This is a genomic window from Cryobacterium sp. HLT2-28 (genome assembly GCF_004402495.1).
Taxonomy (GTDB): Bacteria; Actinomycetota; Actinomycetes; order Actinomycetales; family Microbacteriaceae; genus Cryobacterium; species Cryobacterium mannosilyticum.
The window spans coordinates 1-56,509 of the sequence record NZ_SOFH01000020.1 but is presented as its reverse complement, the minus strand read 5'-3'; the positions used below and the strand labels follow the sequence as shown (position 1 = coordinate 56,509).

At 69.3% G+C, this 56,509-nt stretch carries 56 protein-coding genes and 1 pseudogene (1 of these 57 cut by a window edge); 37 read left to right on the top strand and 20 right to left on the bottom strand.

Annotation, left to right across the window (positions count from 1 at the left end; translation table 11 throughout):
* The 9 genes in view from fliN to csrA are tightly spaced (at most 53 nt apart) and all read left to right on the top strand, a layout consistent with a single transcriptional unit that may run on beyond the window.
* Positions 1–69, top strand: the 3' portion of a protein-coding gene (gene fliN, locus E3O48_RS09630) for a flagellar motor switch protein FliN (RefSeq protein ID WP_134508570.1). 636 nt of this gene lie to the left of the window's left edge; 69 of the gene's 705 nt are visible here — the last part of the coding sequence; its start codon lies off the left edge, out of view; its stop codon occupies positions 67–69.
* On the top strand, positions 70–588 hold the full coding sequence (gene fliO / locus E3O48_RS09625) for a flagellar biosynthetic protein FliO (RefSeq protein WP_134538375.1): 519 nt from the start codon (positions 70–72) through the stop codon (positions 586–588).
* Between the two features lie 53 nt (positions 589–641).
* A complete protein-coding gene (fliP, locus tag E3O48_RS09620) occupies positions 642–1,433 on the top strand; it encodes a flagellar type III secretion system pore protein FliP (protein WP_134538547.1) in 792 nt (263 codons plus the stop codon).
* On the top strand, positions 1,433–1,708 hold the full coding sequence (fliQ, locus tag E3O48_RS09615; RefSeq protein WP_134508566.1) for a flagellar biosynthesis protein FliQ: 276 nt from the start codon (positions 1,433–1,435) through the stop codon (positions 1,706–1,708). The genes fliP and fliQ overlap by 1 nt, the downstream gene beginning before the upstream one ends.
* On the top strand, positions 1,708–2,466 hold the full coding sequence (locus E3O48_RS09610; RefSeq protein WP_134538373.1) for a flagellar biosynthetic protein FliR: 759 nt from the start codon (positions 1,708–1,710) through the stop codon (positions 2,464–2,466). Before fliQ ends, E3O48_RS09610 begins: the two co-directional genes overlap by 1 nt.
* Positions 2,467–3,573 (top strand): flagellar biosynthesis protein FlhB, encoded by a 1,107-nt coding sequence (locus E3O48_RS09605; protein WP_134538371.1) that lies wholly within the window; start codon positions 2,467–2,469, stop codon positions 3,571–3,573.
* Positions 3,570–5,621, top strand: a complete 2,052-nt coding sequence (locus E3O48_RS09600) for a flagellar biosynthesis protein FlhA (RefSeq protein WP_134538370.1) — start codon at positions 3,570–3,572, stop codon at positions 5,619–5,621. The genes E3O48_RS09605 and E3O48_RS09600 overlap by 4 nt, the downstream gene beginning before the upstream one ends.
* On the top strand, positions 5,596–6,612 hold the full coding sequence (locus E3O48_RS09595; RefSeq protein WP_134538368.1) for a hypothetical protein: 1,017 nt from the start codon (positions 5,596–5,598) through the stop codon (positions 6,610–6,612). The genes E3O48_RS09600 and E3O48_RS09595 overlap by 26 nt, the downstream gene beginning before the upstream one ends.
* A gap of 9 nt (positions 6,613–6,621) precedes the next feature.
* A complete protein-coding gene (gene csrA / locus E3O48_RS09590) occupies positions 6,622–6,864 on the top strand; it encodes a carbon storage regulator CsrA (RefSeq protein WP_134538366.1) in 243 nt (80 codons plus the stop codon).
* A 146-nt stretch (positions 6,865–7,010) separates the two neighbouring features.
* Here the strand turns inward: csrA and E3O48_RS09585 are convergent, their stop codons facing one another.
* From E3O48_RS09585 to E3O48_RS09565, 5 genes are all read right to left on the bottom strand, one after another.
* On the bottom strand, positions 7,011–8,081 hold the full coding sequence (locus E3O48_RS09585; protein WP_134538364.1) for a glycosidase: 1,071 nt from the start codon (positions 8,079–8,081) through the stop codon (positions 7,011–7,013).
* A 2-nt stretch (positions 8,082–8,083) separates the two neighbouring features.
* A complete protein-coding gene (locus E3O48_RS09580; protein ID WP_134538362.1) occupies positions 8,084–8,917 on the bottom strand; it encodes a carbohydrate ABC transporter permease in 834 nt (277 codons plus the stop codon).
* Positions 8,914–9,867, bottom strand: coding sequence for a carbohydrate ABC transporter permease (locus E3O48_RS09575; RefSeq protein ID WP_134508550.1), 954 nt, complete (start codon positions 9,865–9,867; stop codon positions 8,914–8,916). Before E3O48_RS09575 ends, E3O48_RS09580 begins: the two co-directional genes overlap by 4 nt.
* A 9-nt stretch (positions 9,868–9,876) precedes the next feature.
* A complete protein-coding gene (locus E3O48_RS09570) occupies positions 9,877–11,178 on the bottom strand; it encodes an extracellular solute-binding protein (protein WP_370249640.1) in 1,302 nt (433 codons plus the stop codon).
* A gap of 116 nt (positions 11,179–11,294) precedes the next feature.
* On the bottom strand, positions 11,295–12,320 hold the full coding sequence (locus tag E3O48_RS09565; RefSeq protein WP_134538360.1) for a LacI family DNA-binding transcriptional regulator: 1,026 nt from the start codon (positions 12,318–12,320) through the stop codon (positions 11,295–11,297).
* 225 nt (positions 12,321–12,545) lie between these two features.
* Here E3O48_RS09565 and E3O48_RS09560 point away from each other — a divergent pair, with 225 nt between their 5' ends.
* The 3 genes from E3O48_RS09560 to E3O48_RS09550 all read left to right on the top strand — a co-directional run bounded on the left by E3O48_RS09560 (position 12,546) and on the right by E3O48_RS09550 (position 16,303).
* Positions 12,546–13,331: a superoxide dismutase gene (locus E3O48_RS09560; protein ID WP_134538358.1), complete on the top strand. Its 786-nt coding sequence runs from the start codon at positions 12,546–12,548 to the stop codon at positions 13,329–13,331.
* A 97-nt stretch (positions 13,332–13,428) separates the two neighbouring features.
* Positions 13,429–14,868: a lipase maturation factor family protein gene (locus tag E3O48_RS09555; protein WP_134538356.1), complete on the top strand. Its 1,440-nt coding sequence runs from the start codon at positions 13,429–13,431 to the stop codon at positions 14,866–14,868.
* The gene (locus E3O48_RS09550; protein WP_134508542.1) at positions 14,861–16,303 is read left to right on the top strand and encodes an NAD(P)/FAD-dependent oxidoreductase; all 1,443 of its coding nucleotides are present in this window, start codon (positions 14,861–14,863) and stop codon (positions 16,301–16,303) included. Before E3O48_RS09555 ends, E3O48_RS09550 begins: the two co-directional genes overlap by 8 nt.
* 25 nt (positions 16,304–16,328) lie before the next feature.
* Here E3O48_RS09550 and E3O48_RS09545 read toward each other — a convergent pair whose 3' ends face one another.
* Genes E3O48_RS09545 through idi form a run of 8 tightly spaced genes read right to left on the bottom strand, consistent with a single transcriptional unit; the run spans position 16,329 to position 22,424 of the window.
* On the bottom strand, positions 16,329–16,745 hold the full coding sequence (locus E3O48_RS09545; RefSeq protein ID WP_134508540.1) for an RNA-binding S4 domain-containing protein: 417 nt from the start codon (positions 16,743–16,745) through the stop codon (positions 16,329–16,331).
* 59 nt (positions 16,746–16,804) lie between these two features.
* Positions 16,805–17,704, bottom strand: coding sequence for a prenyltransferase (locus E3O48_RS09540; RefSeq protein ID WP_134538354.1), 900 nt, complete (start codon positions 17,702–17,704; stop codon positions 16,805–16,807).
* Positions 17,697–18,002, bottom strand: coding sequence for a lycopene cyclase domain-containing protein (locus E3O48_RS09535; RefSeq protein WP_134508536.1), 306 nt, complete (start codon positions 18,000–18,002; stop codon positions 17,697–17,699). Before E3O48_RS09535 ends, E3O48_RS09540 begins: the two co-directional genes overlap by 8 nt.
* The gene (locus tag E3O48_RS09530) at positions 17,999–18,337 is read right to left on the bottom strand and encodes a lycopene cyclase domain-containing protein (RefSeq protein ID WP_134538352.1); all 339 of its coding nucleotides are present in this window, start codon (positions 18,335–18,337) and stop codon (positions 17,999–18,001) included. The genes E3O48_RS09535 and E3O48_RS09530 overlap by 4 nt, the downstream gene beginning before the upstream one ends.
* Positions 18,334–19,959: a phytoene desaturase family protein gene (gene crtI, locus E3O48_RS09525; RefSeq protein WP_134538350.1), complete on the bottom strand. Its 1,626-nt coding sequence runs from the start codon at positions 19,957–19,959 to the stop codon at positions 18,334–18,336. Before crtI ends, E3O48_RS09530 begins: the two co-directional genes overlap by 4 nt.
* Entirely contained in the window at positions 19,956–20,849 is an 894-nt protein-coding gene (locus tag E3O48_RS09520; RefSeq protein WP_134508530.1) for a squalene/phytoene synthase family protein, read from the bottom strand. The genes crtI and E3O48_RS09520 overlap by 4 nt, the downstream gene beginning before the upstream one ends.
* Positions 20,846–21,895 carry a polyprenyl synthetase family protein gene (locus tag E3O48_RS09515; RefSeq protein WP_241982483.1) on the bottom strand — a complete coding sequence of 350 codons (1,050 nt, stop codon included), beginning with the start codon at positions 21,893–21,895 and terminating at the stop codon, positions 20,846–20,848. The genes E3O48_RS09520 and E3O48_RS09515 overlap by 4 nt, the downstream gene beginning before the upstream one ends.
* Positions 21,885–22,424, bottom strand: a complete 540-nt coding sequence (gene idi, locus E3O48_RS09510; RefSeq protein ID WP_134538348.1) for an isopentenyl-diphosphate Delta-isomerase — start codon at positions 22,422–22,424, stop codon at positions 21,885–21,887. The genes E3O48_RS09515 and idi overlap by 11 nt, the downstream gene beginning before the upstream one ends.
* 83 nt (positions 22,425–22,507) lie before the next feature.
* Between idi and E3O48_RS09505 the strand changes: the two genes are divergently transcribed.
* The 3 genes from E3O48_RS09505 (at position 22,508) to E3O48_RS09495 (ending at position 24,654) form a co-directional block, all read left to right on the top strand.
* Positions 22,508–23,053 (top strand): MarR family winged helix-turn-helix transcriptional regulator, encoded by a 546-nt coding sequence (locus E3O48_RS09505; protein WP_134538346.1) that lies wholly within the window; start codon positions 22,508–22,510, stop codon positions 23,051–23,053.
* Positions 23,054–23,081: 28 nt separating this feature from the next.
* Entirely contained in the window at positions 23,082–23,609 is a 528-nt protein-coding gene (locus E3O48_RS09500; protein WP_134508525.1) for an adenine phosphoribosyltransferase, read from the top strand.
* Between the two features lie 70 nt (positions 23,610–23,679).
* On the top strand, positions 23,680–24,654 hold the full coding sequence (locus E3O48_RS09495) for an SDR family NAD(P)-dependent oxidoreductase (RefSeq protein WP_134538344.1): 975 nt from the start codon (positions 23,680–23,682) through the stop codon (positions 24,652–24,654).
* 4 nt (positions 24,655–24,658) lie between these two features.
* Here E3O48_RS09495 and E3O48_RS09490 read toward each other — a convergent pair whose 3' ends face one another.
* On the bottom strand, positions 24,659–25,279 hold the full coding sequence (locus E3O48_RS09490; RefSeq protein WP_134538342.1) for a thermonuclease family protein: 621 nt from the start codon (positions 25,277–25,279) through the stop codon (positions 24,659–24,661).
* Positions 25,280–25,502: 223 nt separating this feature from the next.
* On the opposite strand from E3O48_RS09490, the gene E3O48_RS09485 reads away from it, so the two are divergent.
* Complete coding sequence (locus tag E3O48_RS09485) at positions 25,503–26,060, top strand: hypothetical protein (protein ID WP_134538340.1); 558 nt, start codon at positions 25,503–25,505, stop codon at positions 26,058–26,060.
* A 37-nt stretch (positions 26,061–26,097) separates the two neighbouring features.
* Positions 26,098–26,871 (top strand): putative protein N(5)-glutamine methyltransferase, encoded by a 774-nt coding sequence (locus tag E3O48_RS09480; RefSeq protein ID WP_241982482.1) that lies wholly within the window; start codon positions 26,098–26,100, stop codon positions 26,869–26,871.
* A 13-nt stretch (positions 26,872–26,884) separates the two neighbouring features.
* Here E3O48_RS09480 and E3O48_RS09475 read toward each other — a convergent pair whose 3' ends face one another.
* Both E3O48_RS09475 and E3O48_RS09470 read right to left on the bottom strand, forming a co-directional pair.
* Positions 26,885–27,697, bottom strand: coding sequence for an ABC transporter permease (locus tag E3O48_RS09475; RefSeq protein ID WP_134538338.1), 813 nt, complete (start codon positions 27,695–27,697; stop codon positions 26,885–26,887).
* The gene (locus tag E3O48_RS09470) at positions 27,694–28,611 is read right to left on the bottom strand and encodes an ABC transporter ATP-binding protein (RefSeq protein ID WP_134538336.1); all 918 of its coding nucleotides are present in this window, start codon (positions 28,609–28,611) and stop codon (positions 27,694–27,696) included. Before E3O48_RS09470 ends, E3O48_RS09475 begins: the two co-directional genes overlap by 4 nt.
* Positions 28,612–28,763: 152 nt before the next feature.
* Here E3O48_RS09470 and acsA point away from each other — a divergent pair.
* The 9 genes and pseudogenes from acsA (at position 28,764) to E3O48_RS09425 (ending at position 36,459) form a co-directional block, all read left to right on the top strand.
* A pseudogene (gene acsA, locus E3O48_RS09465) lies at positions 28,764–30,561 on the top strand (acetate--CoA ligase).
* On the top strand, positions 30,558–31,577 hold the full coding sequence (pdhA, locus tag E3O48_RS09460; protein WP_134538334.1) for a pyruvate dehydrogenase (acetyl-transferring) E1 component subunit alpha: 1,020 nt from the start codon (positions 30,558–30,560) through the stop codon (positions 31,575–31,577). The pseudogene acsA and the gene pdhA overlap by 4 nt, the downstream one beginning before the upstream one ends.
* Complete coding sequence (locus tag E3O48_RS09455; RefSeq protein ID WP_134538332.1) at positions 31,574–32,554, top strand: alpha-ketoacid dehydrogenase subunit beta; 981 nt, start codon at positions 31,574–31,576, stop codon at positions 32,552–32,554. Before pdhA ends, E3O48_RS09455 begins: the two co-directional genes overlap by 4 nt.
* On the top strand, positions 32,547–34,055 hold the full coding sequence (locus tag E3O48_RS09450; RefSeq protein WP_134538330.1) for a dihydrolipoamide acetyltransferase family protein: 1,509 nt from the start codon (positions 32,547–32,549) through the stop codon (positions 34,053–34,055). Before E3O48_RS09455 ends, E3O48_RS09450 begins: the two co-directional genes overlap by 8 nt.
* Positions 34,052–34,294: an acyl carrier protein gene (locus E3O48_RS09445; RefSeq protein WP_134538329.1), complete on the top strand. Its 243-nt coding sequence runs from the start codon at positions 34,052–34,054 to the stop codon at positions 34,292–34,294. Before E3O48_RS09450 ends, E3O48_RS09445 begins: the two co-directional genes overlap by 4 nt.
* A 78-nt stretch (positions 34,295–34,372) precedes the next feature.
* Positions 34,373–34,750 (top strand): YciI family protein, encoded by a 378-nt coding sequence (locus tag E3O48_RS09440; RefSeq protein WP_134538327.1) that lies wholly within the window; start codon positions 34,373–34,375, stop codon positions 34,748–34,750.
* Positions 34,751–34,778: 28 nt separating this feature from the next.
* The gene (locus E3O48_RS09435; RefSeq protein ID WP_134538325.1) at positions 34,779–35,369 is read left to right on the top strand and encodes a dihydrofolate reductase family protein; all 591 of its coding nucleotides are present in this window, start codon (positions 34,779–34,781) and stop codon (positions 35,367–35,369) included.
* Positions 35,370–35,473: 104 nt separating this feature from the next.
* Positions 35,474–35,923, top strand: a complete 450-nt coding sequence (locus E3O48_RS09430; RefSeq protein ID WP_134538323.1) for an NUDIX domain-containing protein — start codon at positions 35,474–35,476, stop codon at positions 35,921–35,923.
* Positions 35,924–35,958: 35 nt separating this feature from the next.
* Positions 35,959–36,459, top strand: coding sequence for a hypothetical protein (locus tag E3O48_RS09425; protein ID WP_134538321.1), 501 nt, complete (start codon positions 35,959–35,961; stop codon positions 36,457–36,459).
* Positions 36,460–36,472: 13 nt separating this feature from the next.
* Here the strand turns inward: E3O48_RS09425 and E3O48_RS09420 are convergent, their stop codons facing one another.
* Together E3O48_RS09420 and E3O48_RS09415 are read right to left on the bottom strand one after the other, a co-directional pair.
* Complete coding sequence (locus tag E3O48_RS09420; protein ID WP_134538319.1) at positions 36,473–38,959, bottom strand: ATP-dependent DNA ligase; 2,487 nt, start codon at positions 38,957–38,959, stop codon at positions 36,473–36,475.
* 349 nt (positions 38,960–39,308) lie between these two features.
* Entirely contained in the window at positions 39,309–41,237 is a 1,929-nt protein-coding gene (locus E3O48_RS09415) for a DUF222 domain-containing protein (protein ID WP_134538317.1), read from the bottom strand.
* Positions 41,238–41,438: 201 nt separating this feature from the next.
* On the opposite strand from E3O48_RS09415, the gene E3O48_RS09410 reads away from it, so the two are divergent.
* From E3O48_RS09410 to E3O48_RS09390, 5 genes are all read left to right on the top strand, one after another.
* Positions 41,439–42,314, top strand: coding sequence for a Ku protein (locus E3O48_RS09410; protein ID WP_134538315.1), 876 nt, complete (start codon positions 41,439–41,441; stop codon positions 42,312–42,314).
* 112 nt (positions 42,315–42,426) lie between these two features.
* A complete protein-coding gene (locus tag E3O48_RS09405; protein WP_241974727.1) occupies positions 42,427–42,981 on the top strand; it encodes a CDP-alcohol phosphatidyltransferase family protein in 555 nt (184 codons plus the stop codon).
* Between the two features lie 85 nt (positions 42,982–43,066).
* Positions 43,067–43,480, top strand: a complete 414-nt coding sequence (locus E3O48_RS09400; RefSeq protein ID WP_134508610.1) for an FHA domain-containing protein — start codon at positions 43,067–43,069, stop codon at positions 43,478–43,480.
* Positions 43,480–44,178 (top strand): MerR family transcriptional regulator, encoded by a 699-nt coding sequence (locus E3O48_RS09395; RefSeq protein ID WP_134538311.1) that lies wholly within the window; start codon positions 43,480–43,482, stop codon positions 44,176–44,178. The genes E3O48_RS09400 and E3O48_RS09395 overlap by 1 nt, the downstream gene beginning before the upstream one ends.
* A gap of 174 nt (positions 44,179–44,352) precedes the next feature.
* Entirely contained in the window at positions 44,353–44,904 is a 552-nt protein-coding gene (locus E3O48_RS09390) for a MerR family transcriptional regulator (RefSeq protein WP_134508499.1), read from the top strand.
* Between the two features lie 77 nt (positions 44,905–44,981).
* Here the strand turns inward: E3O48_RS09390 and E3O48_RS09385 are convergent, their stop codons facing one another.
* Positions 44,982–45,788, bottom strand: coding sequence for a ParA family protein (locus tag E3O48_RS09385; protein ID WP_134508497.1), 807 nt, complete (start codon positions 45,786–45,788; stop codon positions 44,982–44,984).
* Positions 45,789–45,865: 77 nt separating this feature from the next.
* Between E3O48_RS09385 and E3O48_RS09380 the strand changes: the two genes are divergently transcribed.
* From E3O48_RS09380 to E3O48_RS09370, 3 genes are all read left to right on the top strand, one after another.
* Positions 45,866–49,270 carry a pyruvate carboxylase gene (locus E3O48_RS09380; RefSeq protein ID WP_134538309.1) on the top strand — a complete coding sequence of 1,135 codons (3,405 nt, stop codon included), beginning with the start codon at positions 45,866–45,868 and terminating at the stop codon, positions 49,268–49,270.
* 84 nt (positions 49,271–49,354) lie between these two features.
* Positions 49,355–50,644 carry a MinD/ParA family protein gene (locus E3O48_RS09375; RefSeq protein ID WP_241982481.1) on the top strand — a complete coding sequence of 430 codons (1,290 nt, stop codon included), beginning with the start codon at positions 49,355–49,357 and terminating at the stop codon, positions 50,642–50,644.
* Positions 50,645–50,719: 75 nt separating this feature from the next.
* Complete coding sequence (locus tag E3O48_RS09370) at positions 50,720–51,211, top strand: peptide deformylase (protein WP_134508606.1); 492 nt, start codon at positions 50,720–50,722, stop codon at positions 51,209–51,211.
* A gap of 55 nt (positions 51,212–51,266) precedes the next feature.
* Here E3O48_RS09370 and E3O48_RS09365 read toward each other — a convergent pair whose 3' ends face one another.
* Positions 51,267–53,099: a long-chain fatty acid--CoA ligase gene (locus E3O48_RS09365; protein ID WP_134538307.1), complete on the bottom strand. Its 1,833-nt coding sequence runs from the start codon at positions 53,097–53,099 to the stop codon at positions 51,267–51,269.
* A gap of 174 nt (positions 53,100–53,273) precedes the next feature.
* Here E3O48_RS09365 and E3O48_RS09360 point away from each other — a divergent pair, with 174 nt between their 5' ends.
* The 3 genes from E3O48_RS09360 to E3O48_RS09350 all read left to right on the top strand — a co-directional run bounded on the left by E3O48_RS09360 (position 53,274) and on the right by E3O48_RS09350 (position 56,418).
* On the top strand, positions 53,274–54,221 hold the full coding sequence (locus tag E3O48_RS09360; protein WP_134538305.1) for an ROK family glucokinase: 948 nt from the start codon (positions 53,274–53,276) through the stop codon (positions 54,219–54,221).
* Between the two features lie 28 nt (positions 54,222–54,249).
* Positions 54,250–54,939, top strand: coding sequence for a 1-acyl-sn-glycerol-3-phosphate acyltransferase (locus E3O48_RS09355; RefSeq protein ID WP_134508489.1), 690 nt, complete (start codon positions 54,250–54,252; stop codon positions 54,937–54,939).
* Positions 54,940–55,089: 150 nt separating this feature from the next.
* The gene (locus E3O48_RS09350; RefSeq protein ID WP_134538303.1) at positions 55,090–56,418 is read left to right on the top strand and encodes a class II 3-deoxy-7-phosphoheptulonate synthase; all 1,329 of its coding nucleotides are present in this window, start codon (positions 55,090–55,092) and stop codon (positions 56,416–56,418) included.
* The last annotated feature ends 91 nt before the right edge of the window (positions 56,419–56,509 follow it).

Genomic DNA, 56,509 nt, shown 5'->3' with positions numbered 1-56,509 from the left:
GTCGTCGTCGACCAGGACTACGCGGTGCGCATCACCCAGATCCTCGACGTGGCCGAGAGCCTGACCTAGGTGGACACCCTCCTCGTCGCTCTGCGGGTTGCCCTCTCCCTGGCCGCGGTGCTCGGGCTGCTCTGGGCGCTCCAGCGACGCCTGACGCGGGGCTCCCGGGCGACGCGCAGCCAGAACCTCGTCACCGTGGTCGGCCGCCAGGGGCTCGGCCAGAAGGCATCCGTCGTCGTCGTCGACATCGACGGCCGCCGGTTCGTGCTCGGCGTGACCGAGCAGAACGTCAACGTGCTGCACGACGGCGATTCGCCGTCGGCCGCCGACGCCGCGGCCGGCGACTCGGTCTTCGCTCGCTCGCTCGACGCGGCGGCCACCGGTGCCGTCGTGAACGCGGCGACCGACACCGATCCTGAAACCGAGCTGGCGCCGCCGCTCATCCTGCGCCCGCGCCACGGTGCGGCCGGCCGGGCCGCCCAGATCCGCACGGGCCAGGTCAGACCGAACCAAAACCGCCTCGGCGGCTCCATCCTCTCGCCGGCGACGTGGCAGCAGACCGCAGCCGCCCTCCGGCAGGGACGGTGAACTCCGCGGCCCTGCGGGCAGACCGGCGCTGGCGCATCGCCAGGGCATTCGTGATGGCGGCCCTGCTGGTCGTGATCGTCGCGGCGATCGTGCTCGTCATCGCCCCGGCCGGACACGCCGCACCGGTCGACCCCACCCCGCCGACCGACCCGGCCACCCCGACCACGCCGGCCGGCGGCGGCCTGAACGTGTCGATCAACGGACCGGACGGTTCGCCGTCCTCGGCGATCGTCACCCTGATCGGCATCACGCTGCTCTCGGTCGCACCGGCGCTGCTGCTGATGATGACCTCGTTCACCAAGATCTTCGTGGTGCTGGCGATGACCCGCAACGCCCTCGCGCTGCCGTCCATCCCGCCGAACCAGGTGCTCGCGGGCCTGGCCCTGTTCCTGTCGCTGTTCATCATGGCGCCGATCCTGACCGACATCAATGAGCACGCCCTGCAGCCTTACCTGAACGGCACGCTCTCCTTCGATGATGCGGTGACGATCGGCTCCGGCCCGCTGCGCACGTTCATGCTCGCGCACACCCGGGAGGAAGACCTCGCCCTGATGACGCGGGCCGCCGACCAGGCCAACCCGGCAAACGCCGACGCGGTGAACCTGCTCACCCTGATCCCCGCCTTCATGATCTCCGAGCTTCGGGCCGCGTTCATCATCGGCTTCGTCATCTTCGTGCCGTTCCTCGTGATCGACCTCGTCGTTTCCGCCGCGCTGATGTCGATGGGCATGATGATGCTCCCGCCGGTGATGATCTCCCTGCCGTTCAAGATCCTCCTCTTCGTGCTCGTCGACGGCTGGGGTCTGATCATCACCACCCTGATCAGCAGTTACCGGGGTGGCTGATGGACACCAACGCCGTTCTCGACATCGGCCTCCAGGGCATCCTGGTCGCCGGGATGCTGTCGGCCCCGATCCTGATCACCGCCCTCGTCGTGGGATTCGCGATCTCCCTGCTGCAGTCGATCACCCAGATCCAGGAGGTGACGCTCTCCTTCGTGCCCAAGGCGATCGCCGTGGCCGTGGCCCTTATCGTCTCCGGCCACTGGATGATCTCCGAGATCGTCTCGTTCACGCACATGCTCTTCGACAAGATCCCTTCCCTCATCGGCGGAGGCTGATGAACATCACCCTGGACTTCGCGTGGATCGAAGCGGTCATGCTCGCCGGGGTGCGCATGGTCGCCTTCCTCGTCGTGGCACCGCCGTTCTCCTACAACGCGATTCCGCTGCGGATCAAGGGGATGCTGGCCCTCGGCCTGGCCCTGGCCGTCTCGCCGCAGGTGACGCCCGGCTACGTCTCGCCCGACACGGCCGGTTTCATCGGCGCCCTGATCCTCGAGATCATGGTCGGCGGGGTGCTCGGCTTCCTGGTCCTCGTCGTCTTCTCCGCCATCCAGTCCGCCGGCAACCTGATCGACATGTTCGGCGGGTTCCAGCTGGCCCAGGGCTTCGACCCGCAGGCGATGGTCAACGGCGCCATGTTCACCAGGCTCTACCAGATGACCGCGCTGGCGCTCCTGTTCGCCTCGGGCGGCTACCAGCTGATCATCGGCGGCCTCGCCCGCACCTTCGCCGCGCTGCCGATCGGCGGCGGCATGAACCTGGCCGTGCCGATGCAGGCCGTGACCACCGCGGTCGGCCAGATGCTGCTCGCCTCGGTGCAGATCGCCGGCCCGCTGATCGTCGTGCTCTTCCTCGCCGACGCCGGCCTCGGCCTGCTCACCCGCGTGGCGCCCGCCCTCAACGCCTTCGCCCTCGGCTTCCCGCTCAAGATCCTGATCACCCTGTCGCTGGGCGCGGCCGGTTTCGTCGCGCTCCCGCGCATCGTCTCCTCGCTGACCGGCGACGCCGTCGGCACGATGATGGGGGTGAAGTAGATGTCGGACTCCGGCGAGAAGACCGAGCAGGCGACCGACAAACGGATGCGCGAGGTACGCTCCAAGGGCCAGCTCTCCAAGTCCCAGGACCTCACCGCGTGGCTGGGCATCGGCGCGGCCGCCATCATGACCCCGGTCACCATCTCGCTCGGCGCCCAGGCCGGAACCAGCCAGATGATCAGCATCCGCTCGCTCGTCGCCCGGCCGGACCCTGAACTGGCCGTGCAGATGCTCGGCGAATCGCTGGGCTCCATGGCCGGCGTGCTCACCCCGATGCTCGCGACCGTGTTCGTCACGGTGCTGGTCGGCGCGGTCGCCCAGGGTGGCGTGCACTTCAAGAAGGTGGCCGGCAAGTACGAGCAGTTCAACCTGGTCACCGGTTTCGCCCGCACCTTCGGCGGGCAGGCGGTCTGGCAGGGTGTCAAGGCGCTGTTGAAGACCGTGGCCGTCGGCCTGGTGCTCACGATGGTGATCCAGGGTCTGATGCCCATCCTGATGACCGCGGGAGGTCTGCCGGTGATGGCGCTGATCGGTGCGGCCGGCGGCGGCGCCGCCTCCCTGGTGCAGTCCGCGGTGATCGCGGGGCTCGTGCTCGCCGCCGCCGACGTGTTCGTCGTGATCCGCCGCAACCGCAAGCGCACCCGGATGACGAAGAAGGAGGTCAAGGACGAGAACAAGAGCTCGGAAGGTGACCCCCAGGTCAAATCCCAGCGCCGGTCCCGGCAGCTGGCGATGAGCCGCAACCGGATGATCGCCTCCGTCGCCACGTCCGATGTCGTGCTGATCAACCCCACCCACTTCGCTGTCGCCCTGAAATACGAACCGGGCAAGTCAGCCCCGCGCGTCGTCGCGAAGGGCGCCGGAGTGATCGCCGCCCGCATCCGCGAGCAGGCCGAGACCGACCACGTCCCCATCGTGCGCGACATCCCGCTCGCCCGCGCCCTGCACGCCGAGTGCGAGATCGGCCAGGAAATCCCGGTCGAGCTCTACAACGCGGTCGCCCGGGTGCTGGCCTTCGTGATGGCTCTGAAGACCCGTGGCTCCGGCGCCGGGTCCGGCGTGCACACCGTAACCGAACCTGCCCTGACGGCCGGAGGCCACCGATGAACCGCAATCTCGCCAAACTCGCCATTCCGATCGGCGTCGTCGGCATCATCCTCCTGCTCGTCGTGCCGGTGCCGGCGGTGCTCCTCGACGTCCTCATCATCATCAACATCCTGCTCGGCCTGGTCACCCTGCTGACCACCATGTTCGTGAAGAAGCCGCTCGACTTCTCGGTCTTCCCCTCGCTGCTGCTGGTGGCCACCCTGTTCCGGCTCGGCCTGAACGTGGCCTCCACCCGCCTTGTGCTCGGCGACGGCTACGCCGGCCAGGTCATCGCCTCCTTCGGCGAGGTCGCCGTGGGCGGGTCGATCATCATCGGCGCGGTGATCTTCCTGATCCTCGTCGTGATCCAGTTCGTGGTCGTCACCAAGGGTGCCGAGCGGGTCGCCGAGGTGGGCGCCCGGTTCACCCTCGACGCCATGCCCGGCAAGCAGATGGCGATCGACGCCGACCTGAACGCCGGCCTGATCACCGACACCCAGGCCAGGGAGCGCCGGGCCGAGGTCTCCGCCGAGGCCGACTTCTACGGCGCCATGGACGGCGCCTCGAAGTTCGTCAAGGGTGACGCGATCGCCGGCATCATCATCATCATCATCAACCTGGTCGGCGGCATCGCGATCGGCATGATCCAGCGCGGCCTCGAGATCGGCGAGGCGATGAGCACCTACTCGCTCCTCACCATCGGCGACGGCCTCGTCACCCAGATCCCGGCGTTGCTGATGGCAGTCTCCACCGGCATGATCGTGACCCGCTCCAACGCGGAGTCCGACATCGGCACCACGGCGTCCGCCCAGCTCACCCAGTCCCGCAACGCGTTGATGATCGCCGGTGCCGCCGCCCTGCTGATGGCGCTGATCCCCGGCATGCCGATCATCCCGTTCGTGGTGATCGGAATTGCCCTGATCCTCTTCTCCCGGCGGATCAAGGCCGGCGAAGAGCGCGACCAGGCCGGCAAGGATGCCGCGGTCGCCGCCGAGAGCCTGGCCCCGCGGTCGGACACCGCCGAGGACCTGATCGAAACGATGCGGGTGCACGCGCTCGAGATCCTCCTCGCCCCCGACCTCGTCGACCTTGTCTCCGGATCCCAGGACGACCTCCTCGCCCGGGTGCGGTCCCTGCGCCGCAAGATCGCGATGGACCTCGGCGTGGTCGTGCCGCCCGTGCGCACCAGGGACAGCGTCGACCTGCCCTCGGCGACCTACGTCATCCGGATCGCCGGCGTCGAGGCCGGCCGCGGCACGGCGCCCGCCGGCAAGGTCCTCGCCCTCGGCGACGCCCTCGACCTGCTGCCCGGCACCGCCACGGTCGAACCGGTCTTCGGGCTGGCCGGCAAGTGGGTGCCGAGCGAGATGCGGCACAGCGCGGAGATGACCGGCGCCACCGTGATCGACCGGGTCTCCGTGCTCGTCACCCACCTCTCCTCGATCATCACCGGCAACGCGGCCCGGCTCCTCACCCGGGAAGACGTGCGCGTGCTCACCGACGGGGTCAAACAGGTCAACCCCTCCGCCGTCGACGACCTGATCCCCGGCCTGCTCTCCCTCGCCGAGGTGCAGCGCGTGCTGCAGGGGCTGCTGGTGGAGCTGATCCCGATCAACGACCTGCCCCGCATCTACGAATCCCTCTCGCTGCGGGCGAAGGTCTCGGCCGACCCGGAGGGACTCGTCGAGGCCGCCCGCCAGGCGCTCGGCCCGGCCCTCGCCGCCCAGTACCTCGACGACGGCCTGCTCCGCGTGATCATGATCGAGCCGGGGCTCGAACAGTCCATGCTCGAGGGCATGCGTCCCTCCGAGCAGGGCACCCAGATCATGCTCGACGCGGCCCGGATCGACGCCATCCTCGGCTCGCTCAAGGAGGCGCTGGCGAACGTCGAGGCGAGCGGACTGACCGCGGTGCTGGTCTGCGCGCCCGCGCTGCGCCCGGCCATCCGCCGCCTCGTCTCCGCGCACGCCGGCGGGCTGCCGGTGCTCTCCTACCAGGAGGTGACGTCGGCGAACGTCGCCATCGAGACGGTGGGAGTGGTTCGTGGAACCGAAACGATTTCTGCTTGAGGGCGCCAGCCTCGAGGAGCTGAAGGCGCGCATCCTCTCCGAGCACGGGGCGGATGCGCGCATCGTCGCCGCCGAACGCGTCACCGTCGGCGGCATCAGGGGCTTCTTCGCCAAGCGGCACTTCGAGGTCACCGTCGAGGTGCCGGAGCGTCGGCGCCGCGCGGCGCACGCGCGGCTCGACCTGCAGGCCAGGCTCGGCATCGCCGCCCTCCTCGACGACGCCGACGCGGCCGAGGCCCGCTTGCAGGCCGACCCCCGGCCCACGCTGTCGACCGACTCCGCCGACTTCGCCTACCTGATGGACGAGCTCACCTTCCAGGCCGAGCCGGATCCAGCCCCGATCGTGCTCACCGCGAACCGCGTGCGCGCCGCGGACGCCGGGCCGACGTCCGCGCAACCGGCCAGGCCGACTGCCGTTTCGCCGACCCCGAAACCGGCGCCGGTGACCCTGGTGCCGCGGCCCCTCTCCGGGCACGGCGACCTGGTCGTTCTGGTCGGACTTCCGGATGCCGCGCTCGAGGTGGCGCGATCCATGGCGCTGAACGGGGCAGGCGAGGTGCTCGTTGCCGGGGCGGCCCGTTGCGATGACGCCGAACGCGCCGACGACCGCCGCACCGCACTCTCGGCCCGGGCCAGGGGAGTCGAACGCGGCCAGACCGGCTTCGTGGCCTTCGGCCTGGGCGGTAACCTGGCCGACTCGATGGGACTGGTCGCGGCCCTGGCCGACACGCTGGCGCCGATCGGCGCCGACCAGGTCTGGCTGGTGGTGGAGGCCGGCCGCAAACCGTCGGACACCGGCCGTTGGGCGGCGGCGCTGGCGGCCATCGCGCAGATCGACGCGGTCGCCGTCGTCGGGGCATCGACCACAGGCACGCCGGGAACCGTCGACGAGCTGGGCCTGCCGATCGGCTGGGTGGACGGAGCGCCGGCGACGGCCGCGACACTGGCGGCCGTGCCGAGCCTCCCGGGCACCGCCGACGGGTCGCGGTAGGCTGGGCTGGTGCTGGTACTTACACGCAAACAGGGGGAGAAGATCCTCATTGGTGACGACATCGTCATCACCATTCTCGACGTGCGCGGCGACAGCATCCGGATCGGGATCGACGCCCCGCGCGGTGTCGGGATCCAGCGCGACGAGGTCGTGCGCGCGGTCACCGAGGCGAACATCGCCGCCAGCCGCACCGACGGCGAAGCCGAGGCCCGGATCCTGGCGACCCTCGGCCTCCTGCCGCCTGCTGAGTAGCCCGCGTCTCCTGCGCCCGAGCGCGCGCCGGGCCCGGCCCCAGCCGCCGCCGCTCGTGGCGCGGGTTAGGGAAGCGGGCGCAGGTTCTGCGGCACGCCGGCTTCCCTAGACCGCGCCACGAGGTCGACAGCGGCCCAGGTGCCCTGTCAGGCCGGGACGTGGTCCAGGCGGGCAACGCCGATCTTCGAGTCGGCCATGCCGTAGAACACGAAGCGCACGCCGTCGATCTCCTCGATCGCGGTCGGGAAGACCACGTTCGGCACGATTCCGCTGATCTCGTCGGGCGTCTCCGCCTTGAGCAGCGGCTCACTCGTGCGTGCCAGCACGATGGTGGGGTCGTCGGCGTCGAGGATCATCGCGCCGGCTGAGTAGTTCACCTTCTGCTGTTGGGAGAACGCGCTGTCGATTGTTCCCGTGACGCCGTGGTGCATCAGCAGCCAGCCCTCCGGGACGCGCAGCGGGGCAGGCCCGCCGCCGATCTTGAGCGCCTCGAACGGGAATTCCGGTCCGGCGAGGAAGCGGTGGCCGCTCCAGAAGGTGAGCTTCGTGATGTCGGCCAGCACGTCGGCGACCGGGATGTAGCTGATCCAGATGCTCTGCCGGGTGTCGGTCACACCGGCCGGCACCCGGATGCCCTCGCCCGGCTTGACCTCGCCGAGGTCCCACATCGGGCGGTGCAGCACCGCGAAGCTCTCCACCCCGTCCGGGCTGGTGACGGGCTCGGGGAAGAAGACGGTGTCCTTGTTGTGGAACAGGTTGAGGTCCATGTCGAGTGCCTCGTCGTACTTGAACAGCACCGGGCCGAGTCGACGCCATTCGCGCAGGTCGCTGGAGACGGCGACCGCCGTGCGGGGGCCGAGCGGGCCGTACGCGACATACGTCATCACGTGCAGTCGCAGGCGGGGGATGAAGGTGACCCGGGGGTCTTCGACGCCGGCGTTGTTCGCGCCGCGTTCCCAGCCCTGGTCCGGTTCGAGCACCACGCCGTCACGTTCGACTCCGGTGGGCACGCCGTCGGTGATGATCACCTTCGCCAGGCCGACCCGGGAGACGTTCCCGGTGGCAACCAGGCGGGGGAGCAGATACAGGGTGCCGTCGGGGGTGTGGCCGCTGCCCGGGTTGAGCACGCCTTCGGCCTCGAGGTCGTTGCCCTCCTCGGGCGTCATGATGACGCCCATTCTGGTCAGGGTATAGGGGAAGTTCGCAGGGGTGGACATTTCTAACCTTTCACGCCGGAGCCGATATCGGTGGAGACAAAGTGTCGTTGGAAAACAATGAAGAGCAGGACTGCCGGGGCTGCGAGCACGCAGGCTCCGGCGAGGACGGCCCCGAAGGGATTGGCCGCGGTGGCGGCCACATTGCTGATGTAGTTGGCCAGCGCAACGGCGAGGGGCTGCATCGAGGCTTCCTTGGTGACGAGGAACGGCCAGAGGAACTCGTTCCATGGTCCGATGAACGTCAACAGCACGACGGTCAGGATCGCCGGCCGCACGAGCGGGATCGCGATCTTCGTCAGCACGGTGACCTCGCCGGCCCCGTCGATCCTCGCCGCGTCGAACAGGTCCCGGGGAACCTGCAGGAAGTACTGGCGGAAAATGATGACGGCGGTCGAGTTGATCGCGAACGGGAGGATCATGCCGAGGTAATTGTCGGCGAGCCCGTAGTCCCGGGCGATCATGACGTAGAGCGGGATCATCAGCAGCTGGAACGGCACGACCTGCACCAGGAGCACGAGTGCGAAGGTGACCCCGCGACCGCGCCACTGCAGCTGGGCCAGCGCATAGCCGACGAGCACTCCGAACACGAGGGTGCCGACGATGACGCCGCCGGTGAAGATGCCCGAGTTGAGCAGGCCCCGCATCAGGTTGATCCGGCTGTTGATGTCGGTGTAGTTCTCGAGGGTCAGGTTGGCCGGGTTCGGGAACGCGCCGCCCGGTGTCGAGTCAGGCGAGGCCTGCAGCGAACCGATGATCATGTAGTAGAACGGGAAGAGGAACGCGACCGCGCCGACCGTCAGGACGACGCCGCGGAGGATGTTCTGGCCGCGGCTCATGATTCGTCACCTCCCGCAATCTTGCGCTGGATGAACGCGATGATGAGGACTCCGATCACGAGCACGATTCCAATCGCCGAGGCAGTGCCGGGGTGGCCCTGCTCGATGCCCTTCTGGTACATGAGCAGCACGGGCGAGGTGGAGGCCCCGTTCGGGCCGCCGCCGCCGGTGAGCAGGTACGGCTCGGTGAAGAGGTTCGCGCCGGTCACGGTCGAGAGCAGGAGCACGAGCACCGTCGCGGGTCGCACGCCGGGGATCGTGACGGAGAAGAAGCTGCGCAGGGCGCCGGCGCCATCGGTCGACGCGGCCTCGTAGAGCTCCTTGGACACGCTCTGCAGCGCGGCGAGGTAGAGCAGGATGTAGAAACCCAGCTGCTTCCAGGTGACGAACAGGGCGATCGTGGGCATGGCCCAGGTCGGGCTGATCAGCCAGGACGGATCAGGGGCGAGCGGGCCGAGCAACTGGTTGACCAGGCCGCTGCCGCTGAACAGGAACAGCCACACGCCGACGACCGCGACGCTGGCGGTCACGTACGGCACGTAGTAGGCCACGCGCAGGAACGTGCGGCCGTGGACGGCCTTGTTGAGGGCGGTCGCGAGCACGAGGGAGAGCACCACGGTCAGCGGCACGTTGATCAGCAGGAAGATGCCGACGTTGCCGAACGAACGGATCACGGCCGGGTCGGAGAGCACCTCCTGGAAGTTGGCGAGTCCGACGAACGGACGGTCGACCTGGGCGCCGGGTGCGGCGAAGAAATAGTCGTGGAACGCCATGTAAACGGCGAAGACGAGCGGATACGCGAAGACGACGATGACGAAGACGAGGTACGGCGCGCTGAGCAGGAGCCCGATCGGGTTCTTGCCCAGGAGCGGGCGGTGGCGGGGGCCCCGCCCGCCGGGAGATCGAGTGGATCTCCCGGCGGCCGGCTTCGCTGTTGCGGTGGTGGACATCGGCAGTCGCTACTTCGTCGCGACCAACTGGTTGATCTTCTCGGCTGCGCCGGCAAGGGACTTCTTCACGTCACCCTCGCCGAAGATGACCGACTTGGAATAGGCGTCGCGGAAGTCCTGCCACACCTCGACCGAGTTGGACACGTTGGGAACCTCGACCGTGCGAGCGGCCTGGTCACCGAACTGCAGGTAGGCCGGGTTGGCCGTGAAGTACGCCGGGTACGCGGTCGGCAGGTCGGCGCGGATCGGCATCTGGCCGGTCAGGTCGAGGAGCTGGCCGTCCTGAGCCTTGCTGGTCGAGAACTTCAGCACGTCCCAGGCGGTGGCCTGGTTCTTGCACGACGAGTACATCGCGACGTTCTTGGCATCACTGAACGTGTAGGTCTTGTCGGCCGCAGTGCCCGCGCTGGTGGGAACGGGCACCGCACCCCAGTTGACCTTGTCCTTGTAGACCGGCACGGCCCACGGGCCGACGATCGACATGGCGGCGACGCCGTCAGCGAAGGAGTCGCTCTGGTACTTCTCCTTGCTCGCGAGACCCTCGGTGTACAGGGTCTTCCAGAACTCGGCGACCTTCACGCCGGTGGCGTCATCGAAGGTGGCCTTGCCGTTCTCGACCAGCTGCGTGCCGCCGCTCTCGGCGGCGTAGAGCGGGTAGAAGTCGAACCAGCTCTGGTAGAACTCGCTCGTCGGCGACGGGAAGATCGCGTTCTTGGCCGCGCCGCTTGAGACGAGGGTGCGGGCAGTGGCCAGGAATTCGTCGTAGGTGGCCAGCGACGGGTTCTCGGCGTCGAGCCCGGCCTTGGTGAACATGTCCTTGTTGTAGAAGATCATCACGGGGTTGGACTTCCACGGCATCTGGTAGAACTTGCCGTCATCGCTCTTGTACTGCGCGGCGTTGTCACCGCTGCGGTCTTCGATGTAGGAGGCGCCATCCTTGAAGCTGCTCAGGTCGACGAGTCCACCCTGCTTCTGGAACTGCGGCACGGCCACGGGGGCGGTGTTGTAAATCAGGCAGGGGGCGTTCCCGGCGGTGATCGCAGCGCCGATGACTTCCTCGCTGCTCTTGCCGGCCGGAATCTCCTGCGCCTTGACCTTTTCGTCCGGGTGGTCTGCGTTCCAGGCCGTCACCATCTGCTTGCCCCACTCGATCTCGCTCGAGTTGTTCGAGTACCAGATCGTGATCGGGCCGCGCGCCGTGCCGGCGTCGCCACTCGTCCCGCCGGAGGCGCAGGCGCCGAGCGCCAGTACCACGGTGGCCGAAGCGGCCGTGACGGCGAGGATCCGCCGGGTCAATCCCTTGCTGTGCATTTCTTTCTCCATTTCCTTGGATCGCAGCAGCCCTGCTGCGGGTACATTCGTGGGTCGGTAGGTGGTACGGCGGGTAAGCGGGTAGGTCGGTGCGGGCCGGTGTCGGTGAGCGCCGGTCAGTGCCGGGCCGGCGGAGCGGCCGAGCCGCGGATGATGAGCCTGGCGGCCGGCAGGTCCACGTCATCCGCGCGGCCGTGCTCCATCAGGTGAAGCAGGGTCGTCGCCGCGGCGCGGCCCCACACCGCGGGCGCAGCGCTGACGGTGGTCAACGGCGGGAACACATAGCGGCAGAAGTCGATGTCGTCGAAACCGGTGATCGAGAGGTCCTCCGGAATCCGGATGCCGAGCTCGTGCGCCACGCCGAGGCCGGCGATCGCCATCGGGTCGTTGGCGTAGACGATGGCGGTCGGCCGGATCGCCTGGCCGAGCAGCCGGCGGGTGGCGTCCGAGCCGGCCCCCACCGAGAAGTCGGTCTCCACGGTCTGCCCCTCCGGCAGCCCGGCGGCCGCCATCGCCGCCGCGAAGGCCTCGCGGCGACGGGTGCCGTGCAGCAGGTTCGGGCTGCCGGCGACGTGCGCGATCCTGCGGTGACCGAGCTCCGCGAGGTAGCGAACGGATGCCGTGACCCCCGGTGTGTCATCGACGGTGACCGCGGGGTACGGGCTGTCACCGTCGGGGCGGCCGAGGGTGACCGCGGGCAGGCCCAGTTCGGTGAGAAGCGGGATGCGGGCGTCGTTGTGGCGCAGGTCGCTGAGGAAGACCCCGTCCACCCGCCCGTCGGCGACCAGCGACCGGTAGGTCTGCAGCTCGGTCTCCTCGTTGGGCACCACGCTGAGCACGAGGGCCCGGCGTTCGGTGGAGAGGATCGATTCGACGCCGGCGATGAACGACGGGAAGAATGGGTCGGAGGCGAGAACCTCCGGGTTCCGGGCGATCACCAGACCGAGCGCGAATGAACGCTGGGTGGAGAGCGAACGAGCCCGCAGCGACGGCTTCCAGCCCAGGTCCTGGGCAACCTGGAGGATGCGCACCCGGGTTTCCGCGCCGACGCCCGGTCGGTTGTTCAGGGCGAAGGAGACAAGACCCTTGCTCACGCCGGCGGTCCTGGCCACATCGGCGATGGTCACCTTGTCAGCACTCACGGGGTCTCCTCATTGATCGCCGGCCGCGGATTGCAACCGCGGACTGAACCGGTTTAGTCAACTATACCGGTTTAGTCGACGGCGTCAAGAAGATTTCCCGCAGTCGCGGCCCGCGGCCCACTGGCCGACGATTCGAACGACCGCCAGACGCGCTTTCCCGAAACCATCACCCTGCCCAACGACGCTGTCGCCGGCGATCTCGGCTTCCGGCCGGAGGGAATCGTGGTGAAGGGGAACACGGCCTATGCCGGCTCCCTGGTCGACGGCACGATAGTCACCGCGAACCTCCGAACCGGTCAAACCGCACCCCTGGTCGCTGCCGACGGCGACCCGGCGGTCGGCCTCAAGATCGCCGGTCCTCTGCTCCTCGTCGCCGGCGGGCCCTCAGGCGAACTCCGCGCCTACGATCGCCGGTCCGGCGCGGAGGTCGCGGTTCGCCACATCCCGGAAGCCGGCTTCGTGAATGACCTCACCGTCGCCGGCGGCACCGCCTACTTCACCGACTCCCAGCGGGCCGTGATCTATGCGCTCCCAGTGGACGGAGACACCGTCGGCGAGCCGCGGGAGATCCCGCTCGGCGGTGACTTCGCGCTCGCGCCTCCAGGCTCCTTCAACGGGAACGGCATCGCCGCGTTCGACGAGGACACTCTCATCCTGGGGCAGTCCGCCGATCCGGACGGCTCAGGCAGCGCCCTGTACCTGGTCGACGTGCCGAACGGTGAGGCCACCCGGATCACAATCACGGGTGGTGACGTGACCGCCGCCGATGGGCTGCTGCTCCAGGGCCGCACGCTCTACGTCGTCCAGAACCGCGAGAACAGCATCGCCCAATTCCGCCTGTCCGCGGACGGAACGGAGGCGAGGTTCGTCCGTACCCTCACGGATCCTGATTTCGACGTCCCCACCACCATCGACTTCGGTCCGCGCGGCGACCTGTACGCCGTCAACGCGCGGTTCGGAACCCCGGGCACAGACTCCGTGGCCTACGAGATCGTGCGCGTCCAAAGGTAGGGCAGGTGTGCCGGGAACGGGGGGAGTCCGCCCTCGACCCGCCCGGGCCTCGGAACCCATTGAAGGCCGCTGCGGGCAGGCCTATGGTGAATCCACCATGGACTGGTTCACTGCGGGAGACTACGAGATCGCGCGGCAGGTTTTGCAGCACGGCGTTGCCGCGTGCTACCTGATCGGCTTCATCTCGGCCGTCAACCAATTCCCGGCACTGCTTGGAGAGCACGGTCTGCTCCCCGTGCCGGGATTCGTCTCCCGCATCACTTTCCGGCAGTCGCCGAGCCTGTTCCACTGGCGGTACTCCGACCGGATGCTGCGGGTCCTGGCCTGGTCCGGCGCGGCCCTGTCCGCCTTGCTGGTGGCCGGGCTGCCACAGCTCGGACCGCCCTGGCTGCCGCTGGTCGCCTTCCTGCTGCTCTGGGCCGGTTACCTGTCCATCGTCAACGTCGGCCAGACGTTCTACTCGTTCGGCTGGGAGAGCCTGCTGCTCGAGGCCGGCTTCGTGATGGCCTTCCTCGGTTCGAACGAGGTCGCGCCGCCGATCACCGTGATCATCTTCTGCCGCTGGCTGCTGTTCCGGCTCGAATTCGGCGCCGGGATGATCAAGATCCGCGGCGGGCGGGAGTGGCGCGACCTGACCGCACTGTTCTACCACCACGAGACCCAGCCGATGCCGAACCCGGTCAGCTGGTTCGTGCACAACCTGCCGAAGTGGTTCCACCGCGGCGAGGTGCTCGGCAATCACTTCGCGCAGCTCGTGGTGCCGTTCTTGCTCTTCGCGCCCCAACCGGTCGCATCCGTCGCCGCCGTGGTCATCGTGCTGACCCAGCTCTGGCTCGTGTTCACCGGCAATTTCGCCTGGTTGAACTGGGTCACGATCGTGCTCGCCTTCTCCGCCATCGACGACAACGCGTTCCGCGCCGTGCTGCCCGGGATCCCGGCGCCGGCCGAGTCCCCGGCCGCACCGATCTGGTTCGTCGCGGTGGTGCTGGCCGCCACGCTCTTCCTGCTGGTGCTCAGCTACCGGCCCTTCCGCAACCTTTTCGCCCGCCGGCAGCTGATGAACGCAAGCTTCAATCGCTACCACCTGGTGAACGCCTACGGTGCCTTCGGCACGGTCACCAGGGAACGGTTCGAGGTTGTCGTCGAGGGCAGCGACGCGGCCGACCCTGGCGACGAGACCGGCTGGCTCGCCTACGAGTTCCGGGGCAAGCCGGGGGCACCGGGGCGGATGCCGCGCCAATTCGCTCCCTACCACCTGCGCCTGGACTGGCTCATGTGGTTCCTCGCCCTGGGCGCACGGGACACCCGCTGGTTCGAGACCTTCCTGGTCCGGCTGCTCGAGGGCGACCGCCCCACCCTGCGGATGCTGCGGGTGAACCCGTTCCCGGATGCCCCGCCCCGGCAGATCCGCGCCCGCGTCTACCTGTACCGGTTTTCGACCCCGGCGGAACGCCGGGCCTCCCACGACTGGTGGATTCGATCGGAGGTCGGCCTCCTCGTCGCGCCGGTGTCCCTCGCCGGTCGGGCCCGTGCCTGACGTCAACGTCGTGGGGGCCGGGCCCAACGGGCTCGCCGCGGCGGTGGTGCTGGCCAGGGCGGGGCTCTCTGTGCACGTCACCGAGCTGGCCGGAACGGCCGGCGGGGCGCTCCGCACCGAAGAACTGACCCTGCCCGGGTTCCGGCACGACGTCGGCTCGGCGGTGCACCCGGCGGCGCTCGCCTCCCCGTTCTTCCTCGCGTTCGGGCTCACCGCCCGGGTGCCGTTCATCATCCCGGAGGTGTCCTACGCGCATCCCCTCGACGCCGCGCGGGCGGCCGTGGCCTACCGCAGCCTGGACCGCACGGCGGACGGACTCGGTCGGGGCGGACACGCCTGGGCCCGGCTGTTCCAGCCGGTGCTCAACCGTCTCGACGGCGTCGTCGCCCTGACTGGCAACCAGCTGCTCCGCTGGCCCGACGACCCGGTCGCTGCCCTCGTCTTCGGCCTGCGGGTCGCAGGCCTCGGCACGGAACTCCAGCGCGGGATCCTCCGCGGCGAGTCGGCGCAGGCACTGTTCGCCGGGGTGGCCGCACACGCGCCCGGGCGCCAGCCGTCGCTGGCCACCGCCGGCGCCGGGCTGCTCCTCGCCGCTCACGCCCACGCGGCCGGCTGGGGCTACCCGGTCGGCGGGTCGCAGGCCATTGCCGACGCGATGGTCGCCGACATCATCGTGCACGGGGGCCGGTTCGACCTCGGCCGGGAGGTGCGGGTCCCCGGCGATCTGGCGCCGGCCCGGGTGACCCTGCTCGACACCTCACCGGCCTTCCTGGACCGGTTCGCCGGGGATTCCCTGCCGACCGGGTACCGGCGGGCGCTGGCACGCTTCCACTACGGCAGCGGGATCGCGAAGCTCGACGTCGCCCTGTCCGGCCCGGTACCGTGGGCGAACCCCGAGCTCGTCCTCGCGCCGACGGTTCACCTCGGCGGCAGCCGGGCCGACGTGATCGGAGCGGAACGGGAGGTGGCGCGCGGGCGGTTGCCGGAGCACCCGTTCGTGCTGGTCACCCAGCCGAGCGTGCTCGACTCGACCAGGGCGCCGAACGGACGGCAGGTGCTCTGGGCCTACACGCATGTTCCGCCGGGGTCGGATGCCGACCGGTCGGAGGCCATCGTGCGGCGGATCGAGGAGTTCGCACCCGGGTTCCGGGACACCATCCTGGCGACCGCATCCTCCACCGCGCGGGGGATGAGCCAGGTCGACCCGAACCTCGTCGGCGGGGACATCCTCGGCGGGCAGGTCACCCTGCGGCAACTCGTCAAACGGCCGGTGGTGTCGACCCGGCCGTGGAAGACGCCCGTGCCCGGCCTCTACCTCTGCTCGGCATCGACGCCGCCCGGACCGGCCGTACACGGCATGAACGGCTGGCACGCGGCCACCCTTGTCCTGCGCGACGAGTTCGGCATCCGGGAATCGCCCGCCCTGGCGCCGTGAACCGCCTGGCACCGGGCCTCGGCGCTCAGTCGTCGTCGGGCAGCCAGGAGGCTTCGCCCGGCTCGCCCAGCCGGGTGGCGCGCAGCTTGTCGATGTCCCGCCGCTCGCGCTTCGTCGGCCGCCCGGCACCGCGGTCGCGCATCGGCACCAGGGCCACCTCTTCGCGGGGCGGCGGCGGGGGAGTCTGGTCGACGAAGCACTCGACGGCCACCGCGGCACCCACCCGCTTGCTGACGATCCGGGAGACGATCAGGATGCGGTCGAAACCGTTGCTGCGCACCCGCACCTCGTCACCGATCCGCACGGGCTGCGCCGACTTGGCGCGGTCGCCGTTCACCCGCACGTGCCCGGCCCGGCAGGCGGCCGTGGCGGACGAACGGGTCTTGAACATGCGCACCGCCCAGGTCCAGCTGTCGACGCGGGCGGTCATCACGGGGTCCATCCCTCGACTCTACGACCACGGACTCGGCGACCACGCCGGGGCGCCGCAGCGGGGCCGGTTCAGCGGCCGACCAGCACCCAGCCGATGAGCAGCATCGTGACGAGGAAGCCGGTGACGAAGTTGAGCCAGAGGAATCGCTTCCAGCCGGCGTTGGCGGCCTCCGCGCGGCCGTCCGTGACCGACCGGAACGGCCAGGCCGCCACGATGTAGGGCACCGCGAGCACGACGGCGAGGGCTCCCGGCCAGCCGGCGCCCAGCATCAGCAGCCCGGCAACGGCCCAGAGGGCGATCGCGAGACGCACGGTGCGTGCCGCACCGAGGGCGGTGGCGATCGAGGCGATCCCGCCCTCCCGGTCCGGTACGACATCCTGCACCGCGCCGAAGGCGTGGCTGGCCATGCCCCAGAAGAAGAAGGCCACGAGGAGGGCCAGCAGGCCGGGGGTGACGGTGGCTCCGGCGACGACGAGGCCGTACACCGCCGGGCTCACGAAGTGCGTGCTCGAGGTCATCGAATCCACGAACGGACGCTCCTTGAACCGAAGCCCGGGCACCGAATAGGCCACGACCGCGAACAGGCTGATCGCCAGCACGAGCCAGGACAACGGATGCTGCGCCCCGGCGAGCACGAGCATCGCGACGAGCACGGGCACCGCCGTCAGCACCCCGGCCGCAAGCACGGTGCGGTGCAGGCCCGGGTCGAGCATCGCCCCCTCGACACCGCCCTTGCGCGGGTTGCGCAGGTCGGATTCGTAGTCGAAGACGTCATTGATGCCGTACATCAGCAGGTTGTAGGGGATCAGGAAGAACAGGGTGCCCACCACGAGGAGGGCATCCACCCGCCCGGTCGTCACGACGTAGGCGGCCGCGAACGGGAACGCGGTGTTGATCCAGCTCAGTGGGCGGGAGGACAGCAGCACCTGCCGGGTCTTCCACAGCGTCGACGTGGCCATCTCAGTCATCCGTTCTCCCCAGCAGTGCCCAGAGCGCCGGCAGCAGGAGCGCCGCGGCGACCGGGTAGGCGAAATCCTCGATCGGGGCAAGGCCGAGGCGGAGCCCGTTGATCCGGTCCGGATCGTAATCGACCAGCCCGATCCCGATCATAATGTTGTCGAAGACCGCTGTGAGCACCAGCACGCCGAGGAGCGCGATCGCCAGTGACGGCAGGATCCGCCGGTACCCGGGCCGGAGCCGGACTGCGACGGCGGCGACCACGGCGGCAACGAGGAGGAACACGGCGTTCAGCAGCAGGTAGGTCACCGGTGCGGCCGCACCCTCGCGGTGCGCGCGTCCCGCAGCAGCCGCGCGCCCTGCACGGCGTTCATCGTCAGGTAGCAGAGGAAGGCGAGAAAGAAGAACTCCTCCAGCGGCAGCTCAGGGGCCAGCTGCAGGCCCGTCATCAGCGTCGTCTCGCCTCGGTAGAAGATGCCGAGGCCGATCCCGGCCAGGTCCCAGGCCAGGAACAAGACCAGGCCGGCACCCAGCACGATCGCGGCGCGTTTCGGTCCCCGCCAGAAGAACAGCCGGAAGCGCCGGTCGAGCAGCACCATCGCGCCGAGCGACACGAGCAGGGTGAGCAGGTAGGCGAACGTCACTGCGTTTTCGATTGCGTCGGCGACGGCGTTTTCGGCGCCGCCGGCCGAGGCCGCGCAAGCGGTTCCGGAAGCGGCCCCGTGCTCGTGTCCGCTCGAACCCGCTTGAGCAGGATCTCGGCACTGATCAGGCACATCGGCAGGCCGATCCCGGGGATCGTCGTACCGCCCGCGTAGAACAGGCCGTCGATCTTCGAGGAGGCGTTCGAGCCGCGCAGGAACGCGCTCTGACGCAGGGTGTGCGCGGGGCCGAGGGCACCGCCGTGCCAGGAGTTGAGGTCCTCCGCGAAATCGGCCGGGCCCACCGTGCGCCGCACCACGATCCGTTCGGCCAGGTCGGGGATCCCCGCCCACTCGCTGAGCTGGGCGATCGTGTCGTCGGCGATCTTCTCGATCGCCGCGGAGCCGGCGCCGTCGACGCCGCCGCGGCCGAGGCCGGGGTCGGCGGGAATCGGCACCAGGAGGAACATGTTCGAGTACCCGTCCGGGGCCACTCCGGGGTCGGTCACGCTGGGCAGGCAGGCGTAGAACGACGCCGGCGAGGCGACGCTCGGCTTCTTGCCGAAGATCCGGCCGAAGTTCTCGCCCCAGTCCCTGGTGAAGAACAGGGTGTGGTGCTCGAGCTGGGGCAGTTCGCCCCGGATGCCGAGCATCACCAGCACGGCGCCCGGCCCCGACACCCGCTTCTGCCACCAGCGCTCGGGGTAGGTCTGCTTGCCGGCCGGCACGAGCTCGGTCTCGGTGTGGTGCAGGTCGGCGGCGGAAACGACCTGGTCGGCGTCCAACTCGACGATGGTGCCGTCGAATGTCTGGTAACTGACCCCGGTCACGGCGCTCTTCACGCCGTCCGTGGTGCGGATCCGGGTCACCCGGGCGCCGGTGATCACCTGGACGCCCTCCGCCACGGCGATGTCGGCGATGCTGTCGATCAGCCTAGTGAAGCCGCCCTGCGGGTAGAGCACCCCGTCGGCGAGGTCGAGATGGCTCATCAGGTGGTACATCGACGGGGTCTGGTCGGGGGAGGAGCCGAGGAACACGGCCGGGTAGCCGAGGATCTGCCGCAACCGCGGGTCCTTCAGATAGCCGGCCGCGAACTTGTCCAGCGGCTGCAGGAGCAGGCGGGCCAACCGGCCGAGCCGCGCCAGCACATCCGGCACCAGCAGGGGCCGGAACGACGCGAAGGTGGTGTAGAGGAAGCGTTTCACGGCCATCTCGTAGGTCTCTTTTGCCGAGACGAGGTACCGGTCGAGCGCCGCACCGGCACCGGGCTCCAGGCGTTCGAAGAGACGGATGTTGTCGGCCCGGTCGGCGGCGATGTCGACCGGCTCCGGCTGGTCCTCGAAGTAGACCCGGTAGCCGGGGTCGAGCCGGGTCAGGGTGAACTGCTCGGCCGTGCTCGTGCCGAAGAGGCGGAAGAAGTGGTCGAACACCTCCGGCATCAGATACCAGCTCGGCCCGGTCTCGAACCGGAAGCCGTCGACGTTCCAGGAGCCGGCGCGTCCGCCGAGGCCATCCTGCGCCTCGAGCAGGGTGACGTCGTGGCCGTTCCGGGCGAGCAGGGCGGCGCTGGCGAGCCCCGCGATACCACCGCCGATGACGACGGTGTGCGGGGTTCCGTTCGTCATCGTTTCCACGCCTGGGGGCCGAACGATGCGCCGAGGGCAATCATGATCTTCTCCGGATCCGGCACCCGCACTCGGGCGCTCATCAATTCTCGTGCGGGGGTTGCCCGCAGTTTGGTGGACAGGCGGGCGAAGAGCCCGTGGGCCGCGGTGACGGCGCGCCGGCTTCCCCGTGGAAGCATCGGGAGCACCCGTTCGGCCGCGGCGAGGTCCGCGTCCATGTCATCGAGGAGCACGTTCTTCTCCTCGTCCGTCATCGTGAGCATGCTCACTCCGGGGAAGTAGTTGCGCCCGAGGGCGTCCCGGTCCGCGGCCAGGTCCCGGAGGAAGTTCACCTTCTGGAACGCGGCGCCGAGGCTGCGGGCGCCGGTCTCCAGCACGGCGAGGTCGGCCTGCGTGCGCGGCGTGTCCTGGATGAAGCAGCGCAGGCACATCAGCCCGATCACCTCGGCGGAACCGTAGATGTATTCGGCGACGCCGACCGCGTCGAACGGGGTCTGGTCGAGGTCCCGGCGCATCGAGGCGAAGAACGGCGCGATCAGGCCGGTTTCGATCCCGGTCTCCCGTGCAGTGGCGGCGAAGGCGTGCACGACCAGGTTGGTGCTGAAACCGCGGGTGATGGCCTGGGTCGTTTCCCGTTCGAGGCCGTCGAGCAGCGCCCGCTGCTCATCGACGCTCAGTCCGGCCTGGCTGGCCGCTCCGTCGACGATCTCGTCGGCGATCCGCACCAGGGCGTAGATGGTGCGGACCTGGCTGCGCACGCGGGGTTCCAGCAGGCGGGCCGCCAGGCCGAAAGAAGTGGAGTAGTGGCCGATCACTGTCGCCGAGCTGGCGCGGGCCGCCCGGTTGTAGATGCCGATCTCGGTCTTCGGTGCGGGGGTGCGGCGGCTCATCGCGTGCGATTCACGGCCGTGCCGGCCAGCGTCGTGAGGTGGCTGCGCAACGGCTCCGGGATGACCGGGGTATCGAGGGCAGCGACGGCGCGGTCGGCGTGGCTCCGGGCCAGGGCATCCGCGGCGTCGAGCGCCCCGCAGTCCCGCAGTCGCTGCCTCACCTCCGCTGCCTCCTCCTCGGAGAGGTCGGCCTTGCCGATGAACGGCGCGATGTCGGGCCAGGCAGCGGTCGCGCCGGCGTGGGCGGTCAGGGCGGTCTGCTTGCCCTCGCGCAGGTCGGAGACCACGCTCTTGCCCGTCTTCGCCGGGTCACCGAACACACCGAGGATGTCGTCGGTCAGCTGGAAGGCCACGCCGATCAGCCGGCCGAATTGCCCCAGCACGCTGATTGCCTCCGTCGACGCGCCGGCCAGGACGGCCCCGGCCTGCAGCGGGGCCTCGAACGAGTACACGGCCGTCTTCTGCTCGAGGGTGAAGACCACCTGTTCGACCGACAGCGGTTGCTTCGACGTCGTGTTCGTCACGTCGGCCAGTTCGCCCGCGGCGCTGACGAACACGGCGCGGTCGAGCAGGTCGAGCAGCCGGCCGCGGAGTTCCCGTTCGACCGGCAGCATCGCCAGGGCCCGATGGGCCTCACTGAGGGCAAGGTCGCCGGCGAGGATGGCGGCGGTGGCGGCCCAGGTGTCCGCCTGGGTGCTCACTGCCCCGTGGGCGAGCGCCCGTTCGGTGAACCGGCCGGCGATGTTGGCCACGCCGCGCCGGGCCAGGTCGCGGTCGATCACGTCGTCGTGGATGACGAAGGCGGTGTGCAGCAGTTCGAAGCTCACCGCGACCGGTGTGGCGAGGCTGAGGTCGGTGCCGCCGAGTCCGGTGAACGCGGCCAGGACGAGCGCGGGTCGCACCCGTTTTCCTCCGGTGCTGGCCTGTTCCAGGCAGTCCCAGAGCGCGACGTAGTGCTCGCCGTAGTCACTTGCACGCAGCCGGGACGCGGCGAAGAATCGTTCCAGTTCCGTGCCGACCCCGATGGTCGCGATGTCAGGTAGCAAAGCCGGTCAGCTCCTTCAATTGAAGTCCCAGCCAGGGGCTGAACGCCCACGGCAGGTCCAGGACCGAGCGGCGGAGCGTGGCCGGGTCGACCCAGGCGAACTCCACGACCTCGTCGGGGTTCGGAATCGGGTCCCCGCTGGCGGTGGCGAGGTAGACCGGGCAGATCTCGTTTTCGACGATTCCGCTGCTGTCCACCGCGCGGTAGCGGAAATCGGGGAGGGTCACCGTCACGTCGTCGAGGTCGAGGCCGAGTTCGAACCGGGCACGGCGGTCGATGGCGTCGGGTATCGATTCATGGGGGAGCGGGTGTCCGCAGAACGAATTGGTCCACACTCCGGGCCAGGTCTTCTTGGCCAGGGCCCGGCGGGTGATGAGCACCTGTCCGAGCGGATTCAGCACGTAGCAGGAGAACGCAAGGTGGAGGGGGGTGTCGGGGCCGTGGATGGTGCTCTTCGGGGCCGTTCCGATGGCTGATCCGGTCTCATCCACGAGCACAACCTGTTCCGCGAGCAGTTCGATCTGCGCCATGACCGCCCCTTTCTGTCCTTGGATCCACGATACTCGGAAAAGTATCTAACTAGGTTAGCTAGTTGTGAGGCTAGCATGGGGGAATGTCATCACCAGCAGCCTCGCCAGCGCCGGACGCCTCGCCACCGCCGGGCCCCTATTGGGACGGCATGCACGGTGACGGCCCCGACAGCGCCGGCGCGGTGTTGAAGGCGGTTCGCGAATTCCGCGGAACGGATGCCTCCATGCGTCGCCGCACGCAGGCCGCGCTCGCCATCAACGAAACGGACCTGCTCGCCATTCGCCACCTGATCAGGGCCGAGCGCGCGGGGGAGTCGATCGGCCCGACCGAGCTGAGCGCCCGCCTCGGGATCACCTCGGCTGCCACGGCCAAACTTCTGTCCAGGCTGGCAAGCTCCGGTCACATCAGCCGGGAACCGCACGCCGTCGATCGGCGAGCCCAGGTCGTGCACGTGAGCCCGCGCGCCCACCGGGAGGTCAAGCGGGCGCTGGGTGGGGTGCACCAGCGGATGATCGACGTCGCGGACGAGTTGAGCGTCGCCGACCGGCGTGCCGTGATCGGATTCCTGCGGGAGCTGGGCGCAGCGATGACGCCGGACGAGTCCTCCTCGCCCGCGCGGCCGCACTAGCCTGAACGGCATCGCCTACGCTGGATCAGTGCCGACTCCCGCAGCAACCCATGTCACCACCCTCCTCGCCTCCTACCCGGACTTCCCCCAGCCGGGCATCCTGTTCCGCGACCTGAACCCCGTCTTCGCCGATGCGGCCGCATTCCGCGCCCTCATCGATGAGCTCGCCGGCCGGTTCGCGGGGGAGTTCGACGCCGTCGCCGGCATCGAGGCGCGCGGCTTCCTGCTCGCCGCGGCCGTCGGCTACGCGGCCGACGTCGCGGTGCTCGCCGTGCGCAAGGGCGGCAAACTTCCCGGCGCCGTCCTGAGCGAGGAATACGACCTGGAATACGGTTCGGCCTGCCTCGAACTCGAAATCGGCCAGCTCGCTGCCGGGTCCCGGGTGCTCGTCCTGGACGACGTGCTGGCCACGGGCGGCACGATCGCCGCGACCTCCCGTCTGATCGAGCGCGCCGGCTACGCCCTGGCCGGCGTGGGCGTGGTGCTCGAGCTCACCGAGCTCGCGGGCCGCGGCCGCCTCGGCGACGCCGCGGTGCATGCCATCGTGGCTCTCTGACCTGACCTGACCTGACCTGACCTGACCTGACCTGACCTGCCCGTCCCGCCGTCGTGGATACGCTGGAGGGATGACGAACACAGCGCAACACAGTCTCCACTCCGGTTTCGGGCCGGGCTCCACCGCGGCAGAGGTCCTTGACGGGATCGACCTGGCCGGTCGCACCGCGATCGTCACCGGTGGCTACTCCGGCCTCGGCATCGAGACGGTCGACGCCCTCGTCGGCGCGGGAGCGCGCGTGACCGTTCCCGCTCGCCGACCCGACGTGGCCCGGGCAGCCCTGGACGCGCGAGGTCTGGGCGCCGTCGCCGTCGAGGAGCTCGACCTCGCCGACCTGGCGAGCGTGCGCGCCTTCGCCGACCGATTCCTGGCGACGGGTCGCAGCGTCGACATCCTGATCAACAACGCGGCCATCATGGCGGCCCCCGAGGCCAGGGTCGGTGACGGCTGGGAATCGCAGTTCGCCACCAATCACCTGGGCCACTACGCGCTCACCAACCTGCTCTGGCCCGCGCTCGCCGCACACGGCGGGGCCAGGGTCGTCGCGCTCTCGTCGACGGGTCACAAGCTGTCCGGCATCCGGTTCGACGACCCGCAGTTTCGCGCCGGCTACGACAAGTGGGTGGCGTACGGCCAGGCCAAGACGGCCAACAGCCTGTTCGCGGTCCAGCTCGACCTGCTCGGCGCCCCGCAGGGTGTGCGGGCGTTCGCCGTGCACCCCGGCGGCATCATGACGGACCTCCAGCGCCATCTGCCCCGGGCGGAGATGGTCGCGTCGGGCTGGATCACCGAGGACGGCGTCGTCAACCCGCGGTTCAAGTCGCCGGCGCAGGGGGCGGCGACCTCGACCTGGGCTGCGACCTCGCCCCTCCTCGCCGGCCGGGGCGGGGTCTACTGCGAGGACTGCGACATCGCCGAAGCGACCGTGCCGGACGGCCCGGACGCCCGGGTGTCCGGGGTGAACGCCCACGCCATCGATCCGGATGCCGCGGCCTGGCTCTGGGCCTACTCCGCGCGTCTCACCGGCATCAACGCGTTCGCCTGAAGTCTCAGCAGGCGCCCCACCTGCCGGATCCCGCCGCCGTGGCGGCATCCTCCGCGGCCCGCAGCAGGGGATAGTAGGCGTCGTTCGGTGGGATGACCAGGGATTCGGCGGCCCCGCCCTCGACGAGCTCGTAGTTGACGAACCGTCCGTCGTCACTCCACAGGTAGAACAGGCTGCGGCCGAACCGGTCGGTCGGCTCGCGGTCCGCGGTGATCCACACCGTGCTCCCGTCGGGCACCAGGGTGCGCAGCGCCAGGGTGGCCTCGTCGCCGTAGCATTCGGCGCCGTCGCCGACCTCCGGGGTGTCGATCCCGATCAGGCGCACCTTGACGGCATCCGTCAACGGAACGAGGGCATTGGGCTGGTCCGTGCGGAGGAACAGCGTGTCCCCGTCGTGCACGTGCTCGACCGTCATCGCCACCGCGTCGGACGGGCGCGGCGGCACACCACCTGGCGCCGTGCCGGCCGCGTCGGACTGGACGGAGGGCGCGACCGTCGTGCCGGAGTCGCTGGCGTCCAGAAGCGCTTCCAGCGGACCGCCCGGCTGGAACGCCAGCAGACCGAGAGCCCCGACCACGATGACCGCCAGCAGCAGCCCGGCACCGCGCATCATCGTCCTGACCATGCCTCGAGACTAGGCGAACGAGCCTTCGTGCGGTGCACGCCTCCGATGCCGGCCATTCTCTGAACCCCGGGGCGCTCACGGCCAGACCGGCAACTGTCCCCCTTCATGCCGACTGCGGCAGGCCGGGACAACTGCTAACTTGACGGCAGACGACCTCGGTCGCCCGGCAGACGATCCTGCATGATCGGGATGGAGGAGCTGCCCCAGCAAGGGGGATCCAGCCATGCACATTACCTGCCCTTATTGCCATTCGAACGCGACCCTCGCCCCGAATCCCGCCCATGAGCTCCAGGCCACAGTGCCGCTCTACCTCCTGGACTGCACGGGCTGCTCCCAGACCACCGTGCGCCACGACAACCAGAAGCATCTGGTCGCGGCCCTCGTCGGCAAGCGCCACGGGAACGGCAACCACGAGCTGACCGTCTCCGCGGACGCGATCGGCCACACGAGGTTCCACACGGATCCCACGGGCCGCACCACCCCGAGCATCGGATACTCGGAACTGCTCGAATACGTCACCTGCCGGATCAGCGCCGCCGACACATTCAGCCTCATGCTCCACACCGTCGAGATGGGCCCCCGCTACCTGTCGCCGGAGGGCGGCGTCCCCTACCAGGCCGTGCGCGGCTGGGTCGTGACGAACGGGGAGATCCACGCCCTGTCCGGGCAGGAGGTCTGGGAGGCGTCCTGCCGCGATTCCGCCTCCGGACTGCCGCTCGACCCGGAGGGAGGCATCCACTACGTCGACGCGGACGACATCCCCCGGCCGTACCCGTGGTGACTCGCGAACCGTGCCTCTGATCTGGCAGTCTGAGTCCGTGGCGTCACCAGGCTCCTCCGCCCTCATCGTCGCCCGGCTGCGGGCGGCCGGTTGCGTGTTCGCCGAGGACGAGGCCCGTCTGATCCGGGCCGCCGCGCGCACGACGGGCGAGGCTGACGCGATGGTCGAGCGCCGGGCTGCCGGTGAACCGCTCGAGTACATCCTGGGCTGGGCCGAGTTCTGCGGACTGCGTGTCGCGGTCGAACCCGGGGTGTTCGTGCCGCGCCGCCGCACCGGCCTTCTGGTGCGGGAGGGCGTCAAACGTTGCGGCCCCGGATCCACCGTCGTCGACCTGTGCTGCGGCTCCGGCGCGGTGGGGATGGCCGTGGCCGCCGCCCATCCCGAGGCCCGACTCTACGCGGCCGACGTCGACCCGGTCGCCGTCCGCTGCGCCCGGCGCAACCTCGGCGCGGACCGGGTGTTCGAGGGCGACCTCTTCGACGCGTTACCCCCGGACATCAAGGGGACAGTGCACCTCCTGGTCGTCAACGCGCCCTATGTGCCCACCTCGGCCATCGACACGATGCCGCGGGAGGCGCGACTGCACGAGACCCGCACTGCCCTGGACGGTGGCGCCGACGGACTCGAGGTGCATCGCCGGGTGGCCGAAGGCGCAACGGACTGGCTGGCGGCCGGTGGCCTGCTGCTCATCGAGACCAGCCGCGCGCAGGCCCCGGGAACGGCCGCCATCCTCGACCGGGCCGGGTTCGCCGCTCGGGTCGTGACCTCGGCGGCCCTGGGCGCCACGGTCGCCATCGGCACCGTGCGGTGACCCTCCGGCCGGGTCAGACCGAGTACAGCACCAGACCGGCCGCGTAGGGGATCAGGGCGAGGACCGCCCAGGCCGGATGCGCGCGGCGGGTGGTGTTCTTCGGGTCCCAGCCGAAGAGCAAGGCGGCCAGGCCGAAGGCGATCGCGCCTGCCGCGAGCAGGATGGCCAGGGACAGCCAGGCCCCGACGGCGTCCTGACCCATCGCCAGGCCGGCGAACGCGTCCATCGCGTAGCCCGTCGGGAGAATGCGTGAGACCCGGGCCAGGGTGTCGGGAAGGATGCTGACCGGCAGCATGAGCCCGCCGAGGATCATCGATGGGATGAAGACCAGTTGGGACAAAAGCACGGTCATCCTCGTGTTCGCCGACACGACCCCGATCAGCGCGCCCGCTCCCGCCAGCGCGAAGGCCGCCGCGGCGAACACGAGGAGGAAGCCCGCCCAGTTGCGGGGCGACTCGCCGCCGAACAGGGCCGGTGCGGTCGCCGCGATCACCAGGGCCACGACCAGCGCGTGCATCATACTGGTGAGCACGGGGATCACCAGCAGCGACAGTGCGGGCACACCGTTGATCTTGTAGGAGCGGAAGATGCCCGCGTTGCGCGCGCTGACCAGGGTGTCCGGCATCCCGAGGAGCGCCCCGCTCATGATCGCGAAGACCGACATCGCCGGCACGATGATGGCCAGGAACCCTGGGTTGACCTGGCCGAGCAGCGACCCGAACAGCACGTAGCAGCCGAGGGGGAACAGGTAGTTCATCAGCATCAGGGTTTTGTTGCGGATGCCGATCCGGAACTCGAAGCCGAGGTGGAGCGCGAAGGCCCTCATCGGGTTGCCCCTTCCGTGGTGATCTCGAGGAACCGGTCCTCCAGGCTCGGGCGCTCGACGCGGAGGTCGACCAGGGGATCGGACTGCACGGCCAGGTAGGCGATCACCGCGGACACAGTCGGCCCGACATCCGTGCTGAAGTACACCGTGTAGTCGCCGAGCCGGGACGACCGGCTGACGAAAGGGAAGACGGTTCCGGGCCGGCCGAGGGAGTCGCGCTCGGTGCGAACCGAGACCCGGGTCAGACCTTCGCCGGCGGCGGTGAGTTCGAGCGGCGTTCCCGTCGCCGCGATCGCCCCGCGGAGCAGGATCGCCACCCTGGTCGCCAGCTCGGATGCCTCCGCCATGTCGTGGGTGGCAAGGAGCACTGTGGTGCCGGCAGCCTGCAGCTCCCGGATGAGCTCGTGCAGCATGGCCCGTGACGCCACGTCCAGGCCGGAAGTCGGCTCGTCGAGGATGAGCACCGCCGGGTCGTGGGCCACGGCGAGGGCCAGGGCCAGCCGCCGCTGCTGCCCGCCGGACAGTTCGTGGTACTGCGCGGCGCTCCGGTCGCCCAGGCCGACCCGGTCGATGAGGTCCATCCGTGGTGCGATCCCATGGTAGGCGCAGAAGAAGCGCATGGCCTCGCCGACCCGGAAGCTGTCCGGCAAGGCGGATGCCTGCAGCTGCACCCCGATCAGCGCGCTGAGCCGGCGCCCGGCGCGCGTCGGGTCGACACCGGCGATCCGCAAGGTGCCGCCGTCTGGCCGCCTCAACCCCTCCAGACTCTCCAGGGTGGTCGTCTTTCCGGCACCGTTGGGCCCGAGCAGCCCGAAGACCTCGCCGCGGTGCACGTCGAAGCTGATTCCGTCGACCGCGACGAATCCCCGGTACACCTTGCGGAATTCCCTGACCTGGATGACGGGGGCATCCATCGAACCACCTCCGCTGCCTCGCGTGGCGATGACCCGGCAACCGCGCCACTGGCTCGGAAGTGTAGCCCCGTGGGAGCGAGTCCACTACGGACGTTGGACCCGCGGGACGTTCGACCCTATGCCCGGTGCGCAGGGTGGAGTGCCATGGGGGCATGACGGCAGGCATGGAGTCCGGCACGCGCTGGCCAACGATCCGGAAGGACCTGGCCGCACTGATCGTGCGGCCGAACCTGGTCGACTACGACGCCACTTGCGCCGGCTTCACCTGGGACGAGGCCAGGCGCGGGCTGTCGGGGCTTCCGGGAGGTCGGGGGCTCAACATCGCCCATGAGGCCGTCGACCGGCACGCGGCCGGCCCGAACGCGGAACGGGAAGCCCTGCGGTTCGTGCGGGCCGACGGCTCCACCCACTCGCTCAGCTACGCCGCGCTCGCCGAGGAGAGCAGCCGGTTCGCAAGCGTGCTGAGGGGGCTCGGCATCGGACGCGGCGACCGGGTGTTCTCGCTGATCGGCCGCGTCCCCGAGCTGTACGTGGCGGTACTGGGCACCTTCAAGAACGCGAGCGTCTTCTGCCCGTTGTTCTCCGCCTTCGGCCCCGAACCCGTGCGGCAACGCCTGCACCTGGGCGGCGGCCGGGCTCTGGTCACCACCCGGGCGTTGTACCGCAAGAAGGTCGCCCCCGTGCGGGACAGCCTGCCCGAACTGCGCCACGTGTTCCTGGTCGATGCGGCGGGCGATCCTGAGCCGGGCACCCTCGACCTGGCCGCCCTGATGAGGGATGCCCCGCCCTATGGTGAGATCGCCGCGACCGGGCCGGAGGAGATGGCTCTGCTGCACTTCACGAGCGGCACCACCGGCACCCCGAAGGGCGCCATCCACGTGCACGACGCGGTCACCGCGCACTACGCGACCGGGCTGTTCGCGCTCGACCTTCACCCGGACGACGTCTACTGGTGCACCGCCGACCCGGGCTGGGTCACCGGAACCTCCTACGGGGTGATCGCGCCGCTCGTCCACGGGGTGACCGCCATCGTCGATGAGGAAGAGCTCGACGCCGACCGGTGGTACCGCATCCTCGCTGAGCAGAAGGTCACCGTCTGGTACACCGCCCCCACCGCCCTGCGGATGCTGATGAAAGCCGGCGCCGACCGGGCTGCCGCCCACGACCTCTCGGCCCTGCACCTCGTCGCCAGCGTCGGCGAGCCGCTCAACCCCGAGGTCGTGGTGTGGGGTCAGGAGGCGTTCGGCCTGCCCGTTCACGACAACTGGTGGCAGACCGAAACCGGCGGGATCATGATCTCCAACTACGCCGCCACGGAGATCCGGCCCGGCTCGATGGGCCGGCCGCTGCCCGGCGTCCAGGCCGGCCTGGTCGCCCGCGACGACGAGGGCAAACCCGTGCTGCACGGCGCAGACGCCGTGCTCGTCACCGAACCGGATGCCGTGGGCGAGTTGGCCCTGCGCCCCGGCTGGCCGTCGATGTTCCGTGGCTACCTCAACGAGGAGGAACGCTACCGCCGCTGCTTCGTCGGCGGCTGGTACCTCACCGGCGACCTCGCCAAGCGGGACGCCGACGGCTACTACTGGTTCGTCGGCCGCGGGGACGACGTGATCAAGTCCTCCGGGCACCTGATCGGCCCGTTCGAAGTGGAGAGCTCACTGATGGAACACGAGGCCGTCGCGGAGGCCGCGGCCATCGGCATCCCCGACCCCGTCGCCGGAGAAGTCGTCAAGGCCTTCGTGGAGCTGAAGGCGGGATTCGACCCCACCGAACAGCTTCGCCTGGAGATCATCGGTTTCGCCCGCAAACGGCTCGGACCTGCCCCGGGAGCTCGAGTTCACCACGGCCCTGCCCAAGACCCGCAGCGGCAAGATCCTGCGCCGCCTGCTCAAGGCCCGCGAGCTCGGCCTGCCCGAGGGGGACACGTCGACCGTGGAGGTGCCGCGATGACCGGGCAGCCGACCGGGCGGCGGGCCGCCGCCGACCCGGAGCACTCCCGCCGGCTGCTGCAGGACATGCTCAGGGTCAGGCGCTTCGAGGAGAAATGCGTCGAGTTGTACAGTGCGGCGAAGATCTGCGGGTTCATGCACGTCTACATCGGCGAGGAGGCGGTCGCGGCCGGCGTGCTGGGCGTTCTCGGCCCCGACGACGCCGTCCTGGCAACCTACCGGGAGCACGGCCACGCCCTGCTCCGCGGCGTGTCCGCCGGAGCCATCCTCGCGGAGATGTACGGCTATCAGCAGGGCTGCTGCCGCGGGCGGGGCGGATCGATGCACCTCTTCGACGCGGCCACCCGCTTCTACGGCGGCAACGCCATCGTCGCCGGCGGGCTGCCCCTCGCGGTGGGCCTCGCCCTCGCCGACAAGATGGCGGGCCGCTCCCGCGTCACCGCGTGCTTCTTCGGCGAGGGCGCGGTCGCCGAGGGTGAGTTCCACGAAAGCGTGAACCTGGCCGCGCTCTGGCAGCTGCCGGTGCTGTTCTGCTGCGAGAACAACCTCTACGCGATGGGCACCGCGCTGCGACTCTCGGAATCCCAGACGGATATCGCGCTGAAGGCATCCGCCTACGAGATCCCGGCCTGGTCGGTGGACGGGATGGACGTGCTCGCCGTCGACGCGGCGGCCCGAAGGGCCGTCGATGCCATCCGCGGCGGCGGCGGACCGCATTTCCTCGAGCTGCGCACCTACCGTTTCCGGGCGCACTCGATGTACGACCCCGAGCGCTATCGGGACAAGGCCGAGGTCGCCCGCTGGGTCGAACGCGATCCGATCGACCTGCTGCGCGAGGCCCTGGAGGCCGCCGGCGACCTTCCGGAGGAGATCTGGACGGCCATCCAGGGTGAGGTGGACGCCGAGGTGCAGGCGGCAGTCGACTTCGCCGAGGCAGGCACGATCGAACCGGTCGAGGAACTCACCCGCTTCGTCTACAGCGAACAGACCGGCAGAACCGGACAGGCCGGGACATGAAGACCACCTACCGTGAGGCGATCCGAGCCGCGATCCGAGACGCCATGCACCGTGACGACCGGGTGTTCCTGATGGGCGAGGACGTGGGCAGCTACGGCGGCTGCTACGCGGTGAGCCTGGGCCTGCTCGAGGAATTCGGCCCGGAACGCATCCGGGACACCCCGCTGTCGGAGTCCGGTTTCGTCGGAGCCGGGATCGGCGCAGCCCTCGGCGGCATGCGTCCGATCGTCGAGATCATGACCGTCAACTTCAGCCTGCTCGCGCTCGACCAGATCGTGAACAACGCCGCGACGCTCTCGCACATGTCCGGCGGACAACTCAGCGTGCCGCTCGTGATCCGGATGACCACCGGCGCCGGGCGCCAGCTGGCCGCCCAGCACTCGCACAGCCTCGAGGGCTGGTACGCCCACATCCCCGGCCTGCGCATCCTCACCCCGGCGACCCTCGCGGACGCCCGCGGGATGCTGTGGACCGCACTCCAGGAACCCGACCCGGTGCTCATCTTCGAGCACGGTTCGCTCTACAACGAGGCCGGGGACCTCCCCGACGACGCCGGCGCGGTCGACATCGACACGGCCGCCGTGCGGCGCCAGGGCGCCGACGTGTCGCTGATCACCTACGGCGGTACCCTCGGGCTGGTGCTCGACGCGGCCGACCGGCTGGGCGGCGACGGGATCGAGGCGGAGGTGCTCGATCTGCGCACCCTCCGCCCGCTCGACGACGCGGCCATCCTCGCCACCGTCGCGAAGACGCACCGGGCAGTCGTGGTCGACGAGGGGTGGCGCAGCGGCAGCCTCTCCGCCGAAATCAGCGCTCGGATCACCGAACACGCCTTCTACGACCTGGACGCGCCTGTCGGCCGGGTGTGCAGCGCCGAGGTTCCCGTGCCCTACGCCAGGCACCTCGAACAGGCGGCGCTGCCGTCGGTCGAACGCGTCGTCGCCGCGGCCAGGGAGGCGGTGGGCGCGCATGGGTGAGTTCCGGATGCCGGCCCTCGGGGCGGACATGGAGGAGGGCAAGCTGGTCGAGTGGCTGGTCGAGCCGGGGGACTATGTGCACCGCGGCGACATGGTTGCCGTCATCGACACCGACAAGGCCGACATCGACGTCGAATCGTTCGAGGACGGCGTGGTCGCCGAATTGCTCGTCGAGGTCGGCACGACAGTGCCGGTCGGCGGCGTTCTCGCCCGGATCACTCAGACCCCGGCGGCCGGGGCAGCGCCTGCCGGCCCTCCGGCCGCCGGCCCTGCCCACGAGGCACCGTTACCCACTCGAGCCGGGGCCGAACCGACCAGGCCGCCGCGACCCGCACCGAAGCATCCGCCCGCCGGCCGAACCGCCGCCGCGGTCCCCGAGACAGCGCCGGCCTCAGAGGCGCCGCCGGAGCCATCAGGATTCATCTCCCCGCCGGTTCGGCGCCTGGCTCACAGCCTCGGCGTCGATACCACCCGCCTGCACGGGACCGGCCGCAATGGTGCGGTGACCCGGGCCGATGTGGCGGCGGCGGTTCGGGGTCCGGCTCCGGGGGAACCCGCGATCCACCGGGTGCGCTCCTCACCCCGGGCCCGCCGGCTCGCCGCTGAGCTCGGCGTCGACCTGGCCGCGGTACGGGGGACCGGACCGGAGGCAGCGGTCACCGAGACCGACATCCGCAGCTCCGTCGGAGTGGCGGCTGAACGGCGCGCTGCCGAGGAGTCCGCCGCCGCGGAGCCCGCCGCGGAACCCGCCGAGCAGCCCGCCGAGCAGCCCGCCGAGCAGGCCGCGCCGGGTAAGACGCGGCCGCCCGGCCGGGAACCGCGCGAGGCCGCTGACCGGGCCGAGAGCCTGTGCCGCGCCATCGGCACCTTGATGACGCGGTCGAAGAAGACCATCCCGCACTACTACCTGAGCACCACCCTCGACCTCGAAGCCGCCCTGTCCTGGATGGAGGAAGCCAATCTGGCCCGTCCGATCTCCGCCAGGCTGGTCCCGGCCGCGCTGTTGCTGAAGGCGGCGGCGCTGGCCGCCAGGGAAGTCCCGGAAGTGAACGGGTTCTTCACCGACGGGGCGTTCCACCCGAGCGCGGCCGTGCACCTCGGGGTTGCCGTCGCGCTCCGCCGGGGCGGCCTCGTCGCGCCGGCCATCCATGACGCCGATACCCTGGCCCTCGACCTGCTGATGGAACGCCTCAGGGACCTCGTCGGGCGGGCCCGCGCCGGACGCCTGCAGCGCGCCGAGATGGCCGACCCGACGATCACGGTGACCAACCTCGGTGACTTGGGGGTCGAGAGCGTCTTCGGCGTCATCTACCCGCCGCAGGTCGCGCTCGTCGGCCTCGGCCGGGTGCTGGAACAACCCTTCGCCCGAAACGGGCTGATCGGCGTGCGCCGGATCGTCACGGCCACGCTCTCGGCCGACCACCGGGTCAGCGACGGGCTGCGCGGTGGGCGTTTCCTCTCCCGGATGAATGAACTGCTGCAGAAGCCGGAGGAACTATGAACGTACAGGACGCCCGCGAGGCGGTGCGCGCCGCGATCGGCCAGGTCGCGCCCGATGTCGACCTCGACGCGGAAGAGGAGACCGCCAGGCTGCGCCAGGACCTCGAGCTCGATTCCCTCGACTTCCTGCGCCTGATCGAGACGATCGCCCAGGCGACCGGGGTGGACACGCCGGAGCGGGACTACGGCCAGGTCGCGACGGTGAAGGGACTCGTCGACTACGTCGCCGCCCACGGCTGACCGGCGCCGGGCACGTGGATCCGACGCTGGCGCACTCGTGCAAGTGGTGTCACTATCGTTCGAGCGGAAGGACGTCCGATGCGATACTCACTCCTCGTCATCAGCCAGGAACCCGGCGACGCTGAGGTCAGCGAAGAAGCCATGAACTGGGGTCGGGCGGCCTTCGACGCCTACGCGAAGTCGCTGGATGCCGCGGGCGCGCTGGTCTCCGCCGACATCCTGCAGCCCGTGGCGGCGTCGACCACGATCTCGGTCCGCGACGGCGCACTCCGGGTGCAGGACGGTCCGTTCGCGGACACCCGGGAACGGCTCAACGGCACCTTCGTGATCGAGGTTGCCGACCTCGATGCCGCCATCGACTGGGCCAGGCAGTGCCCGGGCGCGCTCTATGGCGCCGTCGAAATCCGCCCGTCCGCGATCATCTTCCGTGACGGCGAATGGCACAGCCAGCCGTGACCGCCGGGAAGCCGGCGAGGGGAGAATCATGGCCAGGCTGATCTACGCCGGGATCACGTCGCTCGACGGGTATGTCTCGGATGCGGACGGCAAGTTCGACTGGAGCGTGCCCGACGCGGAGGTGCATGGCTTCGTCAACGAGCTCGAGCGGGAGATCGGCACCCAGCTGTTCGGGCGCCGGATGTACGAGGTGATGGCCGCCTGGGACACCATCGACGCCACCGACGAGCCGGAGGCCATCAAGGACTTCGCGGCGCTCTGGCGGGCGACCGACAAGATCGTCTACTCGACCACCCTCGAATCGGTCAGCGCTCCGCGCACCAGGCTCGAGCGGGAGTTCGACCCTGCCGTCATCCGGCGGCTCAAGGACACCGCCCACCGCGACCTGTCCGTGGGCGGCCCGGGGCTCGCGAAACTCGCGATCGAGGCCGGCCTGGTCAACGAATACCATCAGTTCGTGTCGCCCGTCCTCGTGGGCGGCGGCACCCGGTTCTACCCGGCCGGCGTGCGGCTGCGGGTTCAGCTGGTGGCCGAACACCGCTTCGACAATGGTGTGGTTCACCTGCACTACCGCGCCCTGCCGCCCGGCGACGTTCTACGACGATCCACGGCCCTGTGACAGACCACGACCGTGTGGCGGACCACGGCCCTGTGACAGACCACGACCGTGTGACGGACCACGGCTCTGTGACGTTTCACGGCTCGGTGACGCATGCTGGGGAGATGAGCGGTAACGGCGACACCTGGGTCTACGGCCCCGACGGTCGGAAGTTCTGGGGGCGATTCGGTGCGGCCGGTCTCCTCGTGCACCACCTGGAGCTGGGCGTGCTGCTTCAGCACCGCGCCGTCTGGAGCCACCAGGGAGACACCTGGGGGCTGCCCGGGGGAGCGCGGCACGAGCACGAGACCGCACTCGAGGCCGCCCTGCGCGAGGCCGGCGAGGAGGCCGGGGTGCCGGCCGACCTGGTCAGCGTGCAATTCAGCTCGGTGCTCGACCTCGGGTTCTGGTCGTACACGACCGTGGTCGTGCGCGCCAACCGGCAGTTCGAACCGGTGATCAGCGACCGGGAGAGCATCGCACTCCGCTGGGTGCCGACCGACGAGGTCGACGCGCTCCCGCTGCATCCGGGCTTCGCCGCGGCGTGGCCGGCGCTGCGGCTGCGGCTGGGCTGACTCCCCGGAGCGGCTACCGTGGTTCCGGAGGCATCATGAACCTGGAACCCATGTTTCTCGCCGTCGACCGGGTCGCGGGAGGCCGGAGCGTCGAATACACGATCCCGCCGGAAATGCGCGACCACCCGCGCACCCGGCGCGCCTTCGTCGCGATCGCCTGGCTGCTCGCTGCCGAGCTCGTGCTCGGTGCAGCGGCAGCGTTCGTGGCCGTCGTGATCGCCCTCGGCGGGTCCGCAGTGCCGTTCTCGGTCTGGATGCGCACCTTCGTGGTGCTCGCGATGACCCTCACGCTGTTCTACTTCGCCTGGCGCGCCCAGAAGGGGTACTACTGGGCGTACTCCCGCCTGCGGCTGTTCAGCAAGATCTTCCCTGTGATCACCCTTGTCCTCGCCGCGATCCCCGGACTCTACCCGTTCTGGATGGTCACCGAACAAATCCTGTTCAGCCTGATCATGATCGGCGTCGGCGACTACCTCTCCTCGGACCACATGAGGGATGCCTTCCCCAAGCCGCTCAGGAAACCGCGCCGCGCCTGACCTGCGGCCGGGCCTACCCGGGGCCTTCCCTGACCACGTTGGCGGGCGACTTTTCCGGGCGCCAGCCTCGCCAAACGGGGTGCCGGAGCCGCCCCGCCTCCGTCCACTCCGCGAACTCCACCTCGCCGACGAGGATCGGCCGCACCCAGTTCGCGTCACCGGCGTCAGCCGCGGGAACCTCGGCGAAGGGGCTCGCGGTCGTGGCGATCGGCCCGAGCCTCGCCATGATCTCCTCAAGGTCCAGATCACGGAACCCCGTGCCGACCCGGCCGGCGTAGGCGAGGGTGCCGCCGTGCGGAATCCCGACCAGCAGCGATCCGATCGAGCCGGACCGGTGGCCCTGGCCGGGGCGCCACCCGCCGACCACGACCTCCTGGGTCGCATGGTGCTTGATCTTGATCCAGGACCGGGACCTGCGGCCCGGTTCATAGCGGCCGTCCAGCCGTTTGGCGACGATGCCCTCCAGGCCGAGCTCCCGGCTCGCTCGCAGGGCCGCCGCCGCATCGCCGTCGAAGGCCGGCGGCACCTGGACGCCGGCGTTGCCGTGCACCACCTGGCCGAGGATCTCGCGCCGCGCCGAATACGACAACTCGGTGAGGTCCTGCCCGTCCCGCTCGAGCAGGTCGAAAACGAGGTAGTTCACCCGAGTGCCGCCGGTCCGGTTCTGCAACAGGCCGAAACTCGGCCTGCCCGCGGCATCGAGGGCGACGACCTCCCCGTCGAGCACGGCCGATCCGGCCGTGACGACCGCCGGCAGGGCACGCACCAAGTCCGAGTAGGCATCCGTGACGTCGTTGCCGTTCCGGGTGACCAGGCGAACCGTGGCCCCGGGGTCGTCCATCGTCACGGAGGTGTTCATTGTCACGGAGGCGTTCATCGTCACGGAGGCGAGCAATCTGATCCCGTCCCACTTCATCTCGCTCGCCCAGGGCCGGCCATTCGCGTCGGCCAGGTCGGCCAGGGTGCCGAGCGTCGCGAGCATGGGCGAGTGGCGGATGCGCGCGGCCGCCACCCGGGGCGGCCCCTGCGCCGCCCCGGCACGGCGGGCCGTCGCCGTCGCCGTCGCCTTCATCAAATGGATCAGCCAGTTGTTCTCGGCCCGGTCGGGGCCCTTCGTGTGGATCAGGGCGAATCGTCGCGCCACACCGAGCCCGCCGCCCGGTTCGCCGTGCAGGGTGGCGATCACCTCGTCGTCGCGCCACTTCTCGAGGTCGTATCGGCCGCTGTCCCAGATCCTGACCGTGCCCGCGCCGTATTCCCCGGCCGGAATGTCACCCTCGAACGTGCCGTACTCGAGCGGGTGGTCTTCCGTGCGCACGGCGAGGTGGTTCTTCGTCGGTTCGGTCGGCACTCCCCGCGGCAGCGCCCATGAGGCGAGCACCCCGTCATGCTCGAGCCGCAGGTCGTAGTGCAGGTTGCGGGCGTGGTGCTCCTGGATCACGAAGGAGCGGCCCTCCGCTGTCCCGGTGATCTCGGCCGGCACCGGTTCCGGCGTGCGCGCGCTGTTCCTCTTGCTGCGGTATTCGGCCAGCCGGTCGGCCGCCCCGGGGCCTGGGTCCGTCGCGCCGCCGAAGTCTGCCCGCAAACCCGGGTGGGCGGTGAGCAGGCCGGACAGTGCGTCGCCGTTGCGTTCCACCCGGTGCCTGGCCTGGCGGTAATCGATCTGGGCCAGCCCGGGGGAGGCCAATTCGCGCCAGGTGCGGGGCATGGCGACCATCGGCAACGGTGTGCCGCGCAACGAGTACGGTGCGATCGTGGTCTTGGCGGCGTTGTTCTGGCTCCAGTCCACGAAGACCCGGCCGGCGCGCCTGGCTTTCTTCATGTCGCTGACCACGAGGTCGGGATGGTCGGCCTCCAGCGCCCGCGCCAATTCGTGCGCGACCGCGGAGACCTGGTCGGAGGTATGGCTGAGATCCAGCGCAGCGTACAAGTGAATGCCTTTGCTCCCGCTGGTCACGGGGAACGGATCCAGGCCCATGTCGCGCAGGATGGCCCGGGCCAGCCGGGCGACGTGGGCGCACTCGGCGAGGGTGACGCCCTCGCCAGGGTCCAGGTCGAGCACGAGCCGATCCGGGTTGCGCGGATGGCCGTCTCGGCCGAACTGCCACTGCGGCACATGGATTTCGAGCGCCGCGACCTGGCCGAGCCAGGTCAGCGTGGCCAGGTCGTTGACCAGGGGATACACGTTGACGTGGTCGGAGTGCTCGATCGACCGGCGGGTCACCCAGCTCGGGGTCGACGCGTCGAGGTTCTTCTGGAAGAACATGTGGCCGGGTTCCGCGGCGGTGCCGACGCCGTGCACCCACCGTTTCCTCGTGGCCGGCCGGTTGGCGGAATGGGGGATCAGCACGTCGGCGACGGCCGCGTAGTAGGCGATCACGTCTGCCTTGGTCGTGCCGGTCTCCGGGTAGAGCACCTTGTCGAGGCTGGTGAGCGTGATCCGATGGCCGCCGACCGTGACGACCTGGCTGGCGGCCGAACGGTCCGGTCCCTGATTCATGGCACTAGCATGCACTCGCGCCCCGTCCGCGGCTAGTGGGCCGATGTCGTGCCGTCCCGCCGCCAGGCGACCCCGGCCCCAGGCGACCCCGCCGCCAGGCGAGCCCGCCCCCAGGCGACCCCGCCGCCAGGCGAGCCCGCCCTGGTACTCGAGTCCGCCGAGGGCCGGGAACTTGCGGTGGTTGTGCCTGCCGAGGGCCGGGAGCTTGCAGTGGTCGAGCCAGCCAGGGCCCGATGCCATGATCTCGGCGACCTCACTCGCCGGCGGCGCTGCCGGTCGGGGACCCGGTGACGCGGCCGGTCCGTCCGCGTCCCCGTCCCGGGTCGGCGTGCCCGGGACGAGTTGCCGGTCAGTCGGTGTCCCGGTTCCGGGTTGGCGTGCCCCGGTCGAGTTGGCGGTGGGTCTTGCTGGGGAGGGGGATGAGCATCTGTTTCGGGTCGACCGAGACCGGCGGCTTCAGCCAGTACTGGTCCCCGCCCCGGAGTATGGTCCAGCCCGTGTTGTGGAGGAGCAGGTGGTGGGGGTGGCAGAGGCAGACTCCGTCGGCGAGGTCGGTGTAGCCGTGTTCGAGGAGCCACTCTTTGAGGTGGTGGGCTTCGGTCCAGGCGGGTGGCCGGTCGCACTCGGGCCAGACGCAGCCGCCGTCGCGGGCGCCCATGGCGGTGCGTTGGGCCGGGGTGAAGAGACGTTGTTCCCTGCCGACGTCGATAGGTTGACCCGTGTTGTCGAAGAGGATTCCGAGGTAGCCGGTGTCGCAGAGTTGCCGTTCGACGGTGGCGAGGGAGATTGGAGCGGGACTGCCCTCGATGGACCCGTGCCCGGTCGCGAGGACCACGGCCGTCCCCGGTTGTCCCGGCTGAACGGGCTGGCTGGGTTGGCTGGACGGGCGGGTCTGGCTCGGTTGGCCCGAGTGACCGGTCTCGGCGGGCTGGCCGGACAGGTCGGGCTCGCTGGGACCCTCGGGTTGGCTGCGCTGGTTGAAGAGAGCGGCCGTGTCAGGTCTGACCGCCCGAATTGGCCGGGCATCTGATGTCTCCGGCGCTCCCGGCGCTCCCGGCGTTTCAGGTGCTCCGGTGGCGCCGCGTTTCCATGGTGTAACTGGTGTTGAGGGGGATGTGCCGGCCTGTCCGTCCGACGCGCCGCCGGTGCCGGTGTTGGTGCCGGTGTTGGCGCCGGTGCCGGTGTTAGTGTGGGCGGCGTTGGTGAGGTCTTTTTGGGTGACGATGATGCGCACGGCGGGGCGGCGGCCGCCGAGCATCTGGCCGGGGTCGACTTCGCCGGCAATCTTGAGTAGTTGCACGAACGAGTCCGCGGCGATCTGCGCGGTGCTGCGGGGGTCGTCCTGGACGGCCTTGGCCCAGGCTTTGCGTTTCTTGTCCACGAAGCGCACCCCGCCGCGTCTGGGGCTGGTGATCGAGTCGTAGGTGGAGAGCACGAACTCGCCATCCTCGGGGGCGAAGAGCCCGTGCAGGCGGACCTTGCCGTCGGCGAGGCGGTAAACCTTGAGGAACCGGTCGTCGTGGGCCTGCTTCTCCCTCGCGGCGATGCCGGCCTGATCGAGGTCGTCGCGCATCCTTCGGGCGCGGGTGAAGCATTGGTCCGCGTTCAACTGACCGGCTTCGGCGAGCAGCCGGCTGAGGGCGGTGCCGAGTCTGTCGGCGGTGACGGCGGTATCGATATCGCCCAGGCCCTTCCGAATCGACTCGGCGGCGTCGACGGAGAGGGTCCCGGCGGTCACGGCGCGAGCGATCGGCGCCTGCCACGACCCGGCACCGGCCGGATCGGGCGGGAAACTACCCGGGCCGCCCGAGTCGCCGCCCGCACCCCCATCGACACCGGTCCCGCCAGCGCCGGTCCCGTCAGCGCCGGTCCCGTCAGCGCCGGTCCCGCCCGCACCGGTCCCGTCAACACCGGGCGACTCGAGGCCGTCTGCGGCCTGCCGGTCGGCGGCCTCGGCCTGGGCGAGCATCGTGCCGACGGCGACGAGCTTGAATGCTTCGTTCTTGCTTGCGCCGGTGACCTTCTGGATCATCGCCTCCGGGGAGAGGAACCCCTGCTGCGCGGCCAGGCCCGAGTGGCCCAACTCCGGGCGGGACCGGTCGGCGATGGTCGCGGCCATCCACGCGGCCCGGGTCTCCAGCAACCGGCGTGCGGTGGCGATGTCTTTTTGACCGGCCAGCGCCGCGGCATCCGTCAGGGCCTCGTAGTCGGCGCTGGAGCAGCCCAGGCGGGCGACGGCATCCGCTGCCTGTCTGCATTGCTCTGCCGGTGAGTCCATGCCACGAAGATACCAAAACACGAACACAAATGTGAGTGTTGGTCACTACTTGTGGATAACTTATTCGAAGATTCATTCACGGGTCCCGACAGGCCCGACCACCGGAGCCGCTCGGTCGCCCTGCGGGCCGCTGGGCCGACTCGGCTGCCTCGGCGGGCCAGGCCGCTAGCCTGGCGCGGGCAACCGGTGTTCACTGGGGGCATGAGATCGATTTGGAAGGGCGCGATCACCTTCGGACTCGTCAATGTGCCCGTCAAGGTCTACAGCGCCACCGAGGACCACGATGTCGCACTGCACCAGGTGCACGACAAGGACGGCGGGCGCATCCGTTACCAGCGCCGCTGCGAAATCTGCGGGCAGGTCGTGGACTATGCCCACATCGACAAGGCCTGGGACGATGGTGACCGCACGGTGATCCTCACCGACGCCGACCTGGCTTCCCTGCCGGCCGAGCGGAGCCGTGAGATCGACGTGGTCGAGTTCGTGCCGAGCGAACAACTCGACCCGATGACCTACGAGCGCAGCTATTACCTCGAACCGGACGGTTCATCGCCGAAGGCGTATGTGCTGCTGCGGCACGCTTTGCAGGCGACGGACCGCACCGCGATCGTGCGATTCGCCCTGCGCCAGAAGACCCGGCTCGGGGCGCTCCGCGTGCGCGGCGATGTGCTGCTGCTGCAGTCCCTGCTCTGGGCGGACGAGATCCGGGTGGCGGATTTCCCCGCCCTCGACGCGGAGGTGCGCATTTCGGCCCAGGAATTGGACCTGTCGGCGGCACTGGTCGAATCATTCGCCTCCGACTTCTCGCCTGGAGACTTCCGGGACGACTTCCAGGACCAGCTACGGGAGCTGATCGAGGCGAAGCTCGCGGCCGGCGACACGGTCGACACCAGCGTCACCTTCGGCCGCTTGTCCGGAGAGGGCGAGCAGGGCGCGGAAGGCGGCGGGGAAGTGCTCGACCTGATGGAGGCCCTCCGGCGAAGCGTCGAGCGCAGCCGTGCCAAGTCCGAAACGGCCAGCCGTGCGCGGCCGGGGAGAGGCGACGCGGAGCCCCGCACCGGCGCATCGGCGGGTTGACGGGATGCCGCGCTCCGCTGCGGGGAGCGCCTCGGTAGACTCGGGAATTGTGAGCGGGGCAGAGGAACGACAGGCAAGTTCGAGGGTGGCCACGCTGCCCAATCTCCTCAGCATGCTGCGGCTGGCCCTGGTTCCCGTCTTCCTCGTCCTGTTGATCCGCGGCGAGGATTCCTGGGCGTTGCTCGTGCTCGTCGTGGCTTCAGCCTCCGACTTCCTCGACGGGTTCCTCGCCAGGCGGTTCGACCAGGTCACCAGGCTCGGTCAACTGCTCGACCCGGCCGCCGATCGCCTGTACATCTTCGCGGCGCTGCTCGGGCTCGCCTCCCGCGGACTGGTTCCCTGGTGGATCGTGCTCGTCGTCGTCGGCCGGGATGTCTTTCTCCTCGGCCTCGGCGTCGTCCTGGCCAACTTCGGTTTCGGGCCGCTTCCCGTGCATCAGCTCGGCAAACTCGCCACCTTCTGCCTGTTCTACGCGCTGCCCATGATCATGCTCGGCCAGGCCTTCCCGATGCTGGCCTGGTGGTCTGGTCCGGTGGGCTGGGCATTCGGGATCTGGGGAGCCTTTCTTTACTGGTGGGCGGGCATAATCTACGCAATTGAAGCCGCCAGGGTGATTCGGCTTTCGCGGGTAAAATCGTCCGCTCAATCCGATACGCTGGACCAGTAGGAGGTGTACGGTGATTGATTCCAAAAAGACGAATGAACCCCAGCGCAAGGGCACGCCCGAAAACTTCGCCAACACCGACACGACGATGACGTTCAGCCAGGAGTTCGCGGCGCAGTTGGCCGCCCTCGACGGCGACGTCACGACGGAGGAACAGGAGGCCATCGCGGCCCTCCCCTCGGGGTCGGCACTGCTCGTCGTGCGTCGTGGACCGAATTCGGGGGCGCGCTTCCTGCTGGACGCCGACGTCACCACTGTCGGCCGTCACCCCAATGCGGACATCTTCCTTGACGATGTCACTGTCTCACGGCGGCACGCCGAGTTCCTCCGCCACGGCCGCACGTTCGAGGTGAAAGACCTCGTTTCGCTCAACGGCACCTACTTCGACGGTGTCCGGATCGATTCGGCCCAGCTGCACGACGGCGCCGAGGTCCAGGTCGGCAAGTTCCGGCTGACGTTCTACGCCTCGCGGCTCGACCTTTCGCCACTGGCGAGCGACTAGTGCCCGCGTCCTCTGCCCAGGCACGGCAGCCGGGCGCGACGTCACTCTTGAGCATCGGACAGGTGCTGGCCCGGCTGACCCCTGAGTTCCCCGAACTCACGCCATCCAAGCTGCGTTTCCTCGAGGAACAGAAACTCGTCTCCCCGGCACGGACCGAATCCGGTTACCGCAAGTTCTGCGCGGGGGACCTCGACCGGCTGCGTTTGATCCTGTTGATGCAGCGTGATCATTACCTTCCGTTGAAGGTCATTCGCGGCTACCTGGAAGACATCGACAACGGTCTCACCCCCACCCTGCCCGGCGGAGTGACCCCCGGCCCCTCGATGCTGTCCAACGTGCGCCGGCTGAGCAGGGACGAACTCCTGCGCGAAGCGGGGGCCGCCGCCACGCTCCTGCACGATGCCGTCTCCGCCTCGATCATCCTCCCGGCCGACGTCTACGGGGAGGACGCGCTCGGTGTGCTGCGTGCCCTCGTGGAACTGCAGCGCAGCGGCATCGAACCGAGGCACCTCCGCGGTTTCCGCGGAGCCGCCGAGCGGGAACTCGGCCTAATCGAAAGCGCCCTGGTGCCGCTGTCGCGCCGGAAGGACGCCTCCAGCCGGGCGAAGGCCGCCGAGATGGCGGTCGAAATCGCCGGCCAGCTCGAGGTGATTCGCGGGAGTCTGATCCGCTCCGCGCTGGGGCGTCTCACTAAATAAGCCATACACTGGAGACCGACGCCGCTCGAAGAGTGCCGCCGCGATCGACCCGAGTCTTCCTTGCATCCGACACGCCGATTTTGGTCGAGCGGATGTCATTGATCAGGGCGGTTCGCCTCGGTAGCGTTGACACAGCGATCATCGGCATCGCAGACACCCCCGAGAGGCGATCGTATGAGTGAGCTCAACCAACGAGACGACGCCTCCCGTTACGGACTCGGTCTCCTCTTCACCGACGGGATGCCGGAACTCGACGAACATTCCGGTTACCGTGGCGCCGTGGCAGCCAGGGCCGCCGGCATCAGCTATCGCCAGCTCGACTACTGGGCCCGCACCGAACTCGTCCAGCCGACGGTGCGTGGCGCCGCCGGATCGGGTTCCCAGCGCCTCTACGGCTTCCGGGACATCCTGGTTCTCAAACTCGTCAAACGACTGCTCGACACCGGCATCTCCCTGCAGCAGATCCGCACCGCCGTCAACCAGTTGCGCGAATCCGGCGTCAGCGACCTGGCCCAGACCACGCTGATGAGCGACGGCGCGAGCGTCTACCTGTGCACCTCGAACGACGAGGTCATCGATCTCGTCAGCCGCGGCCAGGGTGTCTTCGGCATCGCCGTCGGCAAGGTGCTTCGTGAGGTCGAGACCAGTCTCGTCGAACTGGACACCCAGACCATCGACCCGTCCGACGAGCTCGCCGCCCGCAGGACCAGCCGCAAGGTCTCCTGACCCTTTCCGCACTGCGCCTTCACCCGCACGTCCCGCCGCCTGGCACCGCCGCCGGGCGGTTTTTGCTGTCCGGGGTGTCAGTGCTGTTCGGCGTATTCGCCGATGCGCGCCGTGCGCAGCACCCGCTCGAGCAGCTGGTCGAAGTAGCGGGCCATCTCCTGGGCGCTGTCACCCGGCCAGGTGTGCAGCGGCTTCGCGGCGCCCTGCGCCTGCTGGAGCGATGTGCGCTCGGGAAGCTGGGGGCTGAGCACGAGCGGACCGAACATGTCGCGGAGTTCCTTGATCCGGAACTGGTGCTCGAGTGAGGCCGTCCTGGCCCGGTTGACGATGATGCCGAGAGGCTGGAGGCGAGGACTCAGGCCACGCCGGATCTCTTCGATCGCCCGCAGGGCGCGGTCAGCCGCCGCGACGGAGAACAAGCCGGGCTCGGTGACCACGGCGACGCGGTCGCTGGCCGCCCAGGCGGTGCGGGTCAGTGCGTTGAGGGAGGGGGCGCAGTCGATGAGGACGAGGTCGTAGTCCTTCTCGACCGTGGACAGCGCCTCTTCCAGCTTCCAGATGTCACGGATGCTGGGGTGCGGCCCGTCGAAATTGATCGCGGACGGGCTGCCGATCATCACGTCGATGGTGCCCTGACGGCCGCGGGTCCACCCGCTCGGCACAATGGCCGCGCGAACGACCTTCTCCTTGGGCGACGCGAGGACGTCGGCGATGTTCAGGTGGCCGGTCACCTCGATGTCCATGCCGGTCGAGACATCCGACTGGGGATCAATGTCCACAACCAGGGTTCGTACGCCGCGGGCGAAGGCAGCAGACGCCAGACCAAGGGTCACCGTGGTCTTGCCTACTCCTCCCTTGAGGGAGCTAACGCTTAGTACGTGCACAAGTAGATACGTTACCTTCACTAGTCTGGGAGAACCTAACCGTCAGCTGTGTGCGGCTCCACGCTCGAAAGGTCTGCATGTTCACGAAAATTCTTGTTGCCAACCGCGGAGAAATCGCGATTCGTGCGTTTCGTGCGGCGTATGAGCTCGGCGCCAAAACGGTGGCCGTGTTCCCGTTCGAAGACCGCAACTCTCTCCACCGGCTGAAGGCCGACGAGGCGTACCAGATCGGCGAGCCCGGGCATCCGGTGCGGGCGTACCTCACCGTGAGCGAGATCATCCGGGTGGCCAAGGAGTGCGGCGCCGACGCCATCTACCCCGGCTACGGGTTCCTCTCCGAGAACCCCGAACTGGCCCGCGCCGCCCGTGAAGCCGGCATCACCTTCATCGGCCCGGGCGAGCAGGTGCTCGAGATGGCCGGCAACAAGGTCACCGCCAAGGAGCACGCGATCGCTGCCGGCGTGCCGGTCCTGGGGTCCAGTGCGCCGTCCCGCGACGTCGACGAGCTCATCGCCGCGGCGGAGGAAATCGGCTTCCCCATCTTCGCCAAGGCCGTCGCCGGCGGCGGCGGGCGCGGCATGCGCCGGGTCGCCAAGATGAGCGAGCTCCGCGGCTCCCTCGAGGAGGCGATGCGGGAGGCCAACAGCGCCTTCGGCGACCCGACCATGTTCCTCGAGCAGGCGGTGCTGCGGCCCCGCCACATCGAGGTGCAGATCCTCGCCGACACGACCGGCGCCACCGTGCACCTGTTCGAACGCGACTGCTCGGTGCAGCGCCGCCACCAGAAGGTCATCGAGATCGCCCCTGCGCCGAACCTCTCCGACGAGATCCGCCAGCGCCTCTACGCGGACGCGGTCGCCTTCGCCAAGTCGATCGGCTATGTCAACGCGGGAACGGTCGAGTTCCTTCTCGACACCGTCGGCGAACGGGCCGGCCAGCACGTGTTCATCGAGATGAACCCGCGAATCCAGGTCGAGCACACCGTCACCGAGGAGGTGACGGATGTCGACCTGGTCGTCGCCCAGATCCGTATCGCCGCGGGGGAGACCCTTGCCGACCTCGGCCTGACCCAGGACAAGATCCAGCTTCGCGGCGCAGCGCTGCAGTGCCGGATCACGACGGAAGACCCCACCATGGGATTCCGGCCGGACACCGGCAAGATCACCACCTACCGCTCGCCCGGCGGCGCCGGTGTGCGCCTCGACGGCGGAACCATCAACCCCGGCGCCCAGATCAGCCCGCACTTCGACTCGATGCTCGCCAAGCTCACCTGCCGCGGCCGTGACTTCTCCTCCGCCGTGACCCGGTCCAAGCGCGCCCTGGCCGAGTTCCGCATCCGCGGAGTGTCGACGAACATCTCCTTCCTGCAGGCGGTTCTCGACGACCCCGACTTCGCCGCCGGCAACCTGAGCACCTCCTTCATCGACGAGCGACCGGAACTGCTCCGCGGCCGGGCTTCGAAGGACCGCGGCACGAAGATCCTGAACTGGCTGGCCGACGTCACGGTCAACAAGCCCAACGGCGTGCCGATCACCCTGCTGAACCCGGCCGAGAAGCTGCCCAAGCTCGACCTGTCCATTGCGGCCCCGGCCGGCTCACGCCAGCGCCTCCAGCTGCTCGGTCCGACGGGCTTCGCCGCCGACCTGCGCGCGCAGAAGGCCCTCGCCGTGACGGACACGACCTTCCGCGACGCGCACCAGTCGCTGCTGGCGACGCGGGTGCGCACCCGCGACCTCGTCGCGGTCGCCCCCTACGTGGCACGGATGACCCCGGAGCTGCTCTCGATCGAGGCCTGGGGTGGAGCCACCTACGACGTGGCCCTGCGCTTCCTCGGCGAGGACCCGTGGGAACGCCTCGCGTCGCTGCGCGAGGCCCTGCCGAACATCAACGTGCAGATGCTGCTCCGCGGCCGCAACACCGTCGGCTACACGCCGTACCCGGTCGAGGTGACCCACGCCTTCGTGCGTGAAGCCGCCGACACCGGCGTCGACATCTTCCGCATCTTCGACGCCCTCAACGACGTGTCCCAGATGCGCCCGGCGATCGACGCCGTGCTCGCGACCGGCACCAGCGTGGCCGAAGTGGCTCTCTGCTACACGGGCGACCTGCTCGACCCTGCCGAACCCCTGTACACCCTGGACTACTACCTGCGGCTCGCCGAACAGATCGTCGAGTCCGGCGCGCACATCCTCGCGATCAAGGACATGGCCGGGCTCCTCCGCCCCGCGGCCGCCGAAAAGCTCGTCGGCGCCCTTCGCGAGCGGTTCGACCTGCCGGTGCATGTGCACACGCACGACACGCCGGGCGGCCAGCTGGCCACCCTGCTCGCCGCGGCACGTGCCGGCGCCGACGCGGTCGACGTCGCCAGCGCTCCGATGGCCGGCACCACCAGCCAGCCGTCCGCCTCCTCGCTCGTCGCCGCCCTCGCCCACACCGAACGCGACACGGGCATCTCGCTCAAGGCCGTCTGCGACCTCGAGCCGTACTGGGAGGATGTGCGCCGGGTTTACCACCCCTTCGAATCGGGCCTCCGCGCGCCGACCGGCCGGGTCTACACCCACGAGATCCCGGGCGGCCAGCTCTCCAACCTGCGCACCCAGGCGGTCGCGCTCGGCCTGGCGGACGACTTCGAACTGATCGAGGACATGTACGCCGCGGCGAACAACATCCTCGGCCGTGTGCCGAAGGTCACTCCGTCGTCGAAGGTGGTCGGCGACCTCGCCCTCTACCTCGCCGCGGTGCGCGCCGACCCGGCCGACTTCGCCGAGAACCCGGGCAACTACGACGTGCCGGACTCCGTGATCGGCTTCATGGCCGGGGAACTGGGCGACCTGCCCGGCGGCTGGCCCGAACCGTTCCGCAGCAAGGTGCTCGCCGGGCGCAACATCCGCATCGGCGTCACCGAACTCACCGCCGACGAGCGGGGCGCGCTCGACAAGGACAGCCTCACCCGCCGGGCGATGCTCAACCAGCTGCTCTTCCCGGCGCCGACCCGCCAGTACGAGCAGATCCGCGAGCTGTTCGGGGACCTGTCGGTGCTCGACACCGTCGACTACCTCAACGGCCTCCAGCAGGGCACCGAGCACGCCGTCGAGATCGCGAGGGGCGTGCGGCTGTACGTGGGCCTCGAAGCCATCAGCGAGGCGGACGACAAGGGCATGCGCACCGTCATGACCACGCTCAACGGGCAGCTCCGCCCGGTCTTCGTGCGCGACCGCAGCATCACCGTCAGCACCAAGGCGGCGGAGAAGGCGGATGCGAACCGGCCCGGCCAGGTTGCAGCCCCGTTCTCCGGGGTGGTCACCCTGCAGGTCGAGGAGGGTGACACCATCGAGGCCGGTCAGAGCGTGGCGTCGATCGAAGCGATGAAGATGGAAGCGGCGATCACGTCTCCCATCAGCGGCGTCGTGGACCGGGTCGCGATCCCCAAAACCCAGCAGGTGGATGCGGGCGATCTGCTCGTGGTGGTGCGACCGCGCTAGGATTGGGGCCGATCTATCGACGAAGGGACGGGTCTTTTGTCAGATAAGCGCACAGGCAACGAGGATTCCGGTCAGGAACCCTCCATGTCGCCTGGCACCGTTCCCGGCGACGAGTACAACAGCGAACTGCCGCCGCACACCATCCAGAACCTGGCGGCCGCCCTTCCGGGCAACCTGAACGGGCGAGCGGATGCGTCGTTGTCCGCCCGGCCGGTAACCGGCACCCGTCCGGGTCGCTCCGGCGGCCCCCGGGCGGCGGATTCGGCCGCGCACCCGGCCACGCACACGGTCGAGATCAGCACGCCGGGCGTCGCCCGCGCCGCCCGCCCGGCGACGGGCGTCGTCGCCGCGCTGTCCGTCCCGGCGGCCGATTCTTCCGCCGCCACCCACTCCCGTCGTGAGCGTCTCCGCACCGAGAACGGCCCGGCGCCGGAGTCGGCGTCGATGCTCACCTCCGACCGTCTGCTCGCGGTCAACCGCAAAACCAAGCCGCCGCCCCACGGCACCTGGAACAGCTTCGTCTACGCGGCGACGCTGCACCTGGTGAACCTCGGCGATTCGGCCAAGGTTCGCGCCCACAACGCAATGGATGAGCGCATCCGCCGCGAGTTCGAAGGTGGCACCCGGTTCGTGCCGATCCTCACCCGCAAGGGCGGCGTCGGCAAGACCACCGTCACCGCGCTGCTCGGCATGGCCCTGGCCGACGCCCGCGAGGACCGGATCATCGCCGTCGACGCGAATCCCGACCGCGGCACGCTCTCCGAACGGGTCAGCAAGCAGACCAGGTCGACCGTGCGGGACGTGGTGTCGAAGGCCGCGTCGATCGGAGGCTTCACCGACTTCTCCGCGCTGGTCTCCCGCGACGCCACCCGGCTGGACATTCTCGCCTCCGACACCGACCCGCTCCTGTCCGAAGCGTTCGATGAGAACGACTACAACGTCGTCGCCGACCTCGCCGCCCGGTACTACTCGATCATGCTCACCGACTGCGGCACGGGGATCGTCCACTCGGTCATGCGCGCCACCCTGCAGCGCGCGGACTCGATCGTCATCGTCTCCGGCGGCAGCGTCGACGAGGCCCGCCTCGCCTCGGAGACCCTGACCTGGCTGGAGGCCAACGGCTACGGCGACCTGGTGCGCAATGCCATCGTCGCCCTCAACACGGCGACGCAGGGCACCAACCTGGTCAAGCTCGAGGAGATCGAATCGCATTTCCGGTCGAGGGTGCGGGAGATCGTGCGTATCCCGTACGACCCGCAGCTGGCCGCCGGCAGCGTGATCTCGTACAACGACCTCAAGCCGATCACCCAGCTGGCGGCCAGAACCCTCGCTGCCCTCGTGGTGGAGGGCCTGCCGGCCGACCGCGCGGTCTGACCTGACCCGCACTGCCGGCACCAGCGCCACCGTCACCGCGGCAATCGCCGCATGAACCGACTTGGAGTCTTCCCTGTGCCCGAGCGCCAGATCCGACTATTCGGAGATCCCGTACTCAAGACCGTCTCCGACCCGATCGGCGTCATCGATGCCCGGGTGCGGGGCCTCGTCGACGACCTGGTCGACAGCGTGCGCCTCCCCGGCCGGGCCGGCGTGGCGGCGTCACAGATCGGCGTCAACCTGCGGGCCTTCAGCTACAACGTCGACGGCGTGATCGGCTACATCATCAACCCGGTCGTCGTCGAGGTGACCGGCGAGCCCGAGCTCGTCGAGGAGGGGTGCCTCTCGGTGCCCGGCCTGTGGTACCCCACCAGCCGATTCCCGTTCGCACGCGTCTCCGGCATCGACCTCGAGGGCAACCCGGTCGAACTGTCCGGGACCGGCATCATGGCGCAGGCGCTGCAGCACGAGACCGACCACCTCGACGGTCTGCTTTACCTCGACCGGCTCGACAAGGAGAACCGGCGGGCCGCCATGAAGGAGATCCGCCAGTCCACCTGGTTCTGAGCCGTTGGGCTGCCTGCCGCTGAACTACCGGCGCTGAGCCACCGGTTCGTCCGACTCAGCCGCGCAGCGGGTTGCTCTCGGTGATCGGCGAACCCGCGTACATGCCCTCGATGACGTCGGCGAAATCCTTGAGGATGACGTCCCGCTTGATGCTCAGCTTCGGAGTCAGGTAGCCGTTCTCCTCGGTGAGCTCGGTGCTGAGCACGATGAACTTGCGGATCGACTCGGCCCGGGAGACGTGATCGTTGGCGTGGTCGACCGCACGCTGCAGCTCGGCGACCACCGTCGGATTCACGGCCGCCGCGGCCAGTGACATGCCGGCATCCTCGCCGTTGTTGTTCAGCCAGACCGCGAGCATGTCAGGGTCGAGCGTGACCAGGGCCGCGATGAACGGCTTGCGGTCACCGACCACGACGACCTGCCCGACCAGCGGATTGGAGCGAATCGGGTCTTCGAGGGCGGCCGGGGCGACGTTCTTGCCGCCGGCCGTGACGATGATCTCCTTCTTGCGCCCGGTGATGGTGAGGAATCCCTCGCTGTCGAAGTCGCCGATGTCACCCGTGCGGAGCCAGCCGTCGTCGAACGTGGCGGCGGTCGCGTCGGGGTTCTTCCAGTACTCCTTGAAGACGTTGACGCCCTTCACCTCGATCTCGCCGTCGTCCATGATCCGCACGGAGACGCCGGGCAGGGGTGGGCCGACGGTGCCGATCTTGAACTTGGTCGCGAGCCCGACGCTGGTCGGCGCCGTCGTCTCGGTGAGGCCGTAACCCTCGAGGATCTTGATCCCGAGGCTGTGGTAGAAGTGCCCGAGGTGGGCGCCGAGGGGCGCGGATCCTGACACGGCGTACTTGACGTTGCCGCCCATCGCGGCGCGCAGCTTGCTGTAGACGAGGCGGTCGAAGATGGCGAACTTGATCTTCGTCATCAGCGGAACCGGTTTGCCCTGGTCGACGAGCATCGAGTGGTCGACGGCGATCTGCGCCGCCGCCTCGAAGATCTTGCCGCGGCCGGCCGCCTCGGCCTTCTGCTCTGCCGAGTTGTAGACCTTCTCGAAGACGCGAGGGACGGCCAGCAGGAACGTCGGCTTGAACGTGCCGAGCGCGGGCAGCAGCTGCCGGGTATCCGGCTGGTGGCCGACCCGCACTCCGGCCTGAACGCAGAGCACGGCGATGAACCGGGCGAAGATGTGCGCGGTCGTGATGAAGAGCAGCGTGGACGCTCCATTCTCGTCCTCGAGGACCTCCTTGAGCGCGACCGAGGCGTTGCGGGTCGTCTCCACGAAGTTGGAGTGGGTGAGCACGCAACCCTTCGGGCGGCCCGTCGATCCGGAGGTGTAGATCAGCGTGGCCATGTCGTCGCCCACGGCGAGGTTGCGGCGGCGCTCGATCTCGGCATCCGTGACACCGGTGCCGGAGGCGGCGAGCTTGTCGAGGTCGCCCAGGCCGATCTGCCAGACGGTCCGGATGCTCGGCAGGTCGGGGTGCACCTCGTCGAAGCGGGAGAAGTGGTCTGCCGTTTCGAGGATCACGGCTGTGGCACCGGAATCGCCGAGGATCCACTGGATCTGCATGGGGGAGCTGGTCTCATAGACCGGGACGAGCACGGCCCCGGCGTACCACGCGGCGAAGTCGATCAGCGTCCACTCATACCTGGTCTTGCACATCAGGCCGATCTTGTCGCCGGGTTCGATCCCATTGGCGACGAGGCCCTTGGCCAGCGCCACCACCTGACGGTGGAACTCACTGGTCGTGACCGGCGTCCACTGACCATTGACGGGCAGTGAGAAGAGCACGGAGTCAGGCGTGGCCGCGACGCGGGCGGCCAAGAGGTCGGTGACGTTGGCCTGAGGGTCGGCGGGAACGATTGCGGGCTGGTCGAACTGTTTCACGGTAACTCCTTTGGCACCGGACGGGTTTGCGCCCACTCTATCCGCGTCGGCCGGCGGTCGTGGACGTTTCGTCTGGCAGGGTGCTGGTTCACTACACTCTAGAGTGGACGCCCCGGCATCCCTGATCGCCCCGCGGCGTATTTCCCCCGGCCACACCTACGAAAGAAGTTCGCTGTGCACGCGATTGGGATTGATATCGGTGGCACCAAGATCGCCGCCGCCCTCGTCGATGAGTTCGGGACGATCATCCGTTCCGATCGCCGCCCCACCACGGCCAGCGACCCGCGCGGCATCGAGGATGCCGTCGTCGAGATGATCGCCGGCCTCGCCGAAGGTGAGGAGGTCGTCGCCGCCGGAATCGCCGCCGCCGGGTTCATCGACGCAGCCCAGTCGGTCGTCTACTACGGCCCGAACGTCAACTGGCGCCACGAACCTCTCCGCGCCACGCTCGAGGCTCGACTCGACATGCCGATCCTGATCGAGAACGACGCCAACGCAGCCGGCTGGGCGGAATTCAGCTTCGGCGCCGGCCAGATGTACAGCGACATGGTCATGCTCACCATCGGCACCGGCGTCGGCGGCGCGATCATCTCCGAGAACCGGCTCTTCCGCGGCGGCTTCGGCTGCGCCGCTGAGCTCGGGCACCTGCGGATCGTCCCGAACGGGCGCTCCTGCGGCTGTGGAGCCCAGGGCTGCATCGAGCAGTACGGGTCCGGCCGGGCCCTGCTGCGGATCGCCAACGAACTGGCGGATGCCGGCGGAATCGGCCAGGGCCTCGCCGCCGCCCGCAAGGGGAAGGGCAAGCTCACCGGCAAGGACGTCGGCCGGTTGATCCAGGACGGCGACAACGGCGCGCTGGCCGCGCTGCGCCAACTGGGCAGTTCGCTCGGCCAGGCCTGTGCCAGCCTGGCCGCCGTGCTCGACCCGCAGATCTTCGTCTTCGGCGGCGGAGTCGCCGACGCCGGCGACCTGCTGCTGGATCCGATCCGCGCCGCCTACCTGGAGAACCTCCCGGCCCGGGGTTACCACCCGGAGGCGGAGTTCGCCATCGCCCAGCTCGTGAACGATGCCGGCGTGGTCGGAGCGGCCGACCTCGCGCGGAAGCACGTTTTCACGAAGTAGGCTCAGGGAGTCCAACGGAGGGAGCCCAATGTTTTATTGGTTCATGAAGAACATTGTCATCGGTCCGCTGGTGCTCGGTATCTTCCGGCCCTGGGTGGTCGGGCTGGAGAACATCCCCAAAGAGGGCGGCGTGATCCTCGCCAGCAACCACCTGTCCTTCATCGACTCGGTGTTCCTGCCGCTGGTCGTGTCGCGGCGGGTCGTCTTCCTGGCCAAGAGCGAGTATTTCACCGGCAAGGGTCTCAAGGGCTGGGCCACGCGCCAGTTCTTCAAGGCCACCGGGCAGCTCCCCATCGACCGGTCGGGCGGCAAGGCGTCGGAGGACTCCCTGAACACCGGCCTGCGCGTGCTCGCCGGCGGCGGCGTGCTCGGCATCTACCCGGAGGGCACGCGCAGCCCCGACGCGAAGATGTACCGCGGGCGCACCGGGGTGGCCCGGATGGTGCTCGAGGCCGGCGTGCCGGTGATCCCGGTGGCGATGATCGACACCGAGAAGGCCATGCCGACCGGGACCCGCATCCCGAAGGTGCGCCGGATCGGAGTCGTCATCGGCACGCCCCTGGACTTCAGCCGGTTCGACGGCATGGAGGGCGACCGGTTCGTGCTCCGTTCGATCACCGACGAGCTGATGTACGAACTGCAGCGGCTGAGCACCCAGGAGTACGTGGACGTCTACGCCACCAGCGTGAAAGAAAAGCGGGCAAGCCTTTCGCGATAAGCTCGCGTCATTGGTTTCGCCCAGATTCCGAGGCCCCAACCGGCCACAATCCCAGCCCCGGCAGGCAGTCTTCCCGCGTGCCGCCTAAGAGAAAACAGGACTAGCCCAGTGGTAGACCCTACCGAACCAGTCGTTGTCGCAGATCGATCTGTGATCGCTGGCCTGGACTATTGGCGCACACGGCCGATCAAGCAGCAGCCGACCTGGCCCGACTCCGAGGCCGTGGCCGCGGCATCCGCTGAACTGTCGACGCAGCCGCCGCTCGTCTTCGCGGGCGAGGTCGACATCCTGCGGGACCGGCTGGCCCAGGCCGCCAACGGTGAGGCTTTCCTGCTGCAGGGCGGTGACTGTGCCGAAACCTTCAGCGGCGCGACCGCCGAGCAGATTCGCAACCGGGTCAAGACCGTGCTGCAGATGGCCGTGGTGCTCACCTATGGCGCGTCCATGCCCGTGATCAAGATGGGGCGGATGGCCGGCCAGTTCGCCAAGCCGCGCTCCAGCGACTTCGAGACCCGGGGCGGCGTCACCCTGCCGGCCTACCGCGGCGACATCGTCAACGGCTACGACTTCACTCCCGAATCGCGCGAGGCCGACCCGGCCCGCCTGGTCAAGGGCTACCACACCGCGGCATCTACCCTCAATCTCATCCGCGCGTTCACCCAGGGTGGATTCGCCGACCTGCGTCAGGTGCACAGCTGGAACCAGGGCTTCGCGGCGAACCCGGCGAACCAGCGCTACGAGAAGGTGGCCAAGGAGATCGACCGGGCCATCAAGTTCATGATCGCCTGCGGCGCCGACTTCGAGGCGATGCGTCGCACCGAGTTCTACACCAGCCATGAGGGGCTGCTGATGGACTACGAGCGCCCGATGACGCGGATCGACTCCCGCACCGGCACGCCGTACAACACCTCGGCGCACTTCATCTGGATCGGCGAACGCACCCGGGAACTCGACGGGGCGCACGTGGACTTCCTCTCGCGGGTGCGCAACCCGATCGGGGTCAAGCTCGGCCCGACCACATCGGCCGACGACATGCTGCGCCTGGTCGACAAGCTCGACCCGAACCGCGAGCCCGGACGCCTGACCTTCATCACCCGGATGGGCGCCGGCAAGGTGCGCGACGCGCTCCCGCCGCTGCTCGAGGCGATCAAGGCCAGCGACGCCAAGCCGCTCTGGATCACCGATCCGATGCACGGCAACGGCGTCACCACCCCGACCGGCTACAAGACCCGTCGGTTCGACGACGTGGTCGACGAGGTGCGCGGCTTCTTCGAGGCGCACCGCGCTGTCGGAACCCACCCGGGCGGCGTGCACGTCGAGCTGACCGGCGACGACGTCACCGAGTGCCTCGGCGGCTCGGAGCACATCGACGAGGCCGACCTCGCGACCCGCTACGAGTCGCTCTGCGACCCGCGGCTCAACCACATGCAGTCCCTTGAGCTCGCGTTCCTGGTGGCCGAGGAGCTCGCCGCCCGCTGATATGTAGGGGTTTTTGTCAAGGGGGCATGTTTGAGCGGCGCCCGGGATGATTGGTAGTTCGTGTTCTGACGGGTATGCGGGGGCGTACTTT

Coding starts and splice junctions, on each gene's coding strand:
- fliP (WP_134538547.1), top strand. CDS start 642: ATGGCGGCCCTGCTGGTCGTGATCGTCGCGGCGATCGTGCTCGTCATC.
- fliQ (WP_134508566.1), top strand. CDS start 1,433: ATGGACACCAACGCCGTTCTCGACATCGGCCTCCAGGGCATCCTGGTC.
- E3O48_RS09610 (WP_134538373.1), top strand. CDS start 1,708: ATGAACATCACCCTGGACTTCGCGTGGATCGAAGCGGTCATGCTCGCC.
- E3O48_RS09605 (WP_134538371.1), top strand. CDS start 2,467: ATGTCGGACTCCGGCGAGAAGACCGAGCAGGCGACCGACAAACGGATG.
- E3O48_RS09600 (WP_134538370.1), top strand. CDS start 3,570: ATGAACCGCAATCTCGCCAAACTCGCCATTCCGATCGGCGTCGTCGGC.
- E3O48_RS09585 (WP_134538364.1), bottom strand. CDS start 8,081: ATGTCCACCCCTGCGAACTTCCCCTATACCCTGACCAGAATGGGCGTC.
- E3O48_RS09580 (WP_134538362.1), bottom strand. CDS start 8,917: ATGAGCCGCGGCCAGAACATCCTCCGCGGCGTCGTCCTGACGGTCGGC.
- E3O48_RS09575 (WP_134508550.1), bottom strand. CDS start 9,867: ATGTCCACCACCGCAACAGCGAAGCCGGCCGCCGGGAGATCCACTCGA.
- E3O48_RS09570 (WP_370249640.1), bottom strand. CDS start 11,178: ATGCACAGCAAGGGATTGACCCGGCGGATCCTCGCCGTCACGGCCGCT.
- E3O48_RS09555 (WP_134538356.1), top strand. CDS start 13,429: ATGGACTGGTTCACTGCGGGAGACTACGAGATCGCGCGGCAGGTTTTG.
- E3O48_RS09545 (WP_134508540.1), bottom strand. CDS start 16,745: ATGGACCCCGTGATGACCGCCCGCGTCGACAGCTGGACCTGGGCGGTG.
- E3O48_RS09540 (WP_134538354.1), bottom strand. CDS start 17,704: ATGACTGAGATGGCCACGTCGACGCTGTGGAAGACCCGGCAGGTGCTG.
- crtI (WP_134538350.1), bottom strand. CDS start 19,959: ATGACGAACGGAACCCCGCACACCGTCGTCATCGGCGGTGGTATCGCG.
- E3O48_RS09520 (WP_134508530.1), bottom strand. CDS start 20,849: ATGAGCCGCCGCACCCCCGCACCGAAGACCGAGATCGGCATCTACAAC.
- idi (WP_134538348.1), bottom strand. CDS start 22,424: ATGGCGCAGATCGAACTGCTCGCGGAACAGGTTGTGCTCGTGGATGAG.
- E3O48_RS09505 (WP_134538346.1), top strand. CDS start 22,508: ATGTCATCACCAGCAGCCTCGCCAGCGCCGGACGCCTCGCCACCGCCG.
- E3O48_RS09495 (WP_134538344.1), top strand. CDS start 23,680: ATGACGAACACAGCGCAACACAGTCTCCACTCCGGTTTCGGGCCGGGC.
- E3O48_RS09490 (WP_134538342.1), bottom strand. CDS start 25,279: ATGGTCAGGACGATGATGCGCGGTGCCGGGCTGCTGCTGGCGGTCATC.
- E3O48_RS09485 (WP_134538340.1), top strand. CDS start 25,503: ATGCACATTACCTGCCCTTATTGCCATTCGAACGCGACCCTCGCCCCG.
- E3O48_RS09475 (WP_134538338.1), bottom strand. CDS start 27,697: ATGAGGGCCTTCGCGCTCCACCTCGGCTTCGAGTTCCGGATCGGCATC.
- E3O48_RS09470 (WP_134538336.1), bottom strand. CDS start 28,611: ATGGATGCCCCCGTCATCCAGGTCAGGGAATTCCGCAAGGTGTACCGG.
- pdhA (WP_134538334.1), top strand. CDS start 30,558: ATGACCGGGCAGCCGACCGGGCGGCGGGCCGCCGCCGACCCGGAGCAC.
- E3O48_RS09455 (WP_134538332.1), top strand. CDS start 31,574: ATGAAGACCACCTACCGTGAGGCGATCCGAGCCGCGATCCGAGACGCC.
- E3O48_RS09450 (WP_134538330.1), top strand. CDS start 32,547: ATGGGTGAGTTCCGGATGCCGGCCCTCGGGGCGGACATGGAGGAGGGC.
- E3O48_RS09445 (WP_134538329.1), top strand. CDS start 34,052: ATGAACGTACAGGACGCCCGCGAGGCGGTGCGCGCCGCGATCGGCCAG.
- E3O48_RS09440 (WP_134538327.1), top strand. CDS start 34,373: ATGCGATACTCACTCCTCGTCATCAGCCAGGAACCCGGCGACGCTGAG.
- E3O48_RS09435 (WP_134538325.1), top strand. CDS start 34,779: ATGGCCAGGCTGATCTACGCCGGGATCACGTCGCTCGACGGGTATGTC.
- E3O48_RS09430 (WP_134538323.1), top strand. CDS start 35,474: ATGAGCGGTAACGGCGACACCTGGGTCTACGGCCCCGACGGTCGGAAG.
- E3O48_RS09425 (WP_134538321.1), top strand. CDS start 35,959: ATGAACCTGGAACCCATGTTTCTCGCCGTCGACCGGGTCGCGGGAGGC.
- E3O48_RS09420 (WP_134538319.1), bottom strand. CDS start 38,959: ATGAATCAGGGACCGGACCGTTCGGCCGCCAGCCAGGTCGTCACGGTC.
- E3O48_RS09415 (WP_134538317.1), bottom strand. CDS start 41,237: ATGGACTCACCGGCAGAGCAATGCAGACAGGCAGCGGATGCCGTCGCC.
- E3O48_RS09410 (WP_134538315.1), top strand. CDS start 41,439: ATGAGATCGATTTGGAAGGGCGCGATCACCTTCGGACTCGTCAATGTG.
- E3O48_RS09405 (WP_241974727.1), top strand. CDS start 42,427: ATGCTGCGGCTGGCCCTGGTTCCCGTCTTCCTCGTCCTGTTGATCCGC.
- E3O48_RS09400 (WP_134508610.1), top strand. CDS start 43,067: ATGACGTTCAGCCAGGAGTTCGCGGCGCAGTTGGCCGCCCTCGACGGC.
- E3O48_RS09390 (WP_134508499.1), top strand. CDS start 44,353: ATGAGTGAGCTCAACCAACGAGACGACGCCTCCCGTTACGGACTCGGT.
- E3O48_RS09380 (WP_134538309.1), top strand. CDS start 45,866: ATGTTCACGAAAATTCTTGTTGCCAACCGCGGAGAAATCGCGATTCGT.
- E3O48_RS09375 (WP_241982481.1), top strand. CDS start 49,355: ATGTCGCCTGGCACCGTTCCCGGCGACGAGTACAACAGCGAACTGCCG.
- E3O48_RS09355 (WP_134508489.1), top strand. CDS start 54,250: ATGTTTTATTGGTTCATGAAGAACATTGTCATCGGTCCGCTGGTGCTC.